Origin of the sequence: Mycobacterium sp. H4Y (assembly GCF_000364405.1) — a bacterium.
Taxonomy (GTDB): Bacteria; Actinomycetota; Actinomycetes; order Mycobacteriales; family Mycobacteriaceae; genus Mycobacterium; species Mycobacterium intracellulare.
The window spans coordinates 1,196,208-1,253,141 of record NZ_AKIG01000002.1 but is presented as its reverse complement, the minus strand read 5'-3'; the positions used below and the strand labels follow the sequence as shown (position 1 = coordinate 1,253,141).

Annotated in this window: 54 protein-coding genes (1 of these 54 cut by a window edge); 30 read left to right on the top strand and 24 right to left on the bottom strand. The window is 69.5% G+C overall.

The window, feature by feature from the left end; all coding sequences use genetic code 11:
- Positions 1-160: the end of a nitrite reductase small subunit NirD gene (gene nirD / locus W7U_RS19775; RefSeq protein ID WP_008261748.1), read on the top strand. The gene continues 209 nt to the left of window position 1, outside the view; the window shows 160 of its 369 coding nt (coding positions 210-369); its start codon lies beyond the left edge, outside the window; its stop codon occupies positions 158-160.
- A 12-nt stretch (positions 161-172) separates the two neighbouring features.
- On the opposite strand, the gene W7U_RS19770 is transcribed toward nirD, so the two are convergent.
- The 7 genes from W7U_RS19770 to W7U_RS19740 form a co-directional block, all read right to left on the bottom strand.
- Positions 173-625 carry a hypothetical protein gene (locus W7U_RS19770; RefSeq protein ID WP_008261746.1) on the bottom strand — a complete coding sequence of 151 codons (453 nt, stop codon included), beginning with the start codon at positions 623-625 and terminating at the stop codon, positions 173-175.
- 31 nt (positions 626-656) lie between these two features.
- The gene (locus W7U_RS19765; protein ID WP_008261744.1) at positions 657-1,418 is read right to left on the bottom strand and encodes a sirohydrochlorin chelatase; all 762 of its coding nucleotides are present in this window, start codon (positions 1,416-1,418) and stop codon (positions 657-659) included.
- Positions 1,409-2,560, bottom strand: coding sequence for a uroporphyrinogen-III synthase (locus tag W7U_RS19760; protein ID WP_026071138.1), 1,152 nt, complete (start codon positions 2,558-2,560; stop codon positions 1,409-1,411). Before W7U_RS19760 ends, W7U_RS19765 begins: the two co-directional genes overlap by 10 nt.
- 89 nt (positions 2,561-2,649) lie before the next feature.
- Complete coding sequence (locus W7U_RS19755; RefSeq protein WP_050989399.1) at positions 2,650-4,095, bottom strand: nitrate/nitrite transporter; 1,446 nt, start codon at positions 4,093-4,095, stop codon at positions 2,650-2,652.
- Between the two features lie 277 nt (positions 4,096-4,372).
- On the bottom strand, positions 4,373-5,290 hold the full coding sequence (locus W7U_RS19750; protein WP_008261737.1) for a 5-oxoprolinase/urea amidolyase family protein: 918 nt from the start codon (positions 5,288-5,290) through the stop codon (positions 4,373-4,375).
- A gap of 33 nt (positions 5,291-5,323) precedes the next feature.
- On the bottom strand, positions 5,324-5,998 hold the full coding sequence (locus W7U_RS19745) for an allophanate hydrolase subunit 1 (protein WP_008261736.1): 675 nt from the start codon (positions 5,996-5,998) through the stop codon (positions 5,324-5,326).
- Positions 5,999-6,111: 113 nt separating this feature from the next.
- Positions 6,112-7,116, bottom strand: a complete 1,005-nt coding sequence (locus W7U_RS19740; RefSeq protein ID WP_036429554.1) for an ABC transporter substrate-binding protein — start codon at positions 7,114-7,116, stop codon at positions 6,112-6,114.
- A gap of 181 nt (positions 7,117-7,297) precedes the next feature.
- On the opposite strand from W7U_RS19740, the gene W7U_RS19735 reads away from it, so the two are divergent.
- Positions 7,298-8,689 carry a nitrate/nitrite transporter gene (locus W7U_RS19735; RefSeq protein ID WP_008261734.1) on the top strand — a complete coding sequence of 464 codons (1,392 nt, stop codon included), beginning with the start codon at positions 7,298-7,300 and terminating at the stop codon, positions 8,687-8,689.
- Here the strand turns inward: W7U_RS19735 and W7U_RS19730 are convergent, their stop codons facing one another.
- The gene (locus W7U_RS19730; RefSeq protein WP_008261733.1) at positions 8,690-9,949 is read right to left on the bottom strand and encodes a DNA polymerase domain-containing protein; all 1,260 of its coding nucleotides are present in this window, start codon (positions 9,947-9,949) and stop codon (positions 8,690-8,692) included.
- 67 nt (positions 9,950-10,016) lie between these two features.
- Between W7U_RS19730 and fadD2 the strand changes: the two genes are divergently transcribed.
- The gene (fadD2, locus tag W7U_RS19725) at positions 10,017-11,705 is read left to right on the top strand and encodes a long-chain-fatty-acid--CoA ligase FadD2 (RefSeq protein WP_008261732.1); all 1,689 of its coding nucleotides are present in this window, start codon (positions 10,017-10,019) and stop codon (positions 11,703-11,705) included.
- 3 nt (positions 11,706-11,708) lie between these two features.
- Here the strand turns inward: fadD2 and W7U_RS19720 are convergent, their stop codons facing one another.
- The 4 genes from W7U_RS19720 to W7U_RS19705 form a co-directional block, all read right to left on the bottom strand.
- The gene (locus W7U_RS19720; protein ID WP_008261730.1) at positions 11,709-12,071 is read right to left on the bottom strand and encodes a hypothetical protein; all 363 of its coding nucleotides are present in this window, start codon (positions 12,069-12,071) and stop codon (positions 11,709-11,711) included.
- A 992-nt stretch (positions 12,072-13,063) separates the two neighbouring features.
- Entirely contained in the window at positions 13,064-15,265 is a 2,202-nt protein-coding gene (locus tag W7U_RS19715; RefSeq protein ID WP_003874014.1) for an acyl-CoA dehydrogenase, read from the bottom strand.
- A gap of 83 nt (positions 15,266-15,348) precedes the next feature.
- On the bottom strand, positions 15,349-16,479 hold the full coding sequence (locus tag W7U_RS19710) for an alpha/beta hydrolase (RefSeq protein ID WP_036429553.1): 1,131 nt from the start codon (positions 16,477-16,479) through the stop codon (positions 15,349-15,351).
- 1 nt (position 16,480) lies between these two features.
- Positions 16,481-17,131 carry a TetR/AcrR family transcriptional regulator gene (locus tag W7U_RS19705; protein ID WP_003874012.1) on the bottom strand — a complete coding sequence of 217 codons (651 nt, stop codon included), beginning with the start codon at positions 17,129-17,131 and terminating at the stop codon, positions 16,481-16,483.
- A 96-nt stretch (positions 17,132-17,227) separates the two neighbouring features.
- On the opposite strand from W7U_RS19705, the gene W7U_RS19700 reads away from it, so the two are divergent.
- The 4 genes from W7U_RS19700 (at position 17,228) to W7U_RS19685 (ending at position 21,631) form a co-directional block, all read left to right on the top strand.
- A complete protein-coding gene (locus W7U_RS19700; RefSeq protein ID WP_008261724.1) occupies positions 17,228-17,809 on the top strand; it encodes a VOC family protein in 582 nt (193 codons plus the stop codon).
- A gap of 36 nt (positions 17,810-17,845) precedes the next feature.
- Positions 17,846-18,394, top strand: coding sequence for a hypothetical protein (locus tag W7U_RS19695; RefSeq protein ID WP_003874010.1), 549 nt, complete (start codon positions 17,846-17,848; stop codon positions 18,392-18,394).
- 403 nt (positions 18,395-18,797) lie between these two features.
- On the top strand, positions 18,798-20,273 hold the full coding sequence (locus W7U_RS19690; protein WP_008261722.1) for a condensation domain-containing protein: 1,476 nt from the start codon (positions 18,798-18,800) through the stop codon (positions 20,271-20,273).
- 2 nt (positions 20,274-20,275) lie between these two features.
- Entirely contained in the window at positions 20,276-21,631 is a 1,356-nt protein-coding gene (locus W7U_RS19685; RefSeq protein ID WP_008261721.1) for a hypothetical protein, read from the top strand.
- A 4-nt stretch (positions 21,632-21,635) separates the two neighbouring features.
- Here the strand turns inward: W7U_RS19685 and W7U_RS19680 are convergent, their stop codons facing one another.
- On the bottom strand, positions 21,636-22,298 hold the full coding sequence (locus tag W7U_RS19680; RefSeq protein ID WP_015632553.1) for a TetR/AcrR family transcriptional regulator: 663 nt from the start codon (positions 22,296-22,298) through the stop codon (positions 21,636-21,638).
- 81 nt (positions 22,299-22,379) lie between these two features.
- Here W7U_RS19680 and W7U_RS19675 point away from each other — a divergent pair, with 81 nt between their 5' ends.
- Both W7U_RS19675 and W7U_RS19670 read left to right on the top strand, forming a co-directional pair.
- Entirely contained in the window at positions 22,380-23,288 is a 909-nt protein-coding gene (locus tag W7U_RS19675) for an oxygenase MpaB family protein (RefSeq protein ID WP_008261717.1), read from the top strand.
- A gap of 97 nt (positions 23,289-23,385) precedes the next feature.
- Positions 23,386-24,963, top strand: a complete 1,578-nt coding sequence (locus W7U_RS19670) for a PPE family protein (RefSeq protein WP_008261715.1) — start codon at positions 23,386-23,388, stop codon at positions 24,961-24,963.
- A gap of 34 nt (positions 24,964-24,997) precedes the next feature.
- On the opposite strand, the gene W7U_RS19665 is transcribed toward W7U_RS19670, so the two are convergent.
- The 5 genes from W7U_RS19665 to rpmB are packed head-to-tail and all read right to left on the bottom strand — an operon-like array spanning position 24,998 to position 26,355.
- The gene (locus W7U_RS19665; RefSeq protein WP_008261713.1) at positions 24,998-25,387 is read right to left on the bottom strand and encodes a hypothetical protein; all 390 of its coding nucleotides are present in this window, start codon (positions 25,385-25,387) and stop codon (positions 24,998-25,000) included.
- Positions 25,384-25,647: a 30S ribosomal protein S18 gene (gene rpsR, locus W7U_RS19660; RefSeq protein ID WP_008261704.1), complete on the bottom strand. Its 264-nt coding sequence runs from the start codon at positions 25,645-25,647 to the stop codon at positions 25,384-25,386. The genes W7U_RS19665 and rpsR overlap by 4 nt, the downstream gene beginning before the upstream one ends.
- Positions 25,647-25,952 carry a 30S ribosomal protein S14 gene (gene rpsN / locus W7U_RS19655; RefSeq protein WP_008261701.1) on the bottom strand — a complete coding sequence of 102 codons (306 nt, stop codon included), beginning with the start codon at positions 25,950-25,952 and terminating at the stop codon, positions 25,647-25,649. Before rpsN ends, rpsR begins: the two co-directional genes overlap by 1 nt.
- A 2-nt stretch (positions 25,953-25,954) precedes the next feature.
- Positions 25,955-26,119 carry a 50S ribosomal protein L33 gene (gene rpmG / locus W7U_RS19650; protein ID WP_008261699.1) on the bottom strand — a complete coding sequence of 55 codons (165 nt, stop codon included), beginning with the start codon at positions 26,117-26,119 and terminating at the stop codon, positions 25,955-25,957.
- Positions 26,119-26,355 carry a 50S ribosomal protein L28 gene (gene rpmB, locus W7U_RS19645; protein ID WP_008261697.1) on the bottom strand — a complete coding sequence of 79 codons (237 nt, stop codon included), beginning with the start codon at positions 26,353-26,355 and terminating at the stop codon, positions 26,119-26,121. Before rpmB ends, rpmG begins: the two co-directional genes overlap by 1 nt.
- A gap of 103 nt (positions 26,356-26,458) precedes the next feature.
- On the opposite strand from rpmB, the gene W7U_RS19640 reads away from it, so the two are divergent.
- From W7U_RS19640 to eccE, 14 genes are all read left to right on the top strand, one after another.
- Positions 26,459-27,658 (top strand): GTP-binding protein, encoded by a 1,200-nt coding sequence (locus W7U_RS19640; protein WP_008261696.1) that lies wholly within the window; start codon positions 26,459-26,461, stop codon positions 27,656-27,658.
- On the top strand, positions 27,655-27,909 hold the full coding sequence (locus W7U_RS19635) for a type B 50S ribosomal protein L31 (protein ID WP_008261694.1): 255 nt from the start codon (positions 27,655-27,657) through the stop codon (positions 27,907-27,909). The genes W7U_RS19640 and W7U_RS19635 overlap by 4 nt, the downstream gene beginning before the upstream one ends.
- A gap of 81 nt (positions 27,910-27,990) precedes the next feature.
- A complete protein-coding gene (locus W7U_RS19630) occupies positions 27,991-28,896 on the top strand; it encodes a class I SAM-dependent methyltransferase (protein WP_008261692.1) in 906 nt (301 codons plus the stop codon).
- A gap of 499 nt (positions 28,897-29,395) precedes the next feature.
- Entirely contained in the window at positions 29,396-31,228 is a 1,833-nt protein-coding gene (eccA3, locus tag W7U_RS19625) for a type VII secretion system ESX-3 AAA family ATPase EccA3 (RefSeq protein WP_085976523.1), read from the top strand.
- On the top strand, positions 31,225-32,844 hold the full coding sequence (gene eccB / locus W7U_RS19620) for a type VII secretion protein EccB (RefSeq protein WP_008261687.1): 1,620 nt from the start codon (positions 31,225-31,227) through the stop codon (positions 32,842-32,844). Before eccA3 ends, eccB begins: the two co-directional genes overlap by 4 nt.
- On the top strand, positions 32,841-36,830 hold the full coding sequence (locus tag W7U_RS19615; RefSeq protein ID WP_008261679.1) for a type VII secretion protein EccC: 3,990 nt from the start codon (positions 32,841-32,843) through the stop codon (positions 36,828-36,830). The genes eccB and W7U_RS19615 overlap by 4 nt, the downstream gene beginning before the upstream one ends.
- 2 nt (positions 36,831-36,832) lie before the next feature.
- A complete protein-coding gene (locus W7U_RS19610; protein ID WP_008261668.1) occupies positions 36,833-37,141 on the top strand; it encodes a PE family protein in 309 nt (102 codons plus the stop codon).
- A gap of 2 nt (positions 37,142-37,143) precedes the next feature.
- Entirely contained in the window at positions 37,144-38,634 is a 1,491-nt protein-coding gene (locus W7U_RS19605) for a PPE family protein (RefSeq protein WP_036429551.1), read from the top strand.
- A gap of 64 nt (positions 38,635-38,698) precedes the next feature.
- Entirely contained in the window at positions 38,699-38,992 is a 294-nt protein-coding gene (gene esxG / locus W7U_RS19600) for a type VII secretion system protein EsxG (protein WP_008261664.1), read from the top strand.
- A 43-nt stretch (positions 38,993-39,035) separates the two neighbouring features.
- Positions 39,036-39,326, top strand: coding sequence for a WXG100 family type VII secretion target (locus W7U_RS19595; RefSeq protein WP_008261663.1), 291 nt, complete (start codon positions 39,036-39,038; stop codon positions 39,324-39,326).
- A 20-nt stretch (positions 39,327-39,346) separates the two neighbouring features.
- The gene (locus tag W7U_RS19590) at positions 39,347-40,249 is read left to right on the top strand and encodes an ESX secretion-associated protein EspG (protein WP_008261661.1); all 903 of its coding nucleotides are present in this window, start codon (positions 39,347-39,349) and stop codon (positions 40,247-40,249) included.
- 78 nt (positions 40,250-40,327) lie between these two features.
- Positions 40,328-41,752 carry a type VII secretion integral membrane protein EccD gene (eccD, locus tag W7U_RS19585; RefSeq protein WP_085976522.1) on the top strand — a complete coding sequence of 475 codons (1,425 nt, stop codon included), beginning with the start codon at positions 40,328-40,330 and terminating at the stop codon, positions 41,750-41,752.
- The gene (mycP, locus tag W7U_RS19580) at positions 41,749-43,158 is read left to right on the top strand and encodes a type VII secretion-associated serine protease mycosin (RefSeq protein ID WP_008261653.1); all 1,410 of its coding nucleotides are present in this window, start codon (positions 41,749-41,751) and stop codon (positions 43,156-43,158) included. Before eccD ends, mycP begins: the two co-directional genes overlap by 4 nt.
- A 2-nt stretch (positions 43,159-43,160) precedes the next feature.
- Entirely contained in the window at positions 43,161-44,183 is a 1,023-nt protein-coding gene (gene eccE, locus W7U_RS19575; RefSeq protein ID WP_036429549.1) for a type VII secretion protein EccE, read from the top strand.
- Here eccE and W7U_RS19570 read toward each other — a convergent pair.
- On the bottom strand, positions 44,173-45,360 hold the full coding sequence (locus tag W7U_RS19570) for an alpha/beta fold hydrolase (protein ID WP_008261648.1): 1,188 nt from the start codon (positions 45,358-45,360) through the stop codon (positions 44,173-44,175). The two genes, eccE and W7U_RS19570, sit on opposite strands and share 11 nt — an antisense overlap.
- Before the next feature lie 176 nt (positions 45,361-45,536).
- Between W7U_RS19570 and W7U_RS19565 the strand changes: the two genes are divergently transcribed.
- A complete protein-coding gene (locus W7U_RS19565; RefSeq protein WP_008261646.1) occupies positions 45,537-46,316 on the top strand; it encodes a trans-aconitate 2-methyltransferase in 780 nt (259 codons plus the stop codon).
- Positions 46,317-46,344: 28 nt separating this feature from the next.
- Here W7U_RS19565 and W7U_RS19560 read toward each other — a convergent pair whose 3' ends face one another.
- Together W7U_RS19560 and bluB are read right to left on the bottom strand one after the other, a co-directional pair.
- Entirely contained in the window at positions 46,345-47,751 is a 1,407-nt protein-coding gene (locus tag W7U_RS19560; RefSeq protein WP_008261645.1) for a sulfatase, read from the bottom strand.
- A gap of 69 nt (positions 47,752-47,820) precedes the next feature.
- Positions 47,821-48,489: a 5,6-dimethylbenzimidazole synthase gene (gene bluB, locus W7U_RS19555; RefSeq protein ID WP_008261643.1), complete on the bottom strand. Its 669-nt coding sequence runs from the start codon at positions 48,487-48,489 to the stop codon at positions 47,821-47,823.
- A gap of 47 nt (positions 48,490-48,536) precedes the next feature.
- Here bluB and W7U_RS19550 point away from each other — a divergent pair, with 47 nt between their 5' ends.
- Positions 48,537-48,821, top strand: coding sequence for a hypothetical protein (locus W7U_RS19550; protein WP_008261641.1), 285 nt, complete (start codon positions 48,537-48,539; stop codon positions 48,819-48,821).
- On the opposite strand, the gene W7U_RS19545 is transcribed toward W7U_RS19550, so the two are convergent.
- Positions 48,805-49,287, bottom strand: coding sequence for a hypothetical protein (locus tag W7U_RS19545; RefSeq protein ID WP_008261638.1), 483 nt, complete (start codon positions 49,285-49,287; stop codon positions 48,805-48,807). The genes W7U_RS19550 and W7U_RS19545 overlap by 17 nt on opposite strands.
- Positions 49,288-49,367: 80 nt before the next feature.
- Between W7U_RS19545 and W7U_RS19540 the strand changes: the two genes are divergently transcribed.
- Together W7U_RS19540 and W7U_RS19535 are read left to right on the top strand one after the other, a co-directional pair.
- Positions 49,368-50,012, top strand: a complete 645-nt coding sequence (locus W7U_RS19540; protein ID WP_036429544.1) for a phosphatase PAP2 family protein — start codon at positions 49,368-49,370, stop codon at positions 50,010-50,012.
- A 98-nt stretch (positions 50,013-50,110) separates the two neighbouring features.
- Positions 50,111-50,770 carry a L,D-transpeptidase gene (locus W7U_RS19535; RefSeq protein ID WP_008261633.1) on the top strand — a complete coding sequence of 220 codons (660 nt, stop codon included), beginning with the start codon at positions 50,111-50,113 and terminating at the stop codon, positions 50,768-50,770.
- A 4-nt stretch (positions 50,771-50,774) separates the two neighbouring features.
- Here the strand turns inward: W7U_RS19535 and W7U_RS19530 are convergent, their stop codons facing one another.
- Both W7U_RS19530 and W7U_RS19525 read right to left on the bottom strand, forming a co-directional pair.
- A complete protein-coding gene (locus W7U_RS19530) occupies positions 50,775-51,251 on the bottom strand; it encodes a nuclear transport factor 2 family protein (RefSeq protein ID WP_170320616.1) in 477 nt (158 codons plus the stop codon).
- Positions 51,252-51,356: 105 nt separating this feature from the next.
- Positions 51,357-51,989 (bottom strand): TetR/AcrR family transcriptional regulator, encoded by a 633-nt coding sequence (locus tag W7U_RS19525; protein WP_008261631.1) that lies wholly within the window; start codon positions 51,987-51,989, stop codon positions 51,357-51,359.
- A 38-nt stretch (positions 51,990-52,027) separates the two neighbouring features.
- Here W7U_RS19525 and W7U_RS19520 point away from each other — a divergent pair, with 38 nt between their 5' ends.
- The 3 genes from W7U_RS19520 (at position 52,028) to W7U_RS19510 (ending at position 56,924) form a co-directional block, all read left to right on the top strand.
- Complete coding sequence (locus W7U_RS19520) at positions 52,028-53,257, top strand: hypothetical protein (protein WP_008261630.1); 1,230 nt, start codon at positions 52,028-52,030, stop codon at positions 53,255-53,257.
- Positions 53,258-53,411: 154 nt separating this feature from the next.
- On the top strand, positions 53,412-55,400 hold the full coding sequence (locus W7U_RS19515; RefSeq protein WP_014385958.1) for an Hsp70 family protein: 1,989 nt from the start codon (positions 53,412-53,414) through the stop codon (positions 55,398-55,400).
- A 132-nt stretch (positions 55,401-55,532) separates the two neighbouring features.
- The gene (locus tag W7U_RS19510) at positions 55,533-56,924 is read left to right on the top strand and encodes a hypothetical protein (protein WP_008261628.1); all 1,392 of its coding nucleotides are present in this window, start codon (positions 55,533-55,535) and stop codon (positions 56,922-56,924) included.
- The last annotated feature ends 10 nt before the right edge of the window (positions 56,925-56,934 follow it).

Below are 56,934 nucleotides of genomic sequence, written 5' to 3'. Positions count from 1 at the left end.
CCGCGTCACGGTTCAGTCGCCCATTCTCAAGCAGGCGTTCTCGCTCGAAGACGGTTCCTGCCTGGACGATCCGAGCGTTTCGGTGCCGGTGTACCCGGTGCGGATCACCGCAGACGGCTTCGTGCAGATCGCCCGCGACGCCGAGGCCCGGGCGGCCTGAGCGCGCGACCGCTCACCGGGTGATGTCGCCGACCAGGTAGCGCTGCATCGTCGGACCGATCGCGTCGACCAGCGCGTCCACCGACATCGAGTGCAGCGGCTCGGAGCGGATGCCGTAGCGCATGATGCCCAGGCCCACGAGCTGGGAGGCGCACAACGAGGCCCGCGTGGCCGCCTTGTCGGCGCCGAGGATTTTCAGCAGCGGGCCGAAGACCGGGCCCACGAAATTGCTTTGGACGATTTCGGCGGTCTTGGCCATGCCCGTGGACGCGACGGCGCTGGCCGCGAACGGCCCACCCCCGGCGGCATCCCAGGTGGTGATCAGCATCGTCAGGGTCCGGCGGCCGATTTGATTGACCCCTCCGGTGACGAGCCGGTCGATGAATTCCGGTGTGCCGAACGGCAAACGCAGCGCCTTGGCGACCGGATCAAGGATGCCACGCGACGGCTCTTCGCGACGGGGCATGGTGCCAGGATCGCCGGTTCGAGCCCAAAGATCAAGGAATTGGCCGTAACGCGCGCGCGTGGGTGACCTGTTGGGGGGCCGATCGACGCGACGCATGCCGGGCGGTGGCGGCCAGGGCGGGCGGCAGGGCGCGGCGGAATCGGTTCGCGATCAGGCGCGCCAGGCAGGGATGGGTGCCCAGCGGTTGACTGACCAGGTCGGCGCCGCAGTCGTGCAGCCGTTGTTGGAACAGGCCGTCGGCCAACAGGTAGGAGGCGACCACGACGCGTCCACCGCGGCGCCTCGCCCGGTCGACCGACTCGTGCAGTTGCGGGTCCCCGGTGGCCGCGAACGCCAGGCTCACCCGCGACCCGGTGAGCGCCGACAACAACGTCGCCGTGGTGTGCAGGTCGGCGCGGGCGTTGTCGTCCGAGGTTCCCGCGGCCGCCAGAATCACCGAATCACCCGGCCGCCAACCGCATTTCAGCAGCTGATCGCCGACGATCCGCGCGACCTGCCCGCTCGGGCCCAGCGCGGGGGTGACGGTCACGTTCGGATGACCGCTGATCGCGACGTGGGCGGGCAGGTCGGCCCGGACGTGATATCCGCGCGACAGGAACGCCGGCACCACGATGGCCGGCCGGCCGGCGGCCTTCGCTGTGGCCAGCACCTCGCTGGGGGTGGGTCCCACCACGTCGACGAACGCCACGTCGACCGGGCTGCGGACGAGCGTACTCACCTGTGCCGCAAGGTCTTCGACCATCGCCACGCCGCCGGGCCTGCGGGTGCCGTGCGCCACCAGGATCAGTGCCATGGGGATTCGTCCGGATGGTCGATCGCGAGCCGGTAGCCACGCTTGACCACCGTCGCGATGATGTTCTTGTCGCCCAGCGCCGTTCGCAGCCGCAGCACGGCCGTGTCGACGGCGTGGGGATCGTTGCTGTTGCCGGGAAGCACCCGCAACAGGTCGTTGCGCGCGACGACGTCGCCGGGGCGCTCCGCCAGCGCGCGCAGCGTCGCCATTCCCGATCCCGACAGGGACCGCGGCGAACCGTCGACCAGCACGCAGGTCCCGCGGATCTCCATCTCGTGGCCGGCCGCCCGGATGGTGGTCGAGCGAAGGGTCGGGAGCTCCTGGGCGATGTGACGGGCCAACGCCCCCAACCGCATTCGCTCGGGCGACGACGTGGGGACCCCGGCGCGGAGCAGGGGCTGCGCGGTGACCGGGCCCACGCACATCGCGTGCACGTCGCTGCGAAGTGCTTGCAGCAGTTGTTCTTCGACGCCCAACTCGCGGCTGCGCTCCAGCAGCGCCGCGCCCGCGGGCGCCGAGGTGAAGGTCACCGCGTCGAACTGCCGCCGGGCGACCGAGGTGACGAGTTGGTCGAAGTCGCCGCCGGCCGGCGTTGGTTTCCAGCGATATACGTGGATGGGGACCACCTGGGCGCCCGCGGACCGCAACCCGTTGAGGAATTCCGGGAACGGGTCCCAGGTGTCGGCCGCGCCGTGCAGCTGGACCGCGACCCGCTTTCCGGCGATATCCGATTCGAGCAGGTAGCGCAGGACCTCGCTCGACGATTCGGACCTGGGCGACCACTCCTCATGCAGTCCGGCGGCGCGCAAGGCGCCGGTCGCCTTCGGCCCGCGGGCCACGATCCGCGCCCGAGACAGGGACGCCAGCAACTGGGTGGCCAGTCCCCAGCCGTCGGCCGCGGCGACCCAGCCGCGGAAGCCGATGCCGGTGTGCGCCACCAAGATATCGGGAGGCTCGGCGATGACCGCTTCGGTGTGGCGGTGCAGTTCTTCGTCTTCGGGCAGCGCGATGAGGTTGATGGCCGCGGCGCTGGACACCTCCGCGCCGTTGCGGCGCAGCAACGCGCACAGCTCTTCGGCCCGGTTCGCCGACGTCACGGCGATCCGGTAGCCGGTCAGCGGCGCGGAGTCTGGTGGGGCCAGTTGGGGGGCCATATGAAGTGTGTATGCCTGCGACATTTCGGTTGCGTTACCGGGCAATTGCTGTGGCATTGCCCGTGTTGCGAGTCCGCTCACACACGGGCGGCCTCGGCTTCCGCCCGCGCCCCGGAGCGGCCCGGGGCCGTGACGGGACGCCGGACGTAGACCATCCAGGTCATGATCGCCGCGCCGACGTAGGAAGCCAAAAACGCCCAATACGCCGCCGTTTCGGTACCGGTGCTCAGGTAGGACTGCCGCAGCGCCAGGTTGATTGCCACGCCGCCGAACGCGCCGACCGCGGAGCAGATGCCGATCAGCGATCCCGACTGCGCGCGCGCCCAACGACGACGGTCGTCTTCGCTCATGGCCAGCCCGCGACTGCGGGCCTCGTAGACCGTCGGGATCAACTTGAACACCGACCCGTTTCCCATGCCGGACAGGACGAACAGCACCATGAAGCCGGCGACGCAGCCGATCATGCTGACGGAACGTGTTACGGCCTGCTGGTCCTCGAGGGCGCTGATGGTGACCAACAGCGCGGCCGCCAGGGTCATCCCGGCGAGGACGCCAAGCGTGACGCGGCTGCCGCCGATGCGGTCGGCCAGCCGCCCCCCGTAGATGCGCGCCACGGAGCCCAGCAGGGGGCCGACGAAGGCGACCTGGGCGGCGTGCAGCGCGGCGTGCTTGGCGGTTTCCCCGCTTTCCAGGAAGTGGACCTGCAGCACCTGCCCGAAGGCGAAGGAGAACCCGATCCAGGAGCCGAAGGTGGCGATGTAGAGCAGCGAGATGACGTGGGTGTCGCGCTCGAACAGGATCGAGCGCATGGTGCGCAGCTGGGTGCCGTGGTGGACGTTGTCCATGACCAACGCGGCCGCGATCCCCACGGCGACGAGCAAGACCAGGTAGATCGCGCACACCCAGTACGGGGCCTGGTGCCCGGCGGTGGCCAGCACCAGCAGGCCGATCAGCTGGATCACCGCGACGCCGAGGTTGGCGACGCCGGCGTTGACCGCCATCGCGGCGCCCTTGAGGCGCTGCGGGTAGAAGGCGTTGACGTTGGCCAGCGAGGCCGCGTAGTTGCCGCCGCCCAGCCCCGTCAGCGCGGCGCACAGCACGAAGAGCCACAGGGGCAGGCCGGGGTTGGCCAACAGGGCGATCGTGCCCGCCGTCGGGATCACCAGCACGAAGGCCGAGAACGTCGTCCAATTGCGACCGCCGAAGGCGGCGATGCCCAGGGTGTAGGGGATCCGGGCGCAACCACCGACCAGGGTGGCCACCGCGCCCAGCAGCAGCTTGTCGCCCGCGGAGAAACCGTAGACGGCGCCCGGCATGAACAGCGCCATGACGGGCCACAGCGTCCAGATCGAGAAGGCCACGTGGTCACCCGCGATGGTGCCGAGCAGATTGCGCCGGGCGATCTTCTTGTTCCCGGCCTCCCAGGCCGCCGCGTCTTCGGGATTCCAGTCCGCGATGCGATGGCTGCGGCGCGGCGAGATCACCTGGGCACGTTGGCATATGGACGCTGCGCGTGCGTGCATACCGATCCCTCTCTTTGGAAGCAGTTCGGGGTCTGGCCGGCGACGCGCGTGGGCGTCCCGCATGAAGGGGCATGCCCCGCCGTAGGTTTCCGATGCTCACATCTAGGACGCGAGCGGGTCAACCGGAATCGGCCGATATGGGCTGTTAGTTGATTACCAGTTATCTGGTAAGTCCCTGAAGGGTGCCGGCGCGCGCGAATGCCGATCGCCGCCAAGTGATCTCACGCCGGTGCGTCGGACTTTGTGAGCTGTCCTACAGTCGAACGCCGGAATTGCGTTAGCCGAACGGCCAACTCGCGACGCCGGCCCCGGCCACGGCGCCGACCGGGGTACGCGGCCGCGCCCAGTGCAGCCGCACCGACTGGCCGGGCCGCACCTGGGCGACCTTGTCGACGTCCTCGTCGATCACCACACCCACCACCGGATAGCCACCGGTGACGGGGTGGTCCGGACCGAGGATCACCGGTAAACCGTTGGGCGGCACCTGGATTGCGCCACGGGTGGCACCCTCGCTGGGCAGCTGCCGGTCCGGGTGGAGGCATTGCAGGGGACGGCCGACCAACCGCATCCCCACCCGGTCGCTGCGATCGGACGCCACCCAAGCGGTGCGCACCAGCGCGTCGGGGTCGAGGAACCAGTCGTCGCGCGGCCCGGGCACCACGGACAGCTCGACGACGCCGCCGGTGATGGCCGCCACCGGCGCCTGGTCCAACTCGGGGTAGTCCGCGGTGTGCTCGCCGATCGGCAGCCGGTCCCCGGCCCGCAGGGGTGAGGGCCCGATGGCCGACATGACGTCGTAGCTGCGCGAGCCCAGCACCGGCTCCACGCAGATCCCGCCGCGGACCGCGAGGTAGCTTCGCAGCCCCGCCCGCGGGGCGCCCAAAGAGATCACCTGACCGTCGCGCACGTGCTGAATGCTGTTGGTGCCGAACTCGATTCCGTCGACGGTCGGATCGGTGTCGGCGCCCGTCACCGCGATGTCGACGTCGCTGCCCCGGACCCTGGTCGCGAACCCGCCGAACGTCACCTCCACGGTGGCGCGGTCGTCGGGGTTGGCCACCAGCCGATTGGCCAGTTTGTGCGCTCGCCGGTCGGCGGCCCCGGACCGGCTGACGCCGAGGTGGGCCAGTCCCGGCCGGCCGAGGTCTTCGACGACGGCGAACGGCCCGGTGCGCAGGATCTCCAGGACTGCCACGACTGCCTCCTTGAATGGTGCGGCCCGGTTGGGCTAGACGGCCCGGAACTGAACCCACATGCCTTGCATCAGCAACGCAGGGTCCGGGCGCTGCAGGTCCCACAGGACCGCGTCGGTGTGGCCGATGAGTTGCCACCCGCCGGGGGATTGCCGGGGATAGATCGCGCTGAATTCTCCGGCGAGGGCGACGGATCCGGCCGGCACGGCGGTCCGCGGCTCGGGACGCCGGGGCACCCGCAGGCGCGGGTCGCCGTCGACCAGGTACGCGAAACCGGGTGCGAATCCGCTGAATCCGACCCGCCACAGGGTGGCGGTGTGGGCGTCGATCACCTGCGGGATGGTCAGCCCGGTGTGGCCGGCGACCTCGGCGAGGTCGGGGCCGTCGTAGACCACGTCGATCACCACGTCGGCGCCGCGCTCGGACGGGGCCGGTGGCGTGGCGGTGACGCGCATCGCGTGCAGCCTCCGGCGGACGACGCCCTGGCGGCGTGGGCCGTCCAGCTTCACCAGCACGGTGCGGGCGGCCGGCACGACATCGACCACGCCCGCGATCGGCTCGGAGCGCAGCGCGGCGGTCCACGCCAAAACCTCTGCGGCACTGCCACATTGCACCATCAGCGCCCGGTCGCCGTAGTCCAGGACGGTGTTGCCGGCCAGCTCGGTCGGCAGTTCGTGGGCCAGGTCGCCGCTAAGGTCCGTCACGCTCATTACTCGACGGTAACCCCGGGATCGGGGCTCGTGCGAGGGGCGGCGGCGGGATTTTCGAGCACTGCCAGAGCTGCCTTAGCAAACGCTCAAACAGCCAGGATGCGCGCGAGCGGCTAGCCCAGGATTTTGGCGAGCAGCGGGGGCAGTTGGTCGGCGACGAGGGGGTAGCTCAGCGGTGAGGCGAAGGCGATCGCGCCGGCTTGCTCCGCGGTGGTGAAGATGTGGCGGTTCTGCGCGGTGGTCAGTGACCCGGCCACCTCGGGGTCGGCCAGCAGGGCCTTCTGATCGTCGGGGTTGCGGGTCGTCCAGATCACCACGTCGGCCGAATCGAGCACGGACTTGATGTGATCGCGCGGGATGACGGCGCGCTGATCGGTGCCGAACGGTTTGATGGTGTCGGCGATGACCAGCCCCATCTGGTTCAGGAAATCCGTGCGCCAGCCCGCCATGGTGGCCACGACGGTCCCCTGCCACAGCGCGCCGTGCATCAGCAGCGCCTTCTTGCCGGTCCACTGCGGGTTTCTCTTGCCGACGTCGGTGAACTTCTGGTCGACACCGTCGACCAGCGACTTCATCTGGTCCGCCTGGAACACGGCCTGCCCGACGGCGGCGGCCTGCTCCTTCCACGGTTCGAAGAAGGCGTCGCCCCCGGATTGCGCGACGGTCGGGGCGATCGCGGACAGTTTCTGATAGGTGTCGGCGTCGAGGCCGGCGTTGACGGCCACGATCAGGTCCGGTTTCAGCCCAGCGATCTGGTCGACCGGGATGCCGTTGTCCAGGTTCAGCACCACCGGCCGCGCGCCGCCGAGCTTGGGCGCGGACCACGGCCAGACCGCGAACGGCTGGTCACCGAACCAGTTGGTCACCGCGATCGGCACCACACCGACGGCGAGGAGGTCGTCCTGCTCGGTGAAGCCGGCGCTGACGACGCGCTTGGGCGGCTCTTTGATGACGGTCTGACCGAACAGGTGGGTGAGGGTCACCGATCCCGGCGTGGCTCCCGGTGCGGTTTTGTTTGACGAGCACCCCGCCGAAAGCGCCGAGGACCCGGCCAGCGCGGCGACGCCGGAAGCCCCTGCGAGCTGCAAGAATCCCCGTCGATTCCATCCCTGTCGCATCGCGTGAGAGTATCGCGTTCCGCCACCCGGCGGCTCGCGTTGCAGAGTTCTGACAAACGCGCCGGCCCCGTTGCGATTTCTGCGTATCGCCCGCGTAACTGTGCACACCCGGACCGGTAACAGTGCCTCTCTAGCGTCAAGTGGTCACCGCCCGCGCCTACCCACAAGGGAGTCCCACCAGATGACCACGACCCTCAGCCCGGCATCGCAGCCCGCGCCGACGCGCGAGCGTCCTGCCGGACGGCACTGGATCGACGACTGGCGACCCGAAGACCCGGAGTTCTGGGAGGCGACTGGCAAGCCGATCGCCCGCCGCAACCTGATCTTCTCGATCTTCGCCGAGCACGTCGGGTTCAGCGTGTGGATGCTGTGGAGCATCGTCGTGGTGCAGATGACCGCGGGCGCGCACGGGCTGCCCGCCGCGTCCGGCTGGGCGCTGACCCCCAGCCAGGCGCTGTGCCTGGTCGCCGTCCCCAGCGGGGTGGGCGCCTTCCTGCGACTGCCGTACACCTTCGCGGTGCCGATCTTCGGTGGCCGCAACTGGACGACCATCTCGGCGGCGCTGCTGCTGATCCCGTGCCTGCTGCTGGCCTGGGCGGTGAGCCATCCCGGCATCCCGTTCGCGGTCCTGGTGGCGGTCGCGGCGACCGCCGGCTTCGGCGGCGGCAACTTCGCCTCGTCGATGGCCAACATCTCCTTCTTCTACCCGGAGAAGGACAAGGGCTGGGCGCTGGGCCTGAACGCGGCCGGCGGCAACGTCGGCGTCGCCGTTGTGCAGAAGATCATCCCGCCCGTCGTCGTCGCCGGCGGCGGGGTGGCCCTGGCGCGCGCCGGACTGTTCTACGTGCCGCTGGCCGTCGTGGCCGCCGTGTGCGCGTTCGGATTCATGAACAACCTGAGCGAGGCGAAGGCCGACGTGAAGCCGGTGTGGCAGTCGCTGCGCCACCCCGACACCTGGCTCATGTCGCTGCTCTACATCGGCACGTTCGGGTCCTTCATCGGCTACTCGGCCGCCTTCCCGACCCTGCTCAAGACGGTGTTCGGCCGCGGCGACATCGCGCTGACCTGGGCCTTCCTCGGCGCCGGCATCGGGTCGGTGATCCGGCCCCTCGGCGGCAAGCTGGCCGACCGGATAGGCGGCGCGCGCATCACCGCCGCCAGTTTCGCGCTGTTGGCCCTCGGGGCGGCGGCCGCGCTGTGGTCGGTGCGGGCGGTCAACCTGCCGGCGTTCTTCGCCAGCTTCATGTTCTTGTTCGTCGCCACCGGCATCGGCAATGGCTCGACCTACCGGATGATTTCGCGGATCTTCAAGATCAAGGGCGAGCTGGCCGGCGGCGATCCGGACACCATGGTGCGGATGCGGCGCCAGGCCGCCGGCGCGCTGGGCGTCATCTCCGCGGTGGGCGCCTTCGGCGGCTTCATCGTGCCGCTGGCCTACGCCTGGTCGAAGTCGGAGTTCGGCAGCATCGAGCCGGCGCTGCGCTTCTACATCGCGTTCTTCCTCGCCCTGCTGGGCGTCACCTGGTACTGCTACCTGCGCAGGCACAACGCGATAACCCGGGTCGGGATCTAGTTAGGGCTGCTGCTTGCCGCCGTAGTTGGCCCAGGGGCTGTAGTCGGCGATCAGCTCCTCCTGCGGCGGCCGCTGGTCCTCGGGAACGTGTTGCAGGTTGATCCGGATCCGGTACCAGATCGAGCTGGGCCCGCGCATGCCGTCGACGAGGACGTCGACCGGCTGCAGCCGCTCGGCCGCCGCCGGATGGCGGTCGCGCCAGGTGTCCAGCGCCGCCATCGCCTCGTCCTTGGTCTTGGTGCGGGCGATCTCGATCAGGGGCATCGAGGATTGACGCCGGCCGCCGGTGCCCTTGTCGCGCTTGCCCGACCCTTTGGGCGCCCGCTCGGGAGGCCCCATCTCCTCGGCCAGCACCAGCAACCGGTCGAGGTCACCGACCGCGTCGTCCATTCCCTCCCAGGGGTCACCGATCTCGGCGAACCGCGCGGGCACGGTATCGATGGTGAACGCCTCGGGCCGGCACCCGGCGACCTCGTCCCAGTGCAGCGGGGTCGAGACCCGGGCGTCGGGCGTCGCCCGCACCGAATAGGCCGAGGCGACCGTGCGGTCCTTCGCGTTCTGGTTGAAGTCGACGAACACCCCCTCGCGTTCTTCCTTCCACCACCGGCTGGTCGCCGCCTCGGGCACGCGCCGCTCCACCTCCCGGGCGACTGTCTGCGCGGCCAGGCGCACCTGGCGGAACTCCCAGCGCCGGGCGATGCGGGCGTAGATGTGGAAGCCGCGCGACCCCGACGTCTTCGGCCACGGGGTCAGGCCGTAGTCCTCGAGCACCTCGCGCGCCACCAGGGCGACGTCCACGATGCGCCGCCAGGAGACCCCGGGCATCGGATCGAGGTCGACGCGCAGTTCGTCGGGGTGATCGAGGTCGTCGGCGAGCACCGGGTGCGGATTCAGGTCGACGCAGCCCAGGTTGATCGCCCAGGCCAGCCCGGCGGCGTCGCGGATGACGGCCTCCGCCGCGGAAGTGCCTCGCGCGTAACGGAGTTCGGCGACGTCGACCCAGTCCGGCCGTTTCGCCGGCGCGCGCTTCTGGAACACCGCCTCTTCGGTGATGCCCTTGACGAAGCGCTTCAGGATCATGGGGCGCCCGGCCACGCCGCGCAGCGCGCCGTCGGCCACGGACAGGTAATAGCGGACCAGGTCGAGCTTGGTGTAGGGGCCCGATGTTTTGTGGCCGTCCGCGCGGGGGAACACGACCTTGTCCGGATGGGTGACGGTGACCTCTCGCCCGGCCACCTCCAGCAAAACCGGACGGGTCATGGGAGTTCATGTTAATTCGCCAGAATTTCTGGCCGTGCTGAGACGGACGTCACATATGGTGGATTCCATGCCTAACCTCCTCGGCCTGCCCGGCCAGGCCTCCAAAGCGGTAGCAAAACTGCACCAGTACGTCGAGCGCGGCTCCGCCGAACTGCACTACGTGCGCAAAATCTTCGAGTCGGGCGCGTTCCGGATCGAGCCACCGCAGAACTACGCCGCGATGGCGGCCGACATCTACAAGTGGGGCGAGTTCGGCATGCTGCCCGCCCTCAACGCGCGGCGCCATCCCGACCGCGCGGCGTGCATCGACGAAGAGGGCGAATTCTCCTACCGCGAACTCGACGAGGCGGCGCACGCGGTGGCTAACGGGCTGATCGAGAAGGGCGTCAAGGGCGGCGACGGCGTCGCCATCCTGGCCCGCAACACCCGCTGGTTCCTGATCGCCAACTACGGCGCCGCGCGGGTCGGCGCGCGCATCATCCTGCTCAACAGCGAATTCTCGGGTCCGCAGATCAAAGAGGTGTCCGAGCGCGAGGGCGCCAAGCTGATCATCTACGACGACGAGTACACCAAGGCCGTCAGCAAGGCCTCGCCGGAGCTGGGCAAGCTGCGGGCGCTGGGGACCAACCCGGATAGTGACGAGCCGTCCGGCAGCACCGACGAGACGCTGGCCGACCTGATCGAGCGCAGCAGCAAGGAGCCCGCCCCCAAGGCGGCCAGGCACGCCTCGATCATCATCCTCACCAGCGGGACCACCGGCACCCCGAAGGGCGCGAACCGTAGCACCCCGCCGACGCTGGCGCCGGTCGGCGGAATCCTGTCGCACGTCCCGTTCAAGGCCGGCGAGGTGACGTCGCTGCCGGCGCCGATGTTCCACGCGCTGGGGTATCTGCACGGCACGATCGCGATGTTCCTGGGCTCGACGCTGGTGCTGCGCCGCAAGTTCAAGCCGCCGCTGGTGCTGCAGGACATCGAGAAGTACAAGGTGACCGCGATGGTCGTCGTCCCGGTGATGTTGTCGCGGATCCTCGAAGCGGTCGAGAAGATGGACTCCAAGCCTGACCTGTCCAGCCTGAAGATCGTGTTCGTGTCGGGATCGGCGCTGGGGGCCGACCTGGCGGAGCGCTCGCTCAAGGACCTCGGCCCAGTGATCTACAACATGTACGGCTCGACCGAGATCGCCTTTGCGACCATCGCCGAACCCAAGCACCTGCAGTACAACTCGTCGACCGTCGGGCCGGTCGTCAAGGGCGTGCGCGTCAAGATCTACGACGACAACGGCAAGGAGCTGCCGCAGGGCGAGGTCGGCCGCATCTTCGTCGGCAACGCCTTCCCGTTCGAGGGCTACACGGGCGGGGGCAAGAAGCAGATCATCGACGGCCTGTTGTCGTCGGGCGACGTCGGCTACTTCGACGAGAACGGCCTGCTCTACATCAGCGGGCGTGACGACGAGATGATCGTCTCCGGCGGCGAGAACGTCTTCCCGGCCGAGGTCGAGGACCTGATCACCGGGCACCCCGACGTCGTGGAGGCCACCGCGATCGGCGTCGACGACAAGGAGTGGGGCCACCGCCTGCGCGCCTTCGTGGTGAAGAAGGACGGCGCGGACCTCGACGAGGACACCGTCAAGCACTACGTGCGCGATCACCTGGCCCGCTACAAGGTGCCGCGCGAGGTCATCTTCCTCGACGAGCTGCCGCGCAACCCCACCGGCAAGATCCTCAAGCGCGAGCTGCGCGAAATGGAGATCGAATAGGCCTCAGCGGCGTTCTTTGATGGCCCGGGTGATCTGGGCCGTGAGCTTCGGGTCGACCAGGAGCTGGTCGATCAGCGCGGTGAGCACCTCCTGCCCGGTCACGCGCGCGACGCCGAGCCGATCGGCCGCCTCGCGCTGCCAGATGTCGAGGGCCCGGTGAGTGGCGGCCGCCAGGTCGACGGTCCGGCGGGTCCGCTGGGTGCGCCCCGCCTGGTTGGCCGACGGCTCGCTGGCGATGCGCTGGCCGCGGGGCTGCCCGAGGCTGAGGCGCTCGGTCGGCGCGGCGTCTCCGGCGGGGCCGCCCGCCGGGGTGGGGGCGCGAAAGGATCCGGCGCTGGGTCCGTTGGGACTGGGCTTGAAGTTCACTTCGGTGTCTTCCTCCGTGAGTGCGGATCAGTAAATCAGCGCTCGTCGCCTATGTGTCAATACTGATTCTCTCACCGACGCCACCCTAAGTCGCGTCGCCGGGCCGCGGACGGCCCGGGTGGGACGCCGACGGATTTGCGCGCGGCTCCGCGACGCCGGATGCAGGCGAAAGAGCAAATTTCTGCAAATAGCTGACGCCGGTAAAAACGAGGCCAGGATTGCGGTGATCCGACGACTCGTGGACGGTAATCGCGGCGCGAATCAGTGGATCTGACAATGCGCATATTCGGACTTCAGTAAATACGGTAGGCTCGCGCAGTACATCAGTATACGGGCTATTACCTGCAGATATAAGCCGATCGCCGTGCGCCGGCTCAGTATTCGCGGATAAATGAATTGCGTAAATAGGGATTGATCATCGCGCGCTGGATTGGGCGCTATCACGTCATTGTTGCGCAATTCACACCGCGAAAGCCCCGAATTCGCTTGTTTGCTTAGAAATGTCCGGTTAGCGTTTTAAGCATCGATATCAAGTCTTTGAAAGGAGCGCCCTCGATGATCTCGTCAGCATCGTTACGTGGCGCGGCCGTAGGTGTTGTGGGCGCCGGAGCCGTGGCGGGCGCGCTGCTCTTCGGCGGCGCCCCCGTGGCTTCGGCCGCCCCCGGGCCGAGTCACTCCACAAGCTTCGCCAGTGCCGGGCCGCAGAGCGGACCGGGCTTCATTCCCGAGCGCCCCGGCGGTCGTGGATGGGGTGGCCATGATGGTCGGGGACATGGCAATTGGGGTCACGGCGGCTGGGGGCACGGTGGCTGGGTCCATGGGCCCGGCTACTGGAAGCCCCAGCACTGGTGGAACTGGTGGTGGTGACCACCATCTCCGCGCGGTAGCCGGCCATCACCGACACGCCAACCCTCGGGATGGACGGCCCGTGTATGGGGGGAACCATGCCGGCTTGACTCAGTCAGGCCGGCATGGCCCATTTCTGCGCCCGGTTACGGATCGCGCGGCAGGCCCAACAACCGTTCGGCGATGATGTTCAGCTGCACCTCGGACGTCCCGCCGTAGATGGTGGTCGCCCGGCTGGCCAGCAGGTACTCGCCCCATTTGCCGGGCAGTTGGTCGGTGTCGCCGATCGCGGCGTCGGTCCCGAAGGACGAGACCGCGAATTCGGCGTAACCCTGGCCGGTGCGCATCGACAACAACTTGGAGATCGCCGCCGACGGCATCGCGTCCCCGCCGGCCAGCGTCAGCAGCGTGGAACGCAGGTTCAGCACCTTGGCCGCATGGCCCTCGGCAATCAACTGACCGGCGCGGTGCTGCGCGACCTGATCGAACTGCCCGTCACGAACGAACTCGACGAACTGCGACAGCGTGGCCAGGAAGTTCGCCTCGCTGCTGCCGATCGACACCCGCTCCGCGGTCAGCGTGTTGCGGCTTACCTCCCAGCCCCGGTTCACCTCACCGAGCACGCACTCGTCGGGCACGAACACGTCGTCGATGTAGACGGTGTTGAACATCGCGTTGCCGGTGAGCTCGCGCAGCGGCTTGACGTCGACGCCCTCGCTCTTCATGTCCAGCAGGAAGTACGTGATGCCGCTGTGTTTCGGCGCGCTGGGGTCGGTCCGTGCGAGCAGCGCACCCCACTGCGAGAACTGCGCGGCGGTCGTCCAGATCTTCTGGCCGGTGATGCGCCACCCTCCGTCGGTCCGGGTGGCCTTCGTGGACAGGCCGGCCAGATCCGAACCCGCGCCGGGCTCGGAAAACAGCTGACACCAGATCATCTCGCCGCGGAAGGTCGGCGGCAGGAACCGCTGCTTTTGCTCCTCGGTGCCGAACGCCACGATCGACGGGACGATCCAGGTGGCGATGCCGGTCTGGGGCCGCTTGACCCGCCCGGAGGCGAACTCCTGCGCGATGATGATCTGCTCCACCGGCCCGGCCGCCCTGCCCCACGGCTTGGGCAGGTACGGCAGCACCCAGCCGCCCTCGGCGATGGCGACCTTGCGTTGCTCGCGCTCGATCTCCTTGAGCGCCGCCACTTCGGCCCGGATCTCCGCCCGCAGCTTCTCGGTCTCGGGATCGAGGTCGATGTCGACCGCGCGCATCCCGGTGGTGGTCGCTGTGTCGACCACCTTTTGCGGGTAGTCCGAGCTGCGGCCGAAGGAGGCGGCCAACATCAGCGCCCGGCGGTAGTACACGTTCGTGTCGTGCTCCCACGTGAAGCCGATCCCACCGTGCACCTGGATGCAATCCTGCGCGCACCGTTGAGCGGCGGCCGGCGCCAGCGTCGCCGCCACGGCGGCGGCGAACTCAACGTGGGAACCCGCGGTGTCCCAACGGTTTTCGCGGGCCTCGTCGATCGCGCGGGCGGCATCCCACACCGCAGCCGTGGCCCGCTCGGTGTCGGCGATCATCTCGGCGCACTTGTGCTTGATGGCCTGGAATTGGCCGATCGGCCTGCCGAACTGCTCGCGGATCTTGGCGTAGCTCGACGCGGTGTCGGTCGCCCAGCGCGCCACGCCGATGGCTTCGGCGGACAGCAGCGTCGTCATCAGCGCGTGCGCGGTGCCCATGCTCAGGTTCGTCAAGACGACGTCGTCGCCGACCTCCACGGCGTTGGCCCGCACGTCGGCGATGGGCCGCAACGGGTCCAGGCTTTTCACCGGCTCGATCTCGAGCTGGTCGGCGCGCAGCACCACCCACGCCTCGCCGCTGTCGATCGCGACGGGCAGCACCAGCAGCGACGCCTGCGCGGCGGCGGGGACCGCGCGGAGCTCGCCGCGGATCACCAGAGAACTGCCCTGCCGGGTGGCGGTCAGCGCGCAGCAATTCAGGCCGTAGGCGGCGATCTCGGCGCCGGATGCCAGCCCGGCGAGCGCCTTGGCGTCCGGGTCGTGCGCGGAGATCAACGCGCTGGCGATCGCGGACGGCACGAAGGGGCCCGGCACCGCCCCGTAGCCGAATTCCGCGAGCACAATGGCCAACTCGAGAACGCCGAAGCCCTGCCCGCCGACGGATTCCGCCAGATGAACGCCCTGCAGGCCCTGCTCGGCCGCGGCCTGCCAGTACGGCGGCGGGTTGCCGACCTCCGTCTCCATCGCCTCGTGCAGCGTCTCGGACGGGGCGATGCGCGCCACCAGCGCTCGCACGGAATCGGCCAGTTCTTGATGCTCGGGATTTATCGCGATCGGCATTGGTCGCCTTCCGTTGCTGCAGGACGCCGTCTCGGCCAAGTACCTTCCAAGCTAACAACCAGTCGGTTGGTTGACGACATCACCTACCGCCACCGCTTGCCGATCCATCCGGCGATGATGTCGGCCTGCTCGCTGCGGGCCCCGGGGGTGGTGAAGTAGTGATCGGTGTCCACCGAGGCCCGGGTCTTGTCGGCGCCGGCGAGGGCGTCGAAGATGCGTTGCGCGTCAGAGGGAAACACGCCGGTGTCGGCGTCGGCGTTGATCACCAGGGCCGGACACCGGACCCGGGCCAGGTGCGGCTCGGCCCGGGTCTGGGCCACCCGCAGGCTCCACATGCCCAGCCAGCTGCGCAGCGTGCACGCCGCCGCGATGCCGTGCGCCGAGCGGTTCGCCTTGGCCGGGACGCCCGCGTAGCACATGTTGGGCTGCCGTTTGGTCGGCTCGATGCCGGGATCGACCATGCGCGGGTCGGCCCAGGTGCGCATCACCGAAAACGGGCGATCGGAAAACCCCGCCGCGCGAACGCGTTTGAGCTCTCTTTCGGCCCAGTCGGTGATGGCGTGATTGCGCGCGACCTGCGCGCTGCGGTACCGGGCGAGGAACTCCGGGGTGTAGGGCGGCCCATTGCGCCCGTTGAACAGGTCGAGGTCGGCGTCGGTGGCGACGGGATCGTTCTCGTCGACGACGGCGGCGTCCATCCAGGCGGTGAGCACTTCGGGTCGCCCGGGATGGGCGGCGGTGGCCACGTAGCCGTCGGCGGGCGGCAACTCGGTCACCCCGGCCGCCGGGCGCATGCCTTCCAGCGGGGTCACGTTCGGCTCGACGGCCTGGGACTGGTAGGCGGCCATCAACGACCCTCCGCCCGAGTTGCCCAGCAGCACAACGGTATCCACGCCCTGCACCTCGCGCAGCCAGCGCACTCCGACCCCGATGTCCACCAGCGCGTGGTCGAGCAGGAAGCTGCTTTCGAAGCCGCGGAACCTGGTGTTCCAGCCGAGGAATCCGATGCCGCGAGTGGCCATGTAATCGGCGAGATAGTGCTCGGAGAAGTCGATCTGGTAGTGCGCGGCGATCATCGCCACCTTGGGCTTGCGTCCCACCCCCCGGTGATACAAACCCTGGCAGGGGTGCCCGCCGGCGCCGGCGCGCCCGGCCGTAGGCGACGGCAGCCCGACGAATTCGCGGATGACTCCGGCACCGGTACGACGAGTCAATTCAGCGGTCCCCCTCAGTGGCGTAGATGGCCCGGTAATAGATGTTGGCCAGGGTCTGGATGCAGGCCTCGTCGTCGGGTTCCCCGCAACGTGCCGAACCGAGCTGGACGTAGCAGAACTGGTTGAACATCGCCACGATCGCCTCCGCGATCAGCTGCGGGTCGTCGTCGCGGCAACGGCCCTCGGCCTGTGCGCGGCGGACCGATTCAGCGATGAAAGATATTGGTATCGAGCAGATTTCGGCCCAGTACTGGGCGAAGTCGTCGTTGATCATCGCCAGCTGTGACACGCTGATCACCTCGGCTAGCCGGTTGCGGTAGGTGTGCCAGTGCGCGGCGGCCGCCCCGTACGCGCGCTCGCGATCGGTCAACCCGTGCTGGGTCACCGACAGCGCGCGCTGGTTGGCCTCGTCGCGGAAGCGCAGCGCCCATTGGCGCACCATCGCCTCTTTGGACTCGTAGTAGTTGTAGAAGGACGCCGCCGAGCGGCCGGCCTCCGCGGCGATGTCGGCGATGGTCGTGGCCAGGACACCTTTGCGCGCGATGACCGTCCGGGCGGCCAGATCGATCGCGGCCTGCGTCCGCCTGCCGCGATGCGTGGGCAGCTCCGCGGGTGGCCCGCTCCGGTCAGCAGGGGATGCCGCGGTGGACACCTGCGCACCTCCCTGGGCCAAAACTGAATCTGATGTTAGATTCAGATTCGGATCTTGGCCAGGCTCATCGAGCCGGGAACCGAGGGGAGCCGCACGATGATCAAGCCGCACAACACCAACGCGGAATTCGAACTCGGCGGGATCAATCACGTCGCGCTGGTGTGCTCGGACATGGCCAAAACCGTCGACTTCTACAGCAACATCCTGGGCATGCCGCTGATCAAGTCGCTCGATCTGCCCGGCGGGGCGGGCCAGCACTTCTTCTTCGACGCCGGCAACGGCGACTGCGTCGCCTTCTTCTGGTTCGCCGACGCCCCCGACCGGGTGCCGGGCATTTCGTCGCCGGGCGCCATCCCCGGCATCGGCGACATCACCAGCGCGGTCAGCACGATGAACCACCTGGCCTTCCACGTGCCGGCCGAGAAGTTCGACGCCTACCGCCAGCGACTCAAGGACAAAGGGGTGCGGGTCGGGCCGGTGCTCAACCACGACGAGAGCCCCATGCAGGTCTCGGCGACCGTGCATCCCGGCGTCTATGTGCGCTCGTTCTATTTCCAGGATCCCGACGGCATTACCCTCGAGTTCGCCTGTTGGGTGAAGGAATTCGAAAGCGGCGACGCGAAGGCCGTGCCCAAGACCGCCGCGGACCGCCGGCCCCCGGTGGGCGCCGGTCGCTGATCGCGCCGCTGCTCCGCGAGTCGGAGAATGCTAGGTATGACCGACGGCATTTTGACCGACGAACAGATCGCCGCGCTTACCCCCGGGCAGCGCCGCGACCTCATCTCCCGGCTGGAGCGGCCCCTCGGCGAGGTCATCGACCCGGACTTCCTGGACCGCGTGCGCCGCGTCCGGCTGAGTCTGATGATCGGCGGCTCCATCGCGATGGTTCCCTGGCTGGGATACCTGGCGATGACGCTGCCCGAGAAGTACGTCGCCCACAATTGGCCGGTCACCTGGATCGGCTTCGATGTGCTGCTGGTCGCCTTCATGCTGACGACGGCCGCGCTGGGGTATCTGCGCCGCCAGCTGCTGGTCCTCGCCGCGTTCACCACCGGGGTGCTGCTGATCTGCGACGCGTGGTTCGACCTCATGACCGCGGGCCCCAAGGACGTGTGGCTGTCGGTGATCACCGCGCTGCTGATCGAGGTGCCGCTGGCGATCTTCATGATCTTCAGCGCCATGCGCATCCTGCGGCTCACCATGATGCGTTTGTGGCTGCTGCGTCCCGGCATGCGCCTCTGGGAGCTGCCGCTGTTCCCGTGAGGCGGTGCGGGTTTGGCCCGCGCACCGGCTCGAGGGCCGGACAACTGTATCCCGAGTTGCGGGCGTAGCGGGCCGAATCGGCGATAAGTCGTCGCGAATCGACCCCGCCCGGCGTGGCCAGGGCCGTTGAGGGGGAAAAGATTACTGCACCGCCGGCGATCTCGCGGCGGAATTCGAGTCTTGACAAAACCGCGAAATCTTCGCCTGCGTCAGCTAGCGTCCACAGCAGCGACATAGGGGTATGAGCGGCGGGGTAGTTCACCAACACAGGCGAAAGTCCGTCGGACAATTTCAAGCGCGACACACATCGACGATCCTCGAAAAGCCAAGCGCCAACCGTACTTCCAGCACCCCCAGACCGCCCCGCAAACGTCGTCGTCTCACAGCACAAGGACTCGAGGAAATGGTCGCACTCGGAAATATCAACGAATGGCACCCGCCGCACGGCCCGGTCACCATGTGGATGGCCGCACCAGCCGCACGCGAAGCGGCCCGCGCCGCACGGCGAAGCGACCTGGCGCCGAGTTACCAACAGAATCAACACCTCTGGGCCTCCTACCAAGGCAAGGCCATGAACCGCCAGCTGCCCCGTCTGATGATCGTCGCGTGGGACATCCCCGGCACCTGCGACATTGCGGCGATGACGGCGACGATCAACGCCCACGTTCGCCGCCAGGACACCTATCACAACTGGTTCGAGTACGACAACGGCACGTTCGTGCGCCGGGTGATCGACGATCCCGAAGCGATCGAGTTCGTCCCCGTGGCGCTGGGGCACAAGACCGCGGACCAAGTCCGCGCCCATGCCTTGACCACCACCCCGGACACCCTCGAGTGGGGCTGCTTCACCTACGGAATCGTCCAGCACGCCGACTATTTCACGTTCTACGCGAGCGTCGACCACCTGCACATCGACGGCTTGTCGGCCGCCCTCATCTTCCTCGACGTCCACCTGACGTATCAGGAACTCGCGCAGACCGGGCACCAGCCCGCCGGCCTACCGGAGATCCGCAGCTACCGCGACTACGTTGCGCGCCAACGCGAGAAGGCGGCGACGTTGACGCTCTCGTCGCCCGAGATCAAGGACTGGATCGAGTTCGCCCGCCACACCGACGGCGACTGGCCCAGTTTCCCGCTGCCCCTTGGTGACACGTGGTCCAGCACCAGAGGCGACCTGTTGACGGTCGAGTTGATGAATGCCGAGGACACGGAGTCCTTCGACGCCGCCTGCGTGGCGGCCGGCGCCCGGTTCATCGGGGGAGTGCTGGCCTGCACGGGCCTGGCCGAGCACGAATTGACCGGTAAGAAGACCTATCACGGGTTCACGGCCAAGGACACCAGGACACCGGGCGTCGACTCGATGACCGTCGGCTGGTTCGCCAGCCTGATTCCGATCACGGTGCCGACCGCCGGCGAGACGTTCGCCCAGGCCGCCCGGACGGCGCAGAAGTCGTTCGACGACGCTCAGCGCCTCGCCGACGTGCCGGTCGAGCGGGTGCTGGAGCTCGCCACCCCGGACGAACTGGGCATCAAGCTGCCCACGCAGCTGCCGATGATGTTGTCGTTCCTCGACTTCCGCAAGATCCCCCTCAACGGGTTGTGGGCGGAGACGAAATTCGGCACGTACGGCGACAGCCTGTCCCACGGCGGGGTGAACATGTGGATCAACCGCCAGGCCGCGAACACCACGGTGACGATGTCCTTCCCGGACAACGCGATCGCGCGGGAGTCGGTGCTGCGCTACATCGCGACGCTGATCCAGGTGTTCGCGCGTGTCGCCAGGCCCACCGGGGACGAGCCGGTTGTGGTTGCGCCCCAGGTGAACCCGGACGACACATTCGCTCCGGCGCCGGACACGGACGATCACGAAGCGGCGTAGCGATGAGCAACGTGCTGGACCTGGCCGACCAAACACTCTTCCTGGGTGAGCGGGCGACGGGTGCCACCAGTTTGCTGCAGTGCGTCTGGGTGTACGACCGCGCCGTCGACGTCGGTGGGCTGCGTGAGTTCCACCGCCACCTCGGCCGGGGGCGGCTGTCGCGGCGAGTCGAGCGCTCCGCCTTGCCCTTTGGCCGTCATCGCTGGGTGGCGGCCGCCGAGTGCTCCCCCTTGGAGATCGTCGCGCCGCCGCGGGAGCGCGAGGACATCGATGCGTGGCTCGACGAGCAGACCCACAAGCGGCCGGACGCCGAGCGCGGGCCCGGATGGCACTTGGCGATGCTCCCGCTGACCGACGGCGGCGCGGTGGTGAGCCTGGTCACCACGCACTGCCTCACCGATGGCGTCGGGCTGTGCGAGGCCCTGGCCGATGCGGCTCGGGGACGCGGCGACCGGACCCGCTGGCCCGCCGCGGGAGGCCGGCGGCGCTGGCAAGCCCTGCGCGAGGACGCGCGCCAAACCGCGCACGACGCGCTCGATGTCGGCCGCGCCGTCGGCGCCGCGGCCCGGATGCTCCGGCAGGGCCGCGACGGCACCGCGTCCGTCGCCCCGCCACGCGGGAAGCGGCCCGCGCCGCCGGCCGCGCCCGACGACCGCATTTCCCTGCCGATGGAGACGATCTTCGTCAGCGCCGACGACTGGGACGCCCGCGCAACTGCCTTGGGCGGCACCAGCAACGCGCTGCTCGCCGGGTTGGCGGCCCACCTCGCCCAGCGGGTGGGGCGGGTGGCCCCCGACGGCTCGGTCAACATCGGCATGCCCGTCAACGAGCGCGCCCCAAGCGACACGCGCGCCAACGCGGTCACGAACGTCGACGTCACGCTGGGGGCCGCGGCGATCACCACGGACCTGCGCGAGATCCGCGCCGCCATCAAGCGGGCGCTGGTTCGCCATCACGACGAGCCCGACGAGCGGTGGGCGCTGCTGCCCCTCGTCCCGCTGATCCCGAAGCCGGTGTTTCGGCGGTTGCTCAGCGTGGTCACCGGCGGCGCGGCGACCGTGGTGTCGTCCAATCTCGGCGCGCTCGACCCGGCCGCCAACCGGCCGGACGGCACGGACGCCGACTACTTCGCCATGAAGTCGGTGTACCCGGGCGTGACCGCCGCGACGATGCACCGCACCAACGGGGCCCTGGCGTTGCTGTCGGGGCGGGTCCACGGCCGGGTCTTCATCTCGGTCCTCGCCTACGAATTGGGCCGCCACAATTCGAACGAGGGTCTGCGACAAGCGCTTTCCAAGACGCTGAGCGACTTCTCGCTGGCCGCCACAACGGGCTGGCACACGGTCTGCCCCGTGTGAGGCGCTAGGCCTCGGCCCGTGTTTCGGTGAGCCGGTAGAGGTTTGGCTCGGCAAGCTCGTCGAGCAGGGCGGCCAGGTGATCGACGAGCTCATCCGGTTCGAGCCGGACGTCGCCGGCCAGCCAGGCGCTGATGGTCTGCCCGACCCCGCCGACCACGAAGTGCGCTGCGGCCTTGATGCGATCGTTTGCCGGCACCTGAAGCGCGTTGCCGACGTGCTGGCCGGACAGCATCGCGAACAGGGCGCTGGACTCGGCGCGTTTGCGCACCACCACGGGGTCGGCCAGCTGCGTGCTGAACAACAGGCGGCCGACGCGGGCGTCGTCGGTGATGGTCCGCACGATGTTGGCGATGCCCGCGCGGGTCTGCTCGTCGGCGGGCACCGTGGCGACCGCGGCCTGCGTGGTGGCGGCCAGCTCGGCGACCACCCAGTCGAAGACGCAGGAGACGAATTCGTCCTTGTCGGTGAAGCTCTCGTAGAAGTACCGGGCCGCCAGCCCGGCGCGGCGGCACACCCCGCGGACGGTGACCGCCGAGATGTCCGGCCGCTGATCGCCGAGCAGGTCCAGGCCGGCGGCCAGGAGCCGGTTACGGCGGGTGGCCAGGCGTTCGGCGGCCTCCACCCCGCGATACGGCCGCGCGCTGGACGTGTCGCTCATGCGGACCATCTTGACACTAACGCCGCGGCGCGACAATATCAGGAAACAAGCGTTCGCACATTAGCGGCCGCGCTGCGGGAGGATCTGACGATGGCAATTCACCAGTCGGTGCAGGCACCGATCGGGCACGTCGAGCGCGGGGCCACCGATCCGCCGCGCCCCCAGCGGCGCAGGCGCGGGCGGACGCTGGGCATCGACGAGGGCCTGATGGGCGTCGCCCTGCTGGCCGGTCCGGCGAACGTGATCATGCAACTGGCGCAGCCGGGTGTGGGCTACGGCGTCATGGAAAGCCGCGTCGAAAGCGGCCGGGTCGACCTGCACCCGTTCAAGCGGGCCCGCACCACGTTCACCTACCTGGCCGTGGCGACCAACGGCAGCGAGGCCCAGAAGGCCGCCTTCCGCCGGGCCGTGAACAAGGCCCACGCGCAGGTCTACTCGACGCCGGAAAGCCCGGTGTCCTACAACGCCTTTGATCCCGCGCTGCAGCTCTGGGTGGGGGCCTGCCTGTACAAGGGCGGCCTCGACATCTACCGGATGTTCATCGGTGAGCTCGACGGCGAAGACGCCGAGCGCCACTACCGCGAGGGCATGGCGCTGGCCACGACCTTGCAGGTGCCGCCGAAGATGTGGCCGGCCGACCGGGCGGCGTTCGACCGTTACTGGGAAGAGTCGCTGGCCAAGGTGCACATCGACGACGCGGTGCGGGAATACCTGTACCCGATCGCCGCCAACCGCATCCGGGGCGTGAAGCTGCCCGGTCCCATCCAGCGGCTCTCCGAGGGCTTCGCGCTGATGATCACGACGGGCTTCCTGCCGCAACGGTTCCGCGACGAGATGCGGCTGCCCTGGGACGCGACCAAGCAGCGGCGCTTCGACAGGCTGATCGCCGTGCTGGCCACGGTGAACCGGTATCTGCCGCGGTTCATCCGGCAGTTCCCGTTCAACGTCTTGCTGCACGACCTGGACCGCCGGATCAAGAAGGGGCGGCCGCTGGTGTAGCGGCCCGCGGCGGGGCGGTGCCCGCCAAGTTGATAACGACAATCATATTCATTAAGCTCTCCTCAGTCTGGTAAGCCCTCCAGCCCGAGGAGTACCTATGACGGCGCCGATCTTCATGGCCTCGCCGCCCGAAGTGCATTCCGCTTTGCTCAGCAGCGGCCCCGGCCCCGGGCCGCTGCTGGCGGCCGCCGGCGCGTGGTCCGAGCTGAGCGCCGAATACGCTTCGGCCGCAGAACAATTGAGCACCTTGCTGGCGGGGGTGCAGGCGGGGGCGTGGGAGGGACCCAGCGCGGAGTCCTATGTGGCCGCGCACGCCCCGTACCTGGCGTGGCTGACAAAATCCAGCGCCGACAGCGCCGCCGCCGCCACCCAGCACGAGACCGCCGCGGCAGCCTACACTGCCGCGCTGACCGCCATGCCGACGCTGCCCGAACTCGCCACCAACCACGTCGTCCACGGGGCCCTGGTGGCAACGAATTTCTTCGGCGTCAACACGGTTCCGATCGCGGTCAACGAGGCCGACTACGCACGGATGTGGACCCAGGCGGCGACCACGATGTCGACCTACCAGGCGGTGTCCACCGCGGCCGTCGCCGCGACACCGCAAACCGATCCGGCGCCGCCGATCGTGAAATCCGATGCCTCCAGCGATGACTCGGACGACCCGGACCATGACCCCAAGATCGACAATCCGTTCAACGACTTCATCGCCAACATCCTGAAGAACTTGGGCATCAACTGGGACCCGTCCGAGGGCACCGTCAACGGGCTGCCCTACGACGCCTACACGAATGCCGGGCAGCCCATCTTCTGGGTGGTGCGCGCCCTGGAACTGCTGGAGGATTTCGAGCAGTTCGGCTATTACCTGGTGCACAATCCGGCGTTGGCCTTCCAGTACCTGGTGCAACTCATCCTGTTCGACTGGCCGACGCACATCCTCGAGATTTTCATCAGCCAGCCGGAGTTGTTGGCGCCCGCGCTCCTCCTCGCGGCCGCGCCCCTCGGCGCCGTCGGCGGATTCGCCGGGCTGGCCGGCCTCGCCGCCATCCCCCAGCCTGCGGCCCTCCCGGTGGTGGCCGCGCCGCCGCCGCCGACGCCCAGCATCCCGCCCGCCATCGCCATGGCCCCCACCACCCCCGTCGCGCCGGTCGCGGCGCCGGCCTCCGCGCCGGCACCGGCGCCCGCCCCCACGGCGACCACGGTGACCGCCGCTCCGGCCGCACCCGCTGCGGCGCCGGCCGCGGCGGGCTTCTTTCCTCCGTACGTCGTCGGTCCGCCCGGAATGGGAACGGGCTCGGGGATGGGGGCGAGCGCCAGCTTCAGCGCGAAAAGGAAAGCGCCGGAACCGGATAGCGCCGCCGCCGCGGCGGCCGCGGTCGCGCGCACGCGCAAAGCGGCCCGGGCGCGGCGGCGCCGGGGCGCGACGGACCGCGGGTATGGCGACGAGTTCATGGACATGAATGTCGATGTCGACCCGGACTGGGGCGGGTCGCTGGCATCCGATCGGGGTGCCGGCACGCTGGGATTCGCCGGCACCGCCGAGCGTGAGGCGGTCGCCGCGGCGGCCGGGCTGACCCGGCTGGCCGGGGACGAATTCAACGGTGGCCCAACGGCACCGATGATGCCGGGCACCTGGGGCGACGGCGGTGCCGACGAGGCGGGCCGCGACGGCTAGCGCCCCGGCACCCCATCGGCGGGTTCGTCAGGCGTCAGTTGCGTCGATGCGAGTCGCGCGTCCAGCGCTGATGCCGATCGAGTTGCCTTGGGACGGGGATGTTTTCCCATTGACCGAGCACCAGCCAGTCGCGCAGCGCCGCGGCTGAATCGCTGTCGGCGATGGGTCCTATCCACCGCGCCGGGCCGCTGGCCACCCGATCGTTCGTGCAGGGCTGGACCAGGGCCATCACGCCCCCGCCGGTCGGCCGAGAGGCGCAGGTGAGTGGTCCGAGCATGCAGGCGACCGAGACCAACATGGAATGCGGGCAGCGCCGGATGGCGGGGCGCAATTCGTCGATGACCGACAGTCGATCGTCGACGGCGCATGCGGCACAGACGATTACGGTGAACGGGCGATCGGTGCCGCGGCGTGGGGACGTCAAGGCGCCGTGTGCCGTCCGGGGTAGGGCAGGAGCGCCATTTCGCGGGCGTTCTTGATGGCGGCCGCGACCTGTCGTTGTTGTTGGACGGACAGGCCGGTCACCTGGCGGGAACGGATCTTGCCGCGTTCGGAGATGAACACCCGCAGCGTCGCCGTGTCTTTGTAGTCCACCGTGCGCAACCCGAGGCTGTCGAGCAGATTCCTCTTGGGCGAGCGGGCGGCGGGCGCGGTGGCCCGGCGACGCGCGACTTTTCTGGCCATCACCAGCTCGCCTTCCGCACGCCGGGGAGCTGGCCGGCGTGGGCTAGTTCGCGGACCCGGACCCTCGACAGCCCGAACTTGCGGAGGTGGCCGCGGGGTCGGCCGTCGACGGCGTCGCGGTTGCGCACCCGCACCGCGCTGGCGTCGCGGGGCTGGCGCGCCAACTCGTCCTGTGCCGCCGCCCGTCGCTCGGGGGTGCTCGCCGGTGAGCGGATGATCTTTTTGAGTTCGGCGCGGCGTTCGGCGTAGCGGGCCACGATCGCGCGGCGACGCTCGTTCTTGACGATCTTGGATTTCTTGGCCATGGTCAGCGCTCCTCGCGGAAGTCGACGTGGCGGCGGATGACGGGGTCGTATTTGCGCAGGACCAGTCGGTCGGGGTCGTTGCGTCGGTTCTTGCGGGTGATGTAGGTGTAGCCGGTGCCCGCGGTGGACCGAAGTTTCACCAGGAGACGGATCTCGTTGCGCGCCATCAGATTCGCTGCCCTTCGCGGCGCAACCGCGCGACGACCGCCTCGATGCCGTCGCGGTCGATGACCTTGATGCCCTTGGCGCTGACCCGTAGCCGGATCCGGCGGTCCTCCGAGGGCAGGTAGTACGTCTTGAGTTGGATGTTCGGCGACCAGCGCCGACGGGTCCTGCGATGGGAATGCGACACCGCGTTACCGAAACCCGGCCGCCGGCCGGTCACCTGGCAGTGGGCGGACACCTGCACCTCCACATCTCTTATTGAAAATCATTTTCGACAAGGTCCCCCACGGACGGTACCGTAGGAACGGCTTAGATGAAAATGATTATCAATAAGGAGGACGATGCGGACGCCCGTCATCCTGGTCGCCGGCCAGCGGGACACCGACGCCGTTGTGGGCGCGATGCTGCAGACGCCGGGAACGCTGGTCGTCGAGCACCGATTCGACGGTCACGTGGTGCGCCGCACGACGGCGTCGCTGTCCGACGGCGTGTTGACCAGCACCGAGAACGGACTGGAACTCGCGCACGGCTGTGTCTCGTGCACCATCCGCAACGACCTGTTGGTGCTGCTGCGCCGGCTGCACCGCCGCGACGACGTGGACCGGATCGTGGTGCACCTGGCGCCCTGGTTGGAACCCGAACCAATCTGCTTGGCCATCAAGCACGTTCGGGTGCGGGTGGCGCCGGGGTACATCGACGGGCCCGCGGCCCTGGACGTGGCGATCGCCGCCGTGGTGACCTGCGTCGATTCGGCGGCCTGGCTGGACCAGGCGTTGGGGGAGGAGGAACTCGACGACGGCCGCACCCACGCCCAGGTGGTGATCGGACAGGCCGAGTTCGCCGACGTCGTCGTGCTCGACCGCGCCAACCCGTTCGTGGCGGCCGTGCTGCGTCGCCTGTCGCCGCGCGCCCGCGTCCGCGTGGGGGCCGGCGGCATCGAGGACGCACTGAACAACCTGTACCGCGACGCGCGCCGCGGCCGAAGCGACGACCCGCACGGCCCGCTGCTGGCTGGGCAGCCGCCGCTGGAGTCCCGCGGTCCGATCAGCCTGGTGGAATTCAACGCCCGTCGCCCCTTTCATCCGCAGCGCCTGCACGCCGCCCTGGATCTGTTGCTCGACGGCGTGATCAGGACCCGGGGACGGCTGTGGCTGGCCAGCAATCCCGACCGCGCGATGTGGCTGGAATCGGCCGGCCCCGGGCTGCGGGTGAGCTCGGCCGGCAAATGGCTGGCGGCGATGAGCGGGCCGGAGCGCGACGGCGTCGACGCCGAGCGACGCGCGCTGGCCGCGCTCGGCTGGGACGACCGGCACGGTGATCGGCATACCGCGATGGCCATCCTGGTGTGCGGCGCCCGGACCGACGAGGTCCTCGACGCCCTGCGCGGCGCGCTGCTCACCGAGGAGGAGATGCGGAACCCGCGCACCTGGATCGCCTACGACGACCCGTTCGGCGATTGGCACGAGGATCCGTGCGCGGAATTGACCGAGGCCGCCGACAACGTGGCCGGCCACACCCAGCAAGGCAAGGACCCTTCATGAAGCCCGGCGTGCATCCCGACTACCACCCCGTCGTCTTCCAGGACGCCACCACCGGCGCCATGTTCTTGACGCGGTCGACCCGCACCAGCCCGCGGACGGTCGAGTGGCAGACGGCGCGGGGAACCCGGACCTATCCGCTCGTCGTCGTCGACGTCACCGCCGACTCCCACCCGTTCTGGACCGGCAGCCGCCGCATCGTCGACAGCGCGGGACAAGTGGAGAAGTTCCACCGCCGCTACGGTCGCCGGTAGCCCGTACCGCGCCGACGCGCTCCACTACCGTTGCGCGCCAGCCGAAAAGGGGCCGAGTCGCGGCGGCGTACTGTGGGCGGGGTGCGAAGCGAAGGCGATACCTGGGACATCACCACGAGCGTGGGCTCGACCGCGTTGTTCGTCGCGACCGCGCGGGCGCTGGAGGCGCAAAAGCCCGACCCGCTGGCCGTGGATCCGTACGCGGAGATCTTCTGCCGCGCCGTCGGCGGTGCCGCCGCCGACGTCCTCGACGGCAAGGACCCCGACCACCAGCTGAAGACCGCCGACTTCGGCGAAAACTTCGTCAACTTCCAGGGCGCCCGCACCAAGTACTTCGACGACTACTTCCGGCGCGCCGCCGACGCGGGCGTGCGACAGGTGGTGGTCTTGGCGGCGGGCCTGGACTCGCGCGCCTACCGCCTGGACTGGCCGGCCGCGACCACGATCTTCGAGCTCGACCAGCCGCAGGTGCTCGACTTCAAGCGAGAGGTGCTCGCCGGCGTCGGCGCCGAGCCGCGCGCCGAGCGCCGCGAGATCGCCATCGATTTGCGCGAGGACTGGCCGCAAGCCCTGCGCGACAGCGGCTTCGACCCGGCCAAACCCTCGGCGTGGATCGCCGAGGGCCTGCTGATCTATCTCCCGGCGAGCGCCCAGGAGCAGCTGTTCACCGGTATCGACGGGCTGGCCGGTCACGGCAGCCACGTCGCCGTCGAGGACGGCGCCCCGATGAACCCCGAGGACTTCGAGACCGCCGTCGCCGAAGAACGCGCGGCCACCGCGCAGGGCGACCAGCGCGTGTTCTTCCAGCTGGTCTACAACGAGCAGTGCGCGCCGGCCACCGAGTGGTTCGGCAACCGCGGCTGGACCGCGGTCGGCACCCCGTTGGCCGACTACCTGCGCGAGGTCGGCCGCCCGGTGCCGGGGCCGGAGACCGAAGCCGGCCCGATGATCGCGCGCAACACGTTGGTGAGCGCCGTCCGCACCTGAGCCCTCGGGCGGATTTCACGGAAGGCCGGGCGAGTTCGCTCGGGCAGCGACCAACGCCGGAACTTTTTCGGTCCGCCAGCCGACTAGTGGCTGCGTGATCGTTCCACCGGCCTGCGGGTCGGGGCGATCGTCGAGCACAACCCGATCGTCGAGGAGTCCTTGCCATGACCGCGCCGGTGCGGACGATGTCGTGCCTGATCCGCTCGGCCGAGCCGGTGGGCGCCGAGGTGGCGTGCCGAGATTGAAAATGAAAATGATTTTCAGTAAGGTGAGGCCTTGCTGTGAGGCCGCACGGCGTGCGGCTGTGAGTATGCGGAAAATGCGGCTAAACCCTCTCCAGAACGTCCTCATCGGCGGTAGAAGAAGGGCAGTGCAGTGGTGAGTCGGACAGGCCCAAACGCCTCGACAGTTAGCTTATGCAATGCTAACTTCAGGCGGGTCAGGTTAGGGGAGACTACATACATGAAAAGACGCGGCCGTGGAACACGGTGACACCGGCATGCTCACAGTTCAGCCGGCCAATTCGCGCGTGGACACGCGCGTTGACGGCGACGTCGTCAGCCGGTTCGCCACCTGCTGCCGCGCGCTGGGCATCGTCGTCTACCAACGCCAGCGGCCGGCCGACCTGGCCGCCGCGCGTTCGGGTTTCGCCGCGCTGACCCGCATCGCCCACGATCAATGCGACGCGTGGACGGGGCTGGCGGCTGCCGGAGACACGTCCCTGCGGGTGCTCGAGGCGGTGTCGCGCACCGCGGCCTCCGCGGGCGTGCTGCAGCGCCAGGTCGACCTGGCACCCAACTCGCTGGGCTTCCGCTACGACACCGGACTGTATCTACAGTTCCGCGCGACCACTCCCGACGACTTCCACCTTGCCTACGCGGCCGCGCTCGCGACGGCGGGACGGTTTGCTGACGCCGACGCGATCGTCGCGGGCCTGACGACCGAGCGACCGAACTGGCGTGAGGCCCGCTGGGTGTCCGTCGTCATCAACTACCGCGCCGAGCGCTGGTCGGACGTCGTCAAACTGCTGACCCCGATCGTCAACGACACGGACCTGGACGAGGCGTTCTCGCACGCGGCCAAGATCGCGCTCGGCACCGCGCTGGCCCGGCTGGGCATGTTCGCCCCGGCGCTGTCCTATCTGGAGGAGCCCGAGGGGCCGGTCGCGGTGGCGGCCGTCGACGGCGCGCTGGCCAAAGCGCTGGTGCTGCGCGCCCACGTCGACGAGGACGCGGCGAGCGAAGTGCTGCAGGACCTGTACGCGGCCCACCCCGAGAACGAACAGGTCGAACAGGCCCTGACCGACACCAGTTTTGGCATCGTGACCACCACGGCGGCGCGCATCGAAGCCCGCACCGATCCGTGGGATCCCGAAACCGAGCCCAGCGCCGAGGATTTCGTCGACCCCGCCGCCCACGAACGCAAGGCCGTGCTGCTGCACGAGGCCGAACGCCAGCTCGCCGAGTTCATCGGCCTCGAAGAGGTCAAGAACCAGGTGTCGCGGCTGAAGAGCTCGGTCGCCATGGAGCTGGTCCGCAAGCAGCGTGGGCTCGCGGTCGCGCAGCGCGCCCACCACCTGGTCTTCGCCGGCCCGCCCGGAACCGGTAAGACCACCATCGCCCGCGTGGTCGCCAAGATCTATTGCGGCCTGGGGCTTTTGAAGCGGGAGAACATCCGCGAGGTGCACCGCGCCGATCTCATCGGCCAGCACATCGGCGAGACCGAGGCCAAGACCAACGCGATCATCGACAGCGCGCTCGACGGCGTGCTGTTCCTCGACGAGGCCTACGCGCTGGTCGCCACCGGCGCCAAGAACGACTTTGGGCTGGTGGCCATCGACACGCTGCTGGCGCGGATGGAGAACGACCGCGACCGCCTGGTGGTCATCATCGCGGGGTACCGGGCCGACCTGGACAAGTTCCTGGACACCAACGAGGGCTTGCGTTCCCGATTCACCCGCAACATCGACTTCCCTTCCTACGCACCGTCGGAACTGGTCGAGATCGCGAACAAGATGGCCGAGCAGCGCGACAGCATTTTCGAAAAGGCCGCGCTCGACCACATGGAGGAGTTGTTCACGAAGTTGGCGACCGAGTCGACACCCGACGCCAACGGGATTTCGCGACGCAACCTGGACATCGCCGGTAACGGTCGATTCGTGCGAAACATCGTCGAACGCTCCGAAGAAGAACGAGAGTTCCGGCTCGACCATTCGGAACACGCCGGAACCGGCGAATTCAGTGACGAGGAGCTGATGACGATCACCGACGACGACGTCGCAAGGTCGGTTGAGCCGCTGCTGCGCGGCCTCGGGCTGTCGGTGCCGGCATGACGTCCAATCAGCAACCCGACGAACGCCGTTCGTTCTCGTCTCGGACCCCGGTCAACGACAATCCCGACCAGGTCGAGTACCGCCGCGGCTTCGTCACCCGGCACCAGGTGAGCGGCTGGCGTTTCGTGATGCGCCGGATCGCCTCCGGTATCGCGTTGCACGACACCAGGATGCTCGTCGACCCGCTGCGCACGCAGTCGCGCGCGGTGGCGATGGGCGCCGTCCTGCTGGTCACCGGTTTGGCCGGCTGCTTCGTGTTCTCGCTGATCCGTCCGAACGGGACGGCGGGCACCAACGCCGTGCTCGCCGACCGGTCCACCGCCGCGCTGTATGTCCGTGTCGGTGAGGATCTGCATCCGGTGCTCAACCTGACCTCGGCCCGACTGATCACGGGTCGGCCGGTGGACCCGACCATGGTGAAAAGCAGTGAGCTGGACCGGTTTCCGCGCGGCAACCTGATCGGCATCCCCGGTGCGCCGGAACGGATGGTGCAAAACCCCTCGACCGATGCGAACTGGACGGTGTGCGACGCGGTCAGCGAGCCCGGGGGGCACGCCGCACACAGCACCGGTGTCACGGTGATCGCCGGCCGGCCGGACAGCAGCGGCGCCCGCGCCGCCACGCTCCCGCCGCGGCAGGCGATGCTCGCCGACCGTGACGGCACCACGTGGCTGTTGTGGGACGGCAAGCGCAGTCAGATCAACCTCACCGACCAAGCGATCACGAACGCACTTGGCTTGGGGCAGGGCAACTCCGAGATCCCCGCGCCCCGCCCGATCGCCCTGGGCCTGTTCAACGCGATTCCCGAAGCCCCGCCGCTGACCGCGCCCGGCATCCCGAACGCCGGTGCGCCGGCGCCCTTTACCGTGCCGGCACCGATCGGTGGGGTCGTGGTGTCCTACACCCTGGACCAGAGCTCCTCCGGGGCGCCGCGCTACTACGCGGTGTTGCCGGACGGCCTGCAGCAGATCTCGCCGGTGCTCGCCGCGATCCTGCGGAACACGAATTCCTATGGGCTGGACCAACCGCCGCGGCTGGGCGCCGACGCGGTGGCCAAGCTGCCGGTGTCGCGGATGCTGGACACCGCGCGGTACCCCGACCAGCAGGTCGGGGTGGTGGATGCGGCCAAATCGCCCGTCATGTGCGCCTATTGGAGCAAGCCCGCCAAGGCCGCCAGCAGCTCGGTGAACCTGCTGACGGGCTCGGCCCTGCCGGTCGCCGAATCGATACGCACCGTCGACCTGGTGGGCGGCGGCTCGCCGGCCACCGCCGCCCGCGTCGCCCTGGCGCCGGGCACCGGCTACTTCACCCAGACCGTCGGCGGCGGGCCGAACTCGCCGGGCGCCGGGTCGCTGTTCTGGGTCTCTGACACCGGTGTCCGCTACGGCATCGACAACGAGGCCGAGCACTCGGCCGCCGGGCAGAACAAAACCGTTGAGGCCCTTGGCCTTACCGGGTCGCCGGTCCCGATCCCGTGGTCGGTGCTGTCGCTGTTCGCGAGCGGCCCGACATTATCGCGCGCCGACGCGCTGCTGGCACACGACGGGCTGACGCCCGACCAGAAGCCCGGCCGCGTCACTGCCGCTGCTAGGGAAGCCGAGGGAGCCCCCCGATGAGCCGACTGATCTTCGAAGCGCGCCGCCGGCTGGCGCCGCCGGTGACCCGCAAGGGCACCATCGCCATCGAGGCCCCGCCCGAGCTGCCGCGGGTGATCCCGCCGTCGTTCCTGCGCCGCGCGATGCCGTACGTGCTGGTGATCCTGATCGTCGGCATGATCGTCGCGCTGTTCGCGACCGGAATGCGGTTGATCTCCCCGCAGACGCTGTTCTTCCCGTTCGTGCTGCTGCTCGCCGCGACGGCGATGTACCGCGGCAACGACAACAAGACGCGCACCGAGGAGGTCGACGCCGAACGCGCCGACTACCTGCGCTACCTGTCGGTGGTCCGGGACAACATCCGCACCCAGGCCGCCGCGCAGAGCGCCGCCGCGCAGTGGTCCCACCCGGAGCCCGCGGCGCTGGCCGCCGTGCCCGGATCGCGCCGTCAGTGGGAGCGCGACCCGCACGATCCCGACTTCCTGGTGCTGCGGGCCGGACGCCACCACGTGCCCCTGGCGACCGCGCTGCGGGTCAACGACACCGCGGACGAAATCGACCTGGAACCGGTGTCGCACAGCGCATTACGCAGCCTGCTCGACACCCACCGCACGGTGCGTGACGTGCCGACCGGGATCGACCTGGCCAAGGTCTCGCGAATCACCGTGCTGGGCTCCGAGGACGAGGCGCGCTCGGCGATGCGGGCCTGGGTGGCCCAGGCGGTCACCTGGCACGACCCGACCGTGCTCGGGGTCGCGCTGGTCACCCCCGACCTCGAGAGCCCGGACTGGTCGTGGCTGAAGTGGTTGCCGCACATTGACATTCCCGGTGAGCTCGACGGCGTCGGGCCGGCCCGCTTGATGGCCACCAACGTCGACGAACTGGTCGCCAAGCTGGGGTCCGCGCTAGTCGACCGCCCGGCGTTCACCGGCGAACCCGCCGACGCGCTGCGGCACCTGCTGATTATCGTCGACGACCCGGACTACGACCTGAACGCCTCGACGCTGGCGATGGGCCGCGCGGGCGTCACCGTCGTGCACCGCGGCGCCACCGCCCCGCACCGCGAACAGTATTCGGACCCCGAGAAGCCGATCCTGCGCATCACCGCGGCGGACGGCGCGGGCGCCCGGACCCACTCCATCGAGCGTTGGCAGACCGGCGGCTGGCAGCCGTACATCGACGACGCCGACCAACTGGGCGCCGACGAGGCCGCCCACCTGGCGCGCCAGCTGTCGCGCTGGGACTCCAACCCGACCCACACGGGGTTGCGTTCGGCGGCCACCCGGGGCGCCACGTTCACCACGATGCTGGGCATCCCGGACGCGTCGCAACTGGATGTGCCGACGCTGTGGGCGCCGCGGCGTCGCGAGGACGAGCTGCGCGTTCCGATCGGGGTCACCGCGACCGGTGAGCCGCTGATGTTCGACCTCAAGGACGAGGCCGAGGGCGGGATGGGCCCGCACGGTCTGATGATCGGTATGACGGGATCGGGTAAGTCCCAGACCCTGATGTCGATCCTGTTGTCGCTGTTGACGACTCATTCCGCGGACCGGTTGATCGTCATCTACGCCGACTTCAAGGGTGAGGCGGGGGCCGACAGCTTCCGCCACTTCCCGCAGGTTGTCGCGGTGATCTCCAACATGGCCGAAAAGAAGTCGCTGGCCGACCGATTCGCCGACACGCTGCGCGGCGAGGTGGCCCGCCGGGAGACGCTGCTGCGCGAGGCCGGCCGCCGGGTGCAGGGCAGCGCGTTCAACTCGGTGGTCGAGTACGAGAACGCCATCGCCGCCGGGCACGACCTGGCGCCGATCCCGACGCTGTTCGTGGTGGCCGACGAGTTCACGTTGATGCTGGCCGACCACCCGGAGTACGCGGAGCTGTTCGATTACGTTGCCCGCAAAGGCCGTTCGTTCCGCATCCACATCCTGTTCGCGTCGCAGACGCTGGATGTCGGCAAGATCAAGGACATCGACAAGAACACCTCCTACCGCATCGGGTTGAAGGTGGCCAGTCCCAGCGTGTCCCGCCAGATCATCGGGGTGGAGGACGCCTACCACATCGAATCCGGCAAGGAGCACAAGGGCGTGGGCTTCTTGGTGCCCGCGCCGGGCGCGACCCCGATCAAGTTCCGCAGCACCTATGTCGACGGCATCTACGATCCGCCGCAGAAGGCCAAATCGCTTGTGGTGCCGTCTATCCCGGAGCCCAAGGTGTTCACGGCCGGGCGGGTCGAGCCCGATCAGGACACCGTGATCACCAGCCCCGACGAGGTCGAACTGACCGGGCCGCCGCGCAAGCTCATCGCCACCATCGGCGACCAGCTGGCCGGGTACGGGCCGCGCGCGCCGCAGTTGTGGCTGCCGCCGCTGGACGAGCCGATCCCGGTGAGCGCGATGCTGGCCCGGGCCGGTGTGCCGCCGCGGCAGTGGCAGTGGCCGCTGGGTGAGATCGACAAGCCGTTCGAGATGCGCCGCGACCCGCTGATCTTCGATGCCGCGTCGTCGGCCGGGAACATGGTCATCCACGGTGGCCCCAAGTCGGGGAAGTCGACTGCGCTGCAGACGTTCATGTTGTCGGCGGCCAGCCTGCACTCGCCGCGCGAGGTCACGTTCTACTGCCTGGACTACGGCGGCGGAAAGCTCCGTGCGATGGAGGGCCTGGCGCACGTCGGCAGCGTCGCCTCGGCGCTGGAGCCCGAACGGATCCGTCGCACCTTCGGCGAGCTCGAGCAGCTGCTGTTGTCGCGGCAGCGCCGGGAGGCGTTCCGGGACTCCCGCGGTGGGGTCCCCGACGACGGGTTCGGCGAGGTGTTCCTGCTCATCGACAACCTCTACGCGTTCGGCCGTGACAACACCGACCAGTTCAACACGCGAAACCCGTTGCTGGCCAAGGTCACCGAGTTGGTCAACATCGGGCTGGCGTACGGCATCCACGTCGTGGTCACCACGCCCAGCTGGCTGGAGGTGCCGCTGTCGATGCGGGACGGCCTGGGGTTGAGGCTCGAGCTCAAGCTGCACGATCCGCGGGACAGCAACGTGCGGGTGGTGGGCGCCCTGCGCCGGCCCGCCGAAGCGGTGCCGCACGACCAGCCGGGTCGCGGATTGACCATGGCCGCAGAGCATTTCCTGTTCGCCACCCCGGAGCTGGACCAGATCGCCGCGATCAACGACCGTTACCCGGGCATGGCGGCGCCCCCGGTGCGGCTGCTGCCCACCAACCTCGCCCCGGATGCCGTCGGGTCGCTGTACCGCGGGCCCGAGCAGGTGGTCATCGGCCAGCGCGAGGAGGACCTCGCGCCGGTGGTGGTCGACTTCGCCGACAACCCGCTGCTGATGGTGTTCGGTGACAGCAAGTCGGGGAAGACGACGCTGCTGCGCCACCTCATCCGCACGGTCCGCGAACACTCCACGCCGGACCAGGTCGCCTTCACGGTGCTGGATCGACGGCTGCACCTCGTCGACGAACCGTTGTTCGCCGACAACGAGTACACGGCCAACATCGACCGCATCATCCCGGCGATGCTGGGGCTGGCCAACCTGATCGAGTCGCGCCGGCCGCCGGCCGGCCTGTCGCCGGCCGAGCTGTCGCGCTGGACGTTCGCGGGCCAGACGCACTACCTGATCATCGACGACGTCGACCAGATTCCGGATTCGCCGGCGATGAGCGGCCCCTACGTCGGGCAGCGCCCGTGGTCTCCGCTGATCGGGTTGCTGTCGCAGGCAGCCGATTTGGGGATCCGGGTGATCGTCACCGCGCGGGCCACCGGTTCGGGACACGCGTTGATGACCAACCCGCTGCTGCGCCGCTTCAACGACCTGCAGGCCACCACGTTGATGCTGGCGGGCAATCCGCAAGACAGCGGCAAGATCCGCGGCCAACGATTCGGCCGCTTGCCGGCCGGGCGGGCGATCCTGTTGGGCGACAGCGATGGTCCGACGTACGTGCAGTTGATCAACCCCTTGATCGGGGAATCCGTAATGGCAAGTGAAGCGCAACGGGAGGAGTAGAGATGACGCTGCGAGTGGTTCCCGAAGGACTGGCCGCCACCAGCGCCGCGGTGGAGGCGCTGACGGCACGGCTGGCCGCCGCACACGCGGCGGCGGCCCCGGCGATCACGGCGGTGGTCCCGCCGGCGGTCGATCCGGTGTCGCTGCAGACGGCCATGGGATTCAGCGCTCAGGGCCAGGAGCACTCGGCCATGGCGGCCCAGGGCGTCGAGGAGCTGGGCCGCGCCGGTCTCGGCGTCGGGGAAGCCGGCGCAAGCTATCTCGCGGGTGACACCGCGGCCGCTGCGACGTTCGGGATCGCGGGCGCCTGACGATGACTGCCCCCCTCGCCCCCATCTGGATGGCGTCGCCACCAGAGGTGCATTCGGCGTTGCTGAGCGCCGGTCCGGGACCGGGGCCGCTGTTGGCGGCCGCCGGTGCGTGGACCTCGCTCAGCGCCCAATACGCCACGGCGGCCGGGGAACTCAGTGCGCTGCTGGGGGAGGCGCAGGCGGGCGCGTGGGAAGGGCCGAGCGCCGAGCAGTATGTGGCGGCCCACCTGCCGTACCTGGCCTGGCTGCAGCAGGCCAGCGCCGACAGCGCGGGCGCCGCGGCGCAACAAGAGGTCGCGGCGACGGCGTACACGGCGGCGTTGGCGGCGATGCCGACACTGGGGGAGCTCGCCACCAACCACGCCGTGCACGCGGTGTTGGTGGGGACGAATTTCTTTGGCATCAACACCATTCCGATCGCGGTCAACGAAGCCGACTACGCGCGGATGTGGGTTCAGGCGGCCACCACCATGGGCACCTACCAGGCCGTCTCGGGTTCGGCGCTGGCCGCGGCGCCCCGCACCATGGCCGCGCCGACCATCGTCAATCCCGGGAGCGAGACCAACAACCTCACGTCCAACGCCGCACAGAACACCGGGGACTGGTGGCAGAACTTCATCCAGCAGTTGTCGAAGTTCCTGCAGGACTTCTTCCAGAACATCCAGCAGATGCTGCAGGACTTCTTCTCGAACCTGCCGGCGTTCCTGGCGGCCAACGGACCGCTGCTGTTCTTCATCGCCTACCAGGTGTTCTTCAACGCCGTCGGCTGGCCGACCTGGGGCGCGATCCTGACCGCACCGTTCCTGATTCCGCTGCTGCTGGGGATCGGCCTCAGCTCCCTGCTCACCACGCCGGCCGAGGCCGCGCCGGAGGCGGCGGCCCCGGCCGCGGTGGCCCCCGTGCTGGCGTCGAACAAGCCGTCCATGCTGCCGGCGGTCGCCATGGCGCCGACGGTGGCGACTCCCGCCGCCGCCCCAGCCACCACAGTCGCGGCCGGCACCGGCGCGCCGGCGGCCCCGGCGCCGGCGGCGGCGGCCGGAAACTTGGCCTACGTGGTCGCCTACGGCGCTGACCCGGACACCGGCGTCGGTCCCACCCTGACCGGGCGCGGCGGGGCCAAGGCGCCCGCGGCGACGATCCCGGCGGCCGGCGCGGCGGCACCGGCCCGCGCCGAGGCGCGGGCTCGGCGCAGGCGGCGAGCCGCGCTGCACGACCACGCCGACGAATTCGCGGACATGGAATCCGATTTCGGTGTGCCCCCGGACTACGGCGACGAGGAAGAGCTGGCTGCCGCGGTGGCTTCGGCCCAGGGGGCCGGACCGCTCGGGTTCGCCGGAACCAAGCAGAGGCAGAAGGCGTTTCAGGCGGCGGGATTGACCAAGCTGGCCGACGACGACTTCGGCGGCGGCCCACGGATGCCGATGGTGCCCGGCACGTGGGAGCAGGACGCCGTCAACGGTAGGGGCCCAGCCGAACCGGGGAAGGGGGGATAAGGCAGTCAGCCACATCCAGGTGAACTACTCCAAACCCCAACGGACGCAATAGAAAGGAATCACCATGAGTATGTTGGACGCTCATATCCCGCAGTTGGTTGCCTCGCAGTCGGCGTTCAGCGCCAAGGCCGCGTTGCTGCGCAGCACGATCAGCCAGGCCGAGCAGGAAGCGATGTCGGCGCAGGCCTTCCACCAGGGCGAGTCCTCGGCGGCGTTCCAGGCCGCGCACGCGCGGTTCGTGGAGGTCGCCGCACGGGTCAACACGCTGCTGGATATCGCCCAGGCCAACCTCGGCGACGCCGCCGGCACCTACGTGGCCGCGGACGCGGCGGCCGCCTCCGGTTACACCGCGTTCTGATCCAGCCACCCTTAGACGCCACCAAACCGCGAAAGGACTTCTGATGTCGCAGATCATGTACAACTACCCGGCGATGTTGAGCCACGCCGCCGACATGTCGGGCTACGCCGGCACGATGCAGGGGCTCGGCGCCGACATCTCCGCCGAACAGGCCACGCTGTCCAACGCCTGGCAGGGTGACACCGGTATGACCTACCAGGTGTGGCAGGCCCAGTGGAACCAGGCCATGGAAAGCCTGGTGCGCGCGTACCAGTCGATGGCCAGCACCCACGAGGCCAACACCATGTCGATGCTGGCCCGCGACCAGGCCGAAGCCGCCAAGTGGGGCGGCTAGTTCGTGGCTGAACGAGCCTGATGGAACCAGCTCCCAACGCCGTCGAGCTGACGGTCGACCACGCGTGGTTCATCGCGGAAACGATTGGGGCGGGAAGCTTCCCGTGGGTATTGGCAATCACCTGCCCCTATCGTGATGCCGCGGAACGCAACGCGTTCCTCGACCGTCAGAAGGCGGAGCTCACCCAGATGGGCCTGGTATCGGAAGGCGGGCTCATCAACCCCGCGGTTGCCGAGTGGATCAAAGTGGTGTGTTTTCCCGAGCGGTGGCTCGACCTGCGCTACGTCGGCCCCGCCAAGGACGCCGGTGCGGCCGGCGGCGCCGGCGAGCTACTGCGCGGCATCGTCGCGCAGCGCGCCGGGGCCGGCGGCCGGCCGTCGAGGACGGTGGTCGCGTTGCGCAGCGCGCAGCTGATCACGTTCACCGCCATGGACATCGACGATCCACGCGCCCTGGTTCCGGTCCTGTGCGTCGGGCTCGCCCAGCGGCAACCGGCTCGGTTCGACGAGTTCAGCATGCCGACCCGGGTGGGCGCCCGCGCCGACGAGCGGCTGCGTTCCGGTGCGCCACTCGCCGAAGTCCTTGACTATCTGGGTATCCCGCAATCTGCGCGTCCTGTGGTGGAGTCGGTGTTCAACGGGTCGCGAAGCTACGTCGAGATCGTCGCCGGCTGCCACCGCGACGGCCGACACTCCACCACCGAGGTGGGGATGAGCATTGTCGACGCAAGCGAGGGCCGGGTCCTGGTCAGCCCGTCCCGCGCGTTCGACGGCGAGTGGGTTTCGACCTTCGCGCCCGGCACCCCGTTCGCGATCGCCGTCGCGATCGAACAATTGACCGCCCAATTGCCCGACGCCGGATGGTTCGCCGAACACCGGCTAGCACGAGACTTTTCGAATTCAACACTGTCCGTCCAACACTGAAAGAAATAGAGAAGAGAGCACGATGTTCCAGGAACGGCCGCAACATTCTTCGAGGGTCCGGTGACGTCCGGAACCGTCATGCCGATCGTCCGCGTGGCAATTCTCGCGGACAGCAGGTTGACGGAAATGGCCCTGCCCGCCGAGCTGCCGCTGCGCGAAATCCTGCCCGCGGTCCAGCGTTTGGTGGTCCCGGCCACCGCGAACGGCGACGCGGAGGATGCCTCCGGCTCGCGCGGCGCCGCCGAGGTCGGTGGCGCGACCCAACTGAGCCTGGCGCCCATCGGTGGCGCGCCGTTCAGTCTGGATGCGAGCCTGGACACGGTCGGCGTCGTCGACGGTGACCTGCTCGCGCTGCAGCCGGTGCCGGCCGGCCCGGCCGCACCCGGAATCGTCGAGGACATCGCCGACGCCGCGATGATTTTCTCCACCTCTCGGCTCAAGCCTTGGGGCACAACGCATATCCAGCGTGGCGCGCTGGCCGCGGCGATCGCCGTGGCCTTCCTGGCGACCGGCCTGTCGGTCACCTACCGCGTCGCCACCGGCGCGCTGTCCGGGCTGGTTGCGGTCAGCGCGGTGGCGGCGCTGACCGCCATCGTCGGCCTGCTCGTCACGGCGCGCTCGGCGCGCACCGGCACGGCGCTGTCGATCGCCGCGCTGGTGCCCATCGCCGCCGCGCTGGTGCTGGCGGTGCCGGGCAGGTTCGGCCCGGCGCAGGTGATGCTGGCCGCGGCCGGTGTCGCCGCGTGGTCGCTGATCGCCTTGATGGTGCCCAGCGCCGAACGGGAACGCATCGCCGGATTCTTCACCGCGACCGCGGTGCTGGGCGCCGCGGTGCTGCTGGCCGCCGGAGCCGAATTGCTGTGGCACGTCAAGCTGGTCGCCATCGGCTGCGGGCTGATCGTGGCCGCGCTGCTGGTCACCATCGAGGCGGCGCAAATGTCCGCGCTGTGGGCCCGTTTCCCGCTGCCGGTCATCCCGGCGCCCGGGGATCCCACGCCGTCGGCGCCCTCGCTGCAGGTGCTCGAGGACCTGCCCCGCCGGGTCCGGATCAGCGACGCCCACCAGAGCGGATTCATCGCCGCCGCGGTGTTGCTCAGCGTCCTGGGCTCGGTCGCGATCGCGCTGCGCCCGGAGACGCTGAGCGGCGCGGGTTGGTACGTCGTCGGGGCGACCGCCGCGGCATCGGTGCTGCGCGCCCGGGTGTGGGATTCGGCCGCCTGCAAGGCATGGCTGCTCGCCCAGCCCTTCCTGACCGCCGGCGTGCTGCTGGTGATCTACACGGCGACGGGACGCTACGGCGCCGCCCTCGGTGCGGCCGTGGTGCTCCTGGCGCTCGTGGCGGTGTGGATCGTGCTGGCGTTGAACCCGGGAATCGCTGAGCCGGAGAGCTATTCGCTTCCGGTGCGCCGGCTGGTGGGCTTCGCCGCGGCGGGACTCGACGCCTCGCTGATCCCCGTCATGGCGTTCGTGGTCGGGTTGTTCAGCCTGGTGCTCAATCGATGATTCGATCGGCATCAGCCTGCTTCGCGGCGGTGTTGGCCCTGTTGCCGGCCACCGCGACGTGGACGAGTCCGCCGGCTTTCGCGATCAGCCCGCCGACGGTCGATCCCGGCGTCCCCCCACCGAGCGGGGCGCCGGGGCCGGTGCAGCCGATGGAGCAGCGCGGACCGTGCGTGACGTCCGGGGTCATCCCGGGCAGCGATCCGGGCGCCCCCACGCCCAGCCAGTCGGCGCTGAATCTGCCTGCGGCATGGCAGTTCTCGCGTGGCGACGGTCAGCTGGTCGCCGTCCTCGACACCGGGGTGCGGCCGGGCCCGCGGCTGCCCAATGTCGAGCCGGGCGGCGACTTCGTCGAGGCCACCGACGGCCTGACCGACTGCGACGGACACGGCACGCTGGTCGCCGGGATCATCGCCGGCCAGCCGTCGCCGGACGACGGGTTCTCGGGCGTGGCCCCCGCGGCGCGGGTGGTGTCGATCAGGACGTCGTCGGCCAGGTTCTCCCCCCGCACGCCGGGCGGCGACCCGCTGATGGCGCGGGTGTCGACCGAGGTCACGACCCTCGCCCGGGCCATCGTGCACGCGGCCGACCTCGGCGCCCGGGTGATCGACGTCGGCTCGGCCACCTGCCTGCCCGTCGACCGCCCCGTCGACCAGGCCGCCCTCGGTGCCGCCGTGCGCTACGCGGCGGTGGACAAGGACGCGGTGATCGTGGCCGCCGCGGGCAACAGCGGACCGACCGGATCGTTCGCCGGTGGGACGTCGTGCGAATCCAATCCGCTCACCGACCTGAGCCGTCCGAACGATCCGCGCAACTGGGCCGGCGTCACCTCCGTGTCCATCCCGTCGTTGTGGCAGCCCTACGTGCTTTCGGTGGCGTCGCTGACCCCGGAGGGCCAGCCGTCGAAATTCACCGTGGCGGGCCCGTGGGTGGGTGTCGCGGCGCCGGGCGAGCGCATCGTGTCGGTGGGCAACGATGACGGCGCGGGCCTGGCGAACGGCCTGCCCGACGACCATCAGCAACTGGTCGCCCTCAAGGGCACCAGCTACGCGGCCGGTTACGTCGCCGGCGTCGCCGCGCTGGTGCGCAGCAAGTATCCCGACCTGTCCGCCACCGCGGTGACGCATCGCATCACCGCGACCGCGCACAACGGCGCCCGCGACCCGTCCAACGTGGTCGGCGCCGGCAGCGTGGACCCGGTGGCCGCGCTGACGTGGCAATTACCCGCCGGCGCCCAGCCGAGCGGGGCGGCGGCCAAGCAGGTCGCTCTGCCTCCGGCGCCGGCGCCGGAGAACACCACACCGCGGACCGTCGCGGTGGTCGGCACCGCCGTGCTGGCCGTGCTGGTCGCCGTGGCCGGCGCGGTCACCACGATCGCCGCACGCCGTCGAAAGGACCCCACCCCGTGAAAATGTCGATACCTACCCCCGGGAGCGGGCGAATCACGTTGGCGCTCTTGGCCATTGTGCCCGCGGTTATGGCCTACCCGTGGCGATCGCCACGAGACTACTGGCTGCTCGGCATCGCGGCGGCCGTCGTGATCGTGCTGTTCGGCTGGTGGGGTGGCCTGTATTTCACCACCTTGGTGCGCCGCCGCCTGGCGATCATCGGGCGCGCCAACGCGTTCACCCCGCAGCCCCCCGCCACGGCGACCACCGCCCTGGTCCGGGTGGGCGCACCGGAGGACGACTCCGACGTGCTGCCGCTGCCGCTGATCGCCGGCTACCTGGACCGCTACGGCATCCGGGCGGACAAGATCCGGATCACCAGCCGGGACAACGCCTCCGACGCGTCGCGGCGCGAGACCTGGATCGGGCTCACCGTGTCGGCGCCGGAAAACCTGGCCGCGCTGCGGGCCCGCTCGCCGCGGATCCCGCTGCAGGAGACCGCTCAGGTCGCGGCGCGGCGCCTGGCCGACCACCTCCGCGAGATCGGATGGGAAGCGACCGCCGTCGCACCCGACGACGTTCCCCGGCTGTTGACGTCCAACCCCCGCGAGCGATGGCGCGGCGTGCAGCGCGGCGCATCGGATTACATTGCGGCATACCAGATCCGGGTGGACGAGGCCTTGCCGGAGACGCTGGACGCCATCCGGTCGCATTCCGCCCGCGAGACCTGCACCGCGCTGGAGATCGCCGGCGACAAGGCCCACCCGACCGTCGCGGTGGCGTGCGCGTTCCAGACCGACACCCCGCCGGAGCGCACGGCGCCGCTGGACGGGCTGACCCCGCAGCGCGGGAACCACCTGCCCGCGCTGACGGCGCTGGACCTGTTGTCGACGGCGCGGCTGGACGGACACACGACCGCGCCCGCGGGCCTGCTCGCCCAGCTGCACTGGCCCACCCTGGTCGGCGGGGCCCATCGGGCGTCGTCGGCCGGCGGCCCGGAAACCAGCTCGGCGACCACCGAGACCCTCGAGGCCGCTAGAACATGACCGCCTGCAGGAACGCGGTCATCCGGCGCAGGTAGTCCAACTGGCTCACGTGCATCACGTGGCTGCCCGGAAACCAGTGCAGCGCACAGTGATCCCAGTGCTGCCATAGCTTGACGGCGTGGTCCGGCGGCGCCATCCGGTCGCCGAGGCCGGTGATGATCATCCGGCGGTCCCGGCCGACCAGCGGCGGGTAACTGAGCGGGCAGTGGTACGCCATGCCGGCGCTCAACGCCTCGTGGCTGATATCGGAGAGGCGCAGGCCCATCCGCACCAGCTTGTTGGCCGGGAACCATTCGTCGAACAGCGTCGCGGGAGTGACGACCGGGCAGTTGGGGATGACGGCCTCGAGCCGATCGTCGGCGGAGGCCACCAGCGCCGAGGTGTAGCCACCCAGCGAGATGCCGGTGAGCGCGATCCGGTCGACACCGGTGTGGCGCAGGTAGTCGATGACGGAACGAAAGTCGTGCACGGCCTGGGCCATCGCCTCGGCGAAACCGGACAGGCCGCCGGCGAAATAGCCGAAACCGCTGAAGGGCGAGAACTTTTCGGCCCGCTTGCCGTGAAAGGGCAGCGTGTACATCAACACGTCGTAGCCCGCCCGGTAGTACCAGGGCAGCGAGAAGAACCGCCCGTTGGCCAGATACCACGACCCCATGAAGCCGTGGATGACGCACAGCGTGGGCCGCGGCCCGTCGTCGTGGCGCCAGTGCTGCGCGCGCACCATGTTGTTGGATCCCCACGCGCTCCAGCGCGCGCGCATCGCGGGGTTGATCGCGGTGAAGCTGCTGGGGAACGCGATGTTGTCGACCGTGCCGCGCGCGACCCACTCCGCCAGCGGGCTGGCGCGACGCGAGGTCACCCGCGGCAACTCGGTGGGCGCCGGAAAGGACCGCGCGGGATCTCCCGCCGCCCCCAGCTCGGCGTAGAAGTCGAGGTTGCTCCGCTCGGTCGAGGCATCGGATTGCCGCAGGGCGCCCGCGACCACGAACGGTGTCACCGTGGTGGTGAGCAGCGAGGCCACCCAGGTGCGCAGGGCCAGATCTCCGAGGGCCGATGCCTCGACTACCATTCGCTGACGGGGCGACAACGCCGAGTGGGGGGGTAATCCGCCGGCGCCGGCCGGCACATCGGCGCCGGGAACGTCTGGAACGGGGACCGGCGGGTCGATCGGATCCATGTCGGGCGCCACGAACGCCGATGGTAGCCGGACGGGCTCGCGCTTCCAGGATGTTCGACCGGTTTCGGTCGCTACGGTCTTATCCCGGGACCACGGCGGTGATGCCGGTGCACCATAGGGGTAATACGGTTTGCTATCAGCCGGCTAGCGACGGCGCGTTGATCAGGAGGACCGACATGTGGGACCCGGACGTCTACCTGGCCTTTGCCGATCACCGCGGCCGGCCCTTCTACGATCTGCTGTCGCGGGTGGGCGCCGAGCGGGCGCGCCGCGTCGTCGATCTCGGTTGCGGGCCCGGACACCTGACGACATACCTGGGCCGGCGCTGGCCGGACGCGGTGATCGAGGCGATGGACAGCTCCCCGGAGATGGTGGCCGCCGCCAAGGAGCGCGGCATCGACGCCGTCACCGGCGACCTGCGCGACTGGAAGCCCCAGCCCGACACCGACGTGGTGGTCAGCAACGCGGCCCTGCACTGGGTGCCCGAGCATGCCGACCTGTTGCTGCGGTGGGCGGGCGAGCTGGCGCCCGGATCGTGGATCGGGGTGCAGATGCCGGGCAACTTCGAATCCCCGTCCTACGCGGCGGTGCGGGCGCTGGCCCGCCGTGAGCCGTACGCGAAGTTGTTGCGCGACATACCGTTTCGCGTCGGCGCGGTGGTCCAGCCGCCCGCGCACTATGCCAACCTGCTGCTGGACGCGGGATGCCGGGTCGACGTCTGGGAGACCACGTATCTGCATCAGCTGACCGGCGAGCATCCGGTGCTGGAGTGGATCACCGGCACGGCGCTGGTCCCGGTGCGCGAGCGGCTCGACGACGACGCCTGGCAGCAGTTCCGCGAGGAGTTGATTCCGCTGCTGTCCGACGCCTATCCGGCGCGCTCCGACGGTTCGACGATCTTCCCGTTCCGGCGGGTGTTCGTCGTCGCCGTGGTGGGCGGCGCGGGCCGCGCGTAGCGGGCCGCCACCATCGGGCCAGCCGCGACTATCGCTGCGCGGGCTTGCCTTCTTCGATGCCCCGGTCGGCGGCGATGGCCGACCGCGGGGTCGGCTTGGCGCCGTGATGGATCTGCAGGTACGTCTCGGTGTACCGCGCGGCGATGCGGGTGCCGGCGAACTCCGAGGGGATGACGTCGCCGGTGCGCTGCCGCCAATCATGCAGCAGGACAGCGAGATCGGCCGCGACGTCCTCGACGTCGGAGGCGTCGGTGCCGTCGTCGGCCAGCAGGTTGGTGGTTTCGGTGGGATCGGCGCGCAGATCGTAGAGCTCCCGCTCGGGCCGCGGCGCCGTGACGAGCGGGGCCACGGCCACCCCCGACGGGCTTTCCTCGATGTCCCAGGGCAGATCCAGCAGCGGCCGCGACGCGTAATTCTCGATGTAGCTGTAGTCCTTGGTGCGGACCGCGCGAATCGGATCGAATGAGTCGTGATAGGTCTTCATCGTGTACACCTCGTCGCGCACCGGCGTGGTGGGCGGGTCCGGCTCCAGCAGGATGCCCGCGTGCGAGACACCGTCGACATCGGCGGGGGCGTCGATTCCCAACAGCCCCAACAGCGTTGGCACCAGGTCGACGGCGCTGAACAGCTCGTCGTAGACGCGTGGCGTCACACCCCGGTCGGTGGGTGGCCGGATGATCATGCCGATGCCGGTTCCCGCGTCGTACAGCGTGGATTTCGCGCGGGGGAACGCCGGGCCGTGGTCGGTGAAGAACACCACCCAGGTGGTGGCGTCTAATCCCGTGTCCGCCAGCGTGTCCAGCAACCGTCCGACGGCGGCGTCGGCCGCGCTGATCGCCCCGTAGAAGGCGGCCAGGTCGCCACGCACCTCGGGGGTGTCGGGCAGGTAGTCGGGCAGCTCGACGTCGGCGCCCTCCGCCGGGGTGTATCGGTCCTCGGGGTAGGGGCGGTGCGTCTCGAAAAACCCGGCGGTCAACAAAAAGGGTTGTCCCACCAGGCCATCGGCGCTTTGCCGCAACCATTCGTCGGCCTTGTCTGCAACGTAGTCGCAGTAGGAGTTCGATACGTCGAACTCGTCGAAACCGAGCCGCCTAGGGTAGGACGTCTCGTGCTGCATGCCGAAAAGCGCCGAATACCAACCCGATTCGGACAGGATTTGGGGGAGTGTGCGGATTCCGCTGCGGTATTCCCAGCCGTGGTGCGCCAGGCCGATGAGGCCGTTGGATTGCGGATAGCGCCCGGTGAACAGCGACCCGCGCGACGGCGAGCACAGCGGCGCGGTGGCGTGTGCCCGGGTGAACAGGATGCCCTCGGCCGCAAGGCGGTCCATTCGGGGGCTCGACACGTCCGGGTGCCCGTAGACGCCGAGGTAGCGGCCCAGGTCGTGCCAGTGCACGATCAGCACGTTGTCCTTGCCCGGCGTCAATTGCGTCACCTCTCACCTCGCCCCGCGACCGGCGACGATACCGCAACGTGCTGCGGCGATCCCCGCCGCGTCGGCTCGTCAGGCGGACGGGAGGCGCCCCCACCGGTTCTCGCAGACGAACTCCGACAGCGGCCGCGCCACGGCCCAGCCGTCCAGTTCGAGGGCCGGGCGATCGGGGAATTCGGGCACCGGCCCCAGGCACAGGATGGCCACCGGCTCCGCCCCGTCCGGCATGTCGAGCAGCGAGGCCAGCCGTTGCGGATCGAAGAGCGACACCCAGCCCATGCCGAGCCCTTCGGATCGCGCTGCCAGCCACAGGTTCTGGATGGCGCACGACACCGACGCGAGGTCCATCTGCGGCAGGGTGCGCCGCCCGAACACGTGCCTGTCGCGGTCGTCGCCCAGTGCCACCACCAACAGTTCGGCGCAATCGAGGATGCCCTCCACCTTGAGCGCCAGGAATTCGTCGCCCCGCTCGCCCAGCGCGGCGGCCGTGCGCGGGCGTTCCTCGTCGACGAGTGCGTGGATGCGGCGCCGCAGCGCAGCGTCGGTGATCCGGATGAAGCGCCACGGCTGCATCAGCCCGACGCTGGGCGCGGCGTGCGCGGCCTGCAGCAGGCGCGCCAGCAGCTCCTCGTCCACCACGGCGCCGGGAACGAACCGGCGCATGTCACGGCGTTCGGAGATGACGCGATAGACGGCGCGCCGCTCCTGCGGGCTGAATGCCTGATCGGTCACGTCAGCCATCGTAGGAAATCCGCATTAGCGTGGACGTGTCCCGAAGGGAGTGTCCCGTGAAGCCTTCCGATGTCCTCGAGCAACTGGCCGCCGATCCCGCCGCCGGCCGCGGCTATGGCGAGCCCTACCAGACCCCCGACGGCACCACGGTCATCGTGGTCGCCAAACCGCTGGGGGTCTTCGCCATCCGCAACGGCCGGGCCACCTGGACGCCGGCCGTGGACGCGAATCGCATCGCCCTGATCGGGGTGATCACCGGCCTGCTGGCCGGGGTGATCGGCAGCCTGGCGGTGCTGCGGCAGCCGCCGTGGCCGCGGATCACGATCAGGGACTATAGGTAACGCCGACCGCGCGGAACACGTATTCCGGCGGCATGTCGAACGCCAGCGACCGCCGCGGCAGGGTGTCGAGCACCTCGGCCGGGATGGCGACCTTGTAGTGCAGCGACAACTCGCCGCTGAATTTTGCGTCGACGGCGGAGACATCGAGGTCGACCTGCAGGCCCGTCGACGAGATCTCCACGTTCGCGGCGCCGGTCTGCGGCGCGTCCCAGCGCACGCTGACCGTCGGGCCGGCCAGCCGGGGCAGCATCGACAGCGTTGCCAGCACCCGCTCCGAGGTGAAGGCCAGCGACCCCGTGTAGCTGGCGACGCCGTGCGGCAACCGCACCCCGGGGATGGTGCCGCTGAAACGCCGGGTCACCGCGACGTAATCGGCAAGGTAGATAAGGCCTTCCGATTCGACCTGGGCGTGCAGCTCGTCGGGCAGCTTGCCGATGCCGAACAACCTGCGGACAAAGACGGCCATACCGCCAGTATGACCGCGCGGCGCGACTCCGTGGGGCGGGCGCACGGCCGCCGCCGCGGCCGTGCTGGTATCGGTGGGTGATGACCCGCCCGAGGACGCCGTTGGCCGCCGGGATCGCCGCGCTGGCCGCGGCCGTGTACGCGCTCATGTGGGTGGGCTACCGCCAGCACTGGGCGTGGCTGTACCGCGTGGACTGGTCCCTGCTGGACGGGGCGCGGGCGCTGGCGATCAAGCACCCGTCGTGGCTGCGGTTCGCCGAATCGGTGTCGTTCGTGCTGGGACCGGGCGTGCTGGCCGTGCTGGGGATCTCCGTGACGGTGCTCGCCCTGGTGATGCGCCAACTGCGGGCCGCGCTGGTGCTGGTGCTGGCGTGCGCGCCGTGCAACGAGTTCGCGACGGCGGCGGCCAAGGCGCTGGCCGACCGCCCGCGGCCGCCGACCATGCTGGTCCCGGCGTCCGCTACCTCGTTTCCGTCCGGTCATGCGCTCGAGGCGACCGCCGGGCTGCTCGCGATGCTGTCGTTTGCGCTGCCGATGATGAACGTGGGGGCGCGGCGCGCCGCGGTCGCCGCGGTGGCGGTGGCGCTGCCGGCGGTCGGCCTCTCCCGGGTGGCGCTGAACGTGCATTACCCGTCGGATGTGCTGGCCGGCTGGTCGCTGGGATACCTGTATTTCCTGGTGTGCCTCTGGGGTTTTCGTCCCTCCGCCCCCGACCCCCCGAGCTAAAGCCCTGCGGCGGTGGGCATTTGGTCACGACGCGGTGACCTAACCGGGGCTAAAGCTTTACTTGACCGCGAGGATGCGCGGGTCTGACGATGGAGTGCATGCACCGACTGCTCACGTCACTGTGCGCTGCGGCGTGCGTGATTTTCGCCTCGGTGGTGCTCGCGCCGATCGGCGCGGCTGCCGGCGCTCCCTGGTTCGCGAACGCGGTCGGCAATGCGACACAGGTGGTTTCGGTGGTGAGCACCGGCGGCTCGAACGCGACCATGGAGGTCTTCCAGCGCACCGGCACCGGCTGGCAGTCGCTGCGTTCCGGCATTCCCACCCACGTCGGTTCGGCGGGGATGGCGCCGCAGGCCAAGAGCGGCGTCCCGGCCACCCCGATGGGCGTCTACACCCTGGACTCCGCCTTCGGCACCGCGCCGAATCCCGGCACCGGGCTGCCCTACACCCAGATCACCGGGGGAAACTACTGGTGGAGCGGCGACGACCACAGCGCCACCTTCAACTCGATGCAGGTGTGCCAGAAGGCCCAGTGCCCGTTCAACACGGCCGAGAGCGAGAACCTGCAGATCTCGCAGTACAAGCACGCGGTCGTGATGGGCGTCAACAAGAACAAGACCCCGGGCGGGGGCGCCGCGTTCTTCTTCCACACCACCGACGGCAAGCCCACCGAGGGGTGCGTGGCCGTCGACGACGCTCAGCTGGTGTCGATCATGAAGTGGCTGCGGCCCGGCGCCGTCATCGCCATCACGAAGTAGCGCCTCAGTCGGTGGCGATGGCCCGACCGGGTTTGAGCGTGAAGTTCGTGCCCTCCAAAGACATTGTGGCGTCATAGGTTCGGTCGTAACCGGTGCCGCTGATCTTCCACCCGGCCTCGGTGCGGCGGTAGGTGTCGCGGTAGAAGGCCGCCCCGATCAACATGAAGTTCAGGTCGGACACCATGACCCGGTCCTGCAGATACCAACTGCCCGTTGCGGTGTCGCCGGTGACGGTGATGTCCGGATGGGTCACCCGGTGCTCGGTGATGACGTTCGCGGGCAGCGACGTTCGCATGTACTGCACCAACTCGGCGCGGTTGGTGAAGTGCAGCTCGTTGCCGATCGACGGCCCGTAATCGGCCTTGATGTCCTCGGCCAGGGTGTCAGCGAAGTCATCCCAATGCTTGGTGTCCAGCGCGCGCAGATACCGGTATTTGACTTGCTTGATCGCTTCGATATCGGCGAGATCGTCGAGGGTCATCAGGTCATTGCAGCACACGCTGGTGAGCAGCCCAAGTTCGCATCGAAGAGCCGGTCGCCGAGACGTAAACCACGGCCACATTGCGCGGCGTGTCGTGTGCGTAGTTTAAGTGTCGCGGTCGGCAAGGTAGGCGGTGACCATGTCGATGAGGGCACGCCGTTCCAGGCTCCAATCGATGGCCGTGCCCGTGACCATCTGCGCCAGCACCACACCGCGCAACGTGGCCCAAATGACCTCGGCCACACCGGCATGCGCGGGTTCGGTGGTGATCAACCGCCCCAGTTGGCCGATCGCGGCGTTCATGTCGAGCAGGTGACGCCGCGACGACGGGTCGCCGCCGCCGCGGGTCTCGCGCAGGATTTCGAAGGCGGCCATCGACGTCGGGCTGCTGTAGCAGCCCCACGCGGTGTCGACGACGACCTCGATGCGTTCCCGCAGCGGCAGCTCGCTGACGTCGGCCGACGACAGGCTGTCCACCAAGCGGGCCACGCCGTCGTCCACGACCGCCATCAGCAGGCCGTTGCGGTCCCCGAAGTGATACTGGATTACCCCCCAGGTCACGCCGGCGCGTTCGGCCACGTGCTTGGCGGTGGCGGCGGAAAACCCCTCCTCCACGATGCAGCGGACCGTCTCGTCGATGATCTTCGCCCGGGTGTCATCGCCGCGCTTGCGGGGCGCGGTGGTACGCCGGGTGGGCCCGACGGGGCGACCGGGCGGCTGGCCGGCAACGATGGACATTGTTGACTTTATAACATAGCCGAGTCTATTTTTGGGGCGTGAGCAGCCCCTCGCGATACGCGCAACTGTCCCGCGACGAACTCGTCGTCCTGGTTCCCGAACTGCTGCTGATCGGACAGCTGATCGACCGGTCGGGGATGGCCTGGTGCATCTCCTCGTTCGGCCGCGACGAGATGGTCCAGATCGCCATCGAGGAATGGGCGGGCGCCAGCCCGATCTACACCCGGCGCATGCAGAAAGCGCTGAACTACGAGGGCGACGACGTGCCCACGATTTTCAAGGGCCTGCAGCTCGATATCGGTGCGCCACCGCAATTCATGGATTTCCGCTACACCGTCCACGACCGTTGGCACGGCGAATTCCAGCTGGACCACTGCGGCGCCCTGCTCGACGTGGAGCCGATGGGCGAACAGTACGTCTTCGGGATGTGCCACACCATCGAGGACCCGACCTTTGACGCCACCGCGATCGCGACCAACCCGCGCGCGCAGGTGCGCCCCATCCACCGCCCGCCGCGAACGCCGGCGGACCGGCATCCGCACTGCGCGTGGACCGTCATCATCGACGAGTCCTACCCCGAGGCGCAGGCCATCCCGGCCCTGGAGGTCGTCAGCCAAACCCGCGCCGCGACATGGGAACTCGACCCCATCGATCGCTCGGACGAGGGGCAGGCGGACTACTCGGGCCCGTTGCTGTCCGACTTCGACTTCGCCGCCTTCTCGCATTCGGCGCTGGTCCGGATGGCCGACGAGGTGTGCCTGCAGATGCACCTGCTGTATCTGTCGTTCGCGATCGCGGTGGCCGCGCGTGCCGCCGGCGACGACGAATCCCTCGGCGTGTGCACCCGCGGCCTGATCGGCATCGCGGGCGTGGCCGCCGAACGCATTCACCGCGCGCTGAAGCTTCCGGGCGGGGCCGAAGGCGTCCTGCGGGTGCTCGAGCTGCACCCGCTGCTGAACCCCGCGGGCTACGTTGTCGCCGAGACGGAGTCGAACCGGCTGCACGTCCGCCCGTCGCCGGCGCACGACGACCGTGCCTGGATCTCGTTGTGCTCCCCGGAATCCGTGCAGCCGCTGCAGGCGATCGCCACCGCGGTGGATCCGCGCATCGAGGTTCGACTTAGCGGAACCGCCACCGACTGGACCGCCGAACTGGTTGAAACCGACTCGCCCACCGAGGAACTGCCAGAGGTTTCGGTGGTCCGGGTCAGCGGCGGATCGACCTTCCAGTTCGAGCCCAGGCGTTCGCTGCCGCTGACGGTGTTGTAACGAAAAGCTACTTGTCAAGGGGTTTTCGGTACCGCTTCGGTGACGCAAGTGCATCGAGCGGATACCAATGACATTGCGAAGCATCGGCTTTGGGCGTGTCCGAGGCTATGGTTAACGCTGGCCACCGACCCCTATAGACGAAGGTTTTCGCTCTATGTACGACCCACTTGGGTTGTCGATCGGGACCACGAACCTGGTCGCTGCGCGTAATGGAAGCCCACCGGTTAACCGCCGCTGCGTGCTCACCCTTTATCCGCACTGTGCACCGAAAATTGGTGTGCCCGAAGAGAATCCGCCGCTAGCCGAACCCGGCGTGCCGATGAGAAACTTCGTCGAGCGCATCGGGGACTCGGTCGCGCTGGTGTCGCCCGACGGTTCCGCGCATGATCCGGAGCTGCTGACGGTGGAGGCCCTGGACGCGATGGTGCTCGCCGCCGGCGCCGATGCGGCGGCTTCGGAGATCTCCATCGCCGTTCCCGCGCACTGGAAACCGAGCACGGTGCAGGCGCTGCGCGACGCCCTGCGGACGCATGTGGGGTTCGTCCGAAGCGGAATGGCGCCCCGCCTGGTCTCGGACGCGATCGCGTCGCTGACCGCGGTGAAATCCGAGCTCGGCCTGCCCGACGACGGCATCGTCGGGCTGCTCGACTTCGGCGGCAGCGGCACGTCAGCCACCCTGGTGAACATTGCCGGTGACTTCGAACTCGTCAGCGCCACAATGCGCTACACCGCGTTGTCCGGCGACGAGATCGACCAGGAATTGCAGCTGCGCGCCTTCGAGGAGCTGGGCCACGGCAGCGGCCTGGACCCCGGCAGCACCGCCGGTGTCGGGCAGCTCGGCGAACTCAGGGAACAGTGCCGCGCGGCCAAGGAACGCCTTTCGGTCGACATGGCCACCGACATCGTCGCCGAGCTGGGCGGGCGCAGTTGCAGCCTGACGGTGACGCAGGACGACCTCGAAGAGCTGATCCAGGATCGGCTGACTGGCTTCATCTATGCCTTCGACGACATGCTGGTGCGCTACCGCAAGAGCTGGTCGGACCTCGCGGCGGTGGTCACGGTCGGTGGCGGGGCACGCATTCCGCTTGTGACCGAACGACTTTCGATGCACGGGCGCACGCCGATCCTGACGCCGTCGCAGCCGGCCTTCGCGGCGGCCTGCGGCGCGCTGATCCTGGCCTCCCGCGGGGGCGAGCTGGATCTGCGGACCCGCACGTCGATCGGGCTGCTCGCGACGGCCGACGCCGCCGGCGACGTCGTGGACCTGGGCGCCGGCGACGTGCTGGTGATCGACGACGAGGCGCTCACGGATCGCGAACTGGCGTGGTCGCAGACCGACGACCCCGGCGACCTGCGGATGCGATTCGGCGGCGAAACCTACGACGAAGACGGTCCGGCCGGCTGGTCGATGCGGCTCAACGTCATCGACCCACCCCGGGAACGGCGGCCCTGGCGGCGCCTTCGGATCTCCCAGCTGATCATCGGGATGTCCGCGGTGGTCGCCATGACCGCGGTCGGCGGCGTGGCCTACACGCTGACCGGGATCGAGAACCGTCAGGCCCCGCCGGCGCCGTCGGTCGCGCCGCCGCCCGCGCCGTCCGTCAAGCCTGCGGCGCCGGCTCCGGCCGCCCCGCCGCCGCCCACCGCCGTGCCCCCACCCCCGCCGCCGAGCGCGCAACCCGTCCCAAGTCCTGCGCCGCCGCCGCCCGAACCCCCGCCGTCGCCGGCACCGCCACCGCCTCCGGTCTTGGTGACCACGGCGCCGCCGGCGCCGGTCTACACCCCGCGGCACACGGCACCACCGACGACGACCGCGCCGCCGCAGCCGACGGTCACCACTACGGCCCCGCCGTCACCGACGGCCACGACGACGTCGCCGCCTCCGCCCACGAGTGAGGAGCCCGTCACCACCAGCACCACGACCACGGTGCCCATGACGACGGAGTGGATCCACGTCCCGCTGCTGCCGGTGCCGATACCGATCCAGGTTCCGCAGAAGCAGGCCCCGGCGACCCCCCAGTACCCGCAGTACTCGCCGCAGTACCCGTCGAACGAGTATCCGCAGTACCAGCCGTATCCGGGGAATGAGTATCCGCAGTATCCGGGAAGTTCGCAGAATCCCTACTGGGGCCCGGGTTATTAGCGTCGGTCCTGCTTAGGCGGTCCATCTGCGCGGCCATGCGCGCGCGGGTAACGTTTGTGTCACCAAGTTCGGATGGGGTTTCCCCGTCATGCCCTCGCTCGGGGGGCGTTCGAAAGACCTTGGAGGCGTTACGTGGACATCGTGCTTGGGGTGTCGATAGCTCCCGGGACGGTCCGCCTGGTAGCGATCGAAGGCCAAGACGCCGACGGTGTGACCGTCGAACAAGAAGAGTTCGAGGTGGGTGCCGCCGGCAATGCGGTCGATCGGGTGATCGACGCGATCGGCGGCACCCGCGAAGGAGTGGTCGAGGGCGGCCACCGGTTGAGCTCCACCGGGGTCACCTGGACGAACCCCGCCGACGTCGCCGCCCTGCGGGCGGCCATCAACGCCAGCGATCTCGGCGACGTGATGATGGTCGCGCCCTTGCTGGCTGCGGCCGCGCTGGCGCAGACGGTCGGCGACGCGCTGGCCTACGAGCGCATCGCGATGCTGTTCGTGGAGACCGCCAGCGCGACGCTGGCCGTGGTCGAGGTCGGCGACGGTTCCATCGTCGACCTGCACCGGCGCCGGATCACCGGCACCGCGGCGCCCGCCGAGCTGGCGACGATGGTCGCCGGTCTGGACGCGGGCGGGTCCGCGGCGGACGGCGTGTTCATCGTCGGCTGCGGCGCCGACATCGTTGCGCTGAAACCCGCGATCGAGGCGGCCACCTCGCTGCGGGTGACCGGACCCGAGGAGCCGGACATGGCGCTGGCCCGCGGGGCCGCGCTGGCCTCGGCGAACGCGCCGCTGTTCGCGTCGTCGACCGCGGCCCTGGCCTACGCCCTGGACCCGGGCACCGGGGAATTCGGCCCTTTGGCCGTCGGTCCGAGCCACCTCGACCTGTGGGGCGACGCCGGCACGGGCACCGGTTTCCGCGCGTACAGCGCCCTGGCCGACGACGCCGAGGAAGACGAAGACCAGCGGCCTCCGCGCCGGAGCCGCGCCATGCTGCTCGCCGGCAGCGCCCTGGCCGGCATCGCCGCCGTGATCGCCGGGGTCGTGCTGGTGACGCTGACGGCGGATCAGCCGACGGGTGAGGGGCACAACGCCGGCGTCAGCGTTGCCACCCCCGGCATCCAGCTGCCGGCCGCGCCGCCCAGCACCCCGCCCCAAGCGCAGCCGCCCGCTCCGAGCACGTCCCCGCCGGCGCCCGCGCCCACCGCCGAGGTGGCCGCCCCCGCGCCCGCGCCCGCCCCGATCGCGCAGCAACCCGCGCCGCAGACCACGGCCACGTCGGCGCCCCCGGCGCCCGTCCGTCGCGCCCCGACCCGCCAAACGCCGCAGTACGTGCCCCAACCGGTAGAGCAGGCGGCCCCCCCGCCGGCCGCGCCTGCCCCCGCGCCCCCGCCGGTCGCACCGCCGCCGCCGCCACCGGCCGCGCCGCCGCCGCCCAGGCCCGCGCCGGTGACCATGTACCTGCACTTCCCGTTCGTCACCGTGCCGATCCCGATCACCCCGCCGGCGCCGCCCCCGGCCCCCTAGCACGTGGCAC

Coding starts and splice junctions, on each gene's coding strand:
- eccA3 (WP_085976523.1), top strand. CDS start 29,396: ATGCTCACAGTTCAGCCGGCCAATTCGCGCGTGGACACGCGCGTTGAC.
- eccE (WP_036429549.1), top strand. CDS start 43,161: ATGTCGATACCTACCCCCGGGAGCGGGCGAATCACGTTGGCGCTCTTG.
- eccB (WP_008261687.1), top strand. CDS start 31,225: ATGACGTCCAATCAGCAACCCGACGAACGCCGTTCGTTCTCGTCTCGG.
- W7U_RS19540 (WP_036429544.1), top strand. CDS start 49,368: ATGACCCGCCCGAGGACGCCGTTGGCCGCCGGGATCGCCGCGCTGGCC.
- W7U_RS19765 (WP_008261744.1), bottom strand. CDS start 1,418: ATGGCACTGATCCTGGTGGCGCACGGCACCCGCAGGCCCGGCGGCGTG.
- W7U_RS19700 (WP_008261724.1), top strand. CDS start 17,228: ATGATCAAGCCGCACAACACCAACGCGGAATTCGAACTCGGCGGGATC.
- W7U_RS19635 (WP_008261694.1), top strand. CDS start 27,655: ATGAAGCCCGGCGTGCATCCCGACTACCACCCCGTCGTCTTCCAGGAC.
- W7U_RS19565 (WP_008261646.1), top strand. CDS start 45,537: ATGTGGGACCCGGACGTCTACCTGGCCTTTGCCGATCACCGCGGCCGG.
- W7U_RS19530 (WP_170320616.1), bottom strand. CDS start 51,251: ATGACCCTCGACGATCTCGCCGATATCGAAGCGATCAAGCAAGTCAAA.
- W7U_RS19740 (WP_036429554.1), bottom strand. CDS start 7,116: ATGCGACAGGGATGGAATCGACGGGGATTCTTGCAGCTCGCAGGGGCT.
- W7U_RS19715 (WP_003874014.1), bottom strand. CDS start 15,265: ATGCCGATCGCGATAAATCCCGAGCATCAAGAACTGGCCGATTCCGTG.
- W7U_RS19605 (WP_036429551.1), top strand. CDS start 37,144: ATGACTGCCCCCCTCGCCCCCATCTGGATGGCGTCGCCACCAGAGGTG.
- W7U_RS19570 (WP_008261648.1), bottom strand. CDS start 45,360: ATGGATCCGATCGACCCGCCGGTCCCCGTTCCAGACGTTCCCGGCGCC.
- rpmG (WP_008261699.1), bottom strand. CDS start 26,119: ATGGCGCGCAACGAGATCCGTCTCCTGGTGAAACTTCGGTCCACCGCG.
- W7U_RS19680 (WP_015632553.1), bottom strand. CDS start 22,298: ATGGTCCGCATGAGCGACACGTCCAGCGCGCGGCCGTATCGCGGGGTG.
- W7U_RS19755 (WP_050989399.1), bottom strand. CDS start 4,095: ATGCACGCACGCGCAGCGTCCATATGCCAACGTGCCCAGGTGATCTCG.
- esxG (WP_008261664.1), top strand. CDS start 38,699: ATGAGTATGTTGGACGCTCATATCCCGCAGTTGGTTGCCTCGCAGTCG.
- W7U_RS19615 (WP_008261679.1), top strand. CDS start 32,841: ATGAGCCGACTGATCTTCGAAGCGCGCCGCCGGCTGGCGCCGCCGGTG.
- fadD2 (WP_008261732.1), top strand. CDS start 10,017: ATGCCTAACCTCCTCGGCCTGCCCGGCCAGGCCTCCAAAGCGGTAGCA.
- rpsR (WP_008261704.1), bottom strand. CDS start 25,647: ATGGCCAGAAAAGTCGCGCGTCGCCGGGCCACCGCGCCCGCCGCCCGC.
- W7U_RS19730 (WP_008261733.1), bottom strand. CDS start 9,949: ATGACCCGTCCGGTTTTGCTGGAGGTGGCCGGGCGAGAGGTCACCGTC.
- rpsN (WP_008261701.1), bottom strand. CDS start 25,952: ATGGCCAAGAAATCCAAGATCGTCAAGAACGAGCGTCGCCGCGCGATC.
- W7U_RS19670 (WP_008261715.1), top strand. CDS start 23,386: ATGACGGCGCCGATCTTCATGGCCTCGCCGCCCGAAGTGCATTCCGCT.
- W7U_RS19770 (WP_008261746.1), bottom strand. CDS start 625: ATGCCCCGTCGCGAAGAGCCGTCGCGTGGCATCCTTGATCCGGTCGCC.
- W7U_RS19535 (WP_008261633.1), top strand. CDS start 50,111: ATGCACCGACTGCTCACGTCACTGTGCGCTGCGGCGTGCGTGATTTTC.
- mycP (WP_008261653.1), top strand. CDS start 41,749: ATGATTCGATCGGCATCAGCCTGCTTCGCGGCGGTGTTGGCCCTGTTG.
- eccD (WP_085976522.1), top strand. CDS start 40,328: ATGCCGATCGTCCGCGTGGCAATTCTCGCGGACAGCAGGTTGACGGAA.
- W7U_RS19515 (WP_014385958.1), top strand. CDS start 53,412: ATGTACGACCCACTTGGGTTGTCGATCGGGACCACGAACCTGGTCGCT.
- W7U_RS19640 (WP_008261696.1), top strand. CDS start 26,459: ATGCGGACGCCCGTCATCCTGGTCGCCGGCCAGCGGGACACCGACGCC.
- bluB (WP_008261643.1), bottom strand. CDS start 48,489: ATGGCTGACGTGACCGATCAGGCATTCAGCCCGCAGGAGCGGCGCGCC.
- W7U_RS19745 (WP_008261736.1), bottom strand. CDS start 5,998: ATGAGCGTGACGGACCTTAGCGGCGACCTGGCCCACGAACTGCCGACC.
- W7U_RS19525 (WP_008261631.1), bottom strand. CDS start 51,989: ATGTCCATCGTTGCCGGCCAGCCGCCCGGTCGCCCCGTCGGGCCCACC.
- W7U_RS19545 (WP_008261638.1), bottom strand. CDS start 49,287: ATGGCCGTCTTTGTCCGCAGGTTGTTCGGCATCGGCAAGCTGCCCGAC.
- W7U_RS19695 (WP_003874010.1), top strand. CDS start 17,846: ATGACCGACGGCATTTTGACCGACGAACAGATCGCCGCGCTTACCCCC.
- W7U_RS19690 (WP_008261722.1), top strand. CDS start 18,798: ATGGTCGCACTCGGAAATATCAACGAATGGCACCCGCCGCACGGCCCG.
- W7U_RS19595 (WP_008261663.1), top strand. CDS start 39,036: ATGTCGCAGATCATGTACAACTACCCGGCGATGTTGAGCCACGCCGCC.
- W7U_RS19685 (WP_008261721.1), top strand. CDS start 20,276: ATGAGCAACGTGCTGGACCTGGCCGACCAAACACTCTTCCTGGGTGAG.
- W7U_RS19735 (WP_008261734.1), top strand. CDS start 7,298: ATGACCACGACCCTCAGCCCGGCATCGCAGCCCGCGCCGACGCGCGAG.
- W7U_RS19675 (WP_008261717.1), top strand. CDS start 22,380: ATGGCAATTCACCAGTCGGTGCAGGCACCGATCGGGCACGTCGAGCGC.
- W7U_RS19610 (WP_008261668.1), top strand. CDS start 36,833: ATGACGCTGCGAGTGGTTCCCGAAGGACTGGCCGCCACCAGCGCCGCG.
- W7U_RS19590 (WP_008261661.1), top strand. CDS start 39,347: ATGGAACCAGCTCCCAACGCCGTCGAGCTGACGGTCGACCACGCGTGG.